We start from the raw sequence: 57,671 nt of genomic DNA, 5'->3' as shown, positions 1-57,671 counted from the left end.
ATATATATAGACAATGATTCTAATAAAGAGATGCTAGGTTTGATTGCGATTAATGTTGATGCCTCTCTAATCAACCAAAGAACCATTGAAATACTCGTCACACCATTTATTGTAGGTGCTATCTTATTCACCCTAGCTGCACTTGCTGTATTTGTCATCATCCGTAGAGCAGTAAGACCCCTATCAGCCCTATCTGCTAGTGTTCACCGTATCGCTGAGGGAGACTTAACCCTTGAGCTATTACAGTTCAAGAGTAAGGACGAAATCGGACGGCTAACAACAGACATTAATACCATGACAATTAATCTTCAGAATCTAATTCGAGAAGTTAACACTGCATCTCATCACGTCGCTTCGTCTTCTGAGGAATTATCCGCAAGCTCCAGGCAGACTGGAGAATCAGGACACCAAACTGTCATCATCATTGATGATATGGCTGATGGGGCAGAGAAACAGTTGCAAAGCCTAGAAATGAGTTCGCAAAAGATCGCAGAAATGTCAACTTTCATTTCAAGTATTTCCATAAGTACAGAGCAAGCCCGTCTCTCCGCGCTTGACAATTTACAAAGAGCTCGCTTGGGAAGAATATCTATGAATGAGACCGTTGATCAGATGGATCACATGAATGAGAGCATTCAAGAATTATCATTTACGATTCAAAGCTTAAAGGATTATTCGCAAGAAATTAGCTATATGCTCGATGTTATGAGAGGAATATCAGCGGAGACAAATTTATTAGCCTTAAATGCTGCTATTGAAGCTGCACGTGCAGGGGAGCAAGGCAGAGGTTTTGCTGTTGTGGCCAATTCGGTAAGGAAGTTGTCTGAAAGTTCGGCCCAATCCGCACAAGAGATTGCAGAAGTTGTGAGTAAAACCTTATCACTCATGGAGAGTGCTAGTAATAATATGCTAGATACAGCCACACTGGTGACAGAGGAATCTAAACGAATCTCTGAAGTCGGAGCTTCTTTGGAACAAATAGAGACTTCGGCAGCCATCATCACCGAGCAGAATGAGCATGTATCCATTGCCGTTCGCCAGTTATCCGAAAGTGCAAATATCCTAGTTGGAACGGCACATGTTCTTGTAGAAGTAGCCCAACAGACAAGAGATGGAGCACAGAGTGTATCTGCTGCCTCAGAGCAACAGCTCGCGTCTATGGAAGAAATCAATGCCTCCGCTACCTTCCTTTCCGTGATGTCTGAGCAGCTTCATGTCCTCATCGAACGTTTCAAAATATAAATGGCCATATACCAAAGAAGAAGGAACAGCCGATAGAGTGCTCCATCAGCTGTTCCTTCTTCTTTTTTTGAAAGTTGAAAGGTATCGTATCTTAAGATTCTCTTTCCACAAAGTACTTGTTGGTCATATACCAAGCCTCGCCTTTGTCTGTAGGAACCTTCCCTTTCTTCTTATCCATGAATACAATCTCTTTACACTTCGAACAAAACCACTTCGTTGTATAATACTGCGAGTATGTTGTATAAGTTGTTCCACATTTACAGTCAACCTTAAAGAATACAAGATTCTCCTCATAGGCTTGTGAAAGCTCATCATTCTTCTCTTGATCACCTGCTGATATTGGCCTGATCATCTCAACATAGTTAGAGAATCGATTCTGTACCTTGAAGTCCGCGACAAGCTCAGGATTAAGACCGAAAAACTCTTTACCAATGGCAGTAATGAATTTCGTATTCGATCTATAACTCTCTAGCCACTCTTGAATTTGCTTATTAGATAAAGGCACTGTACCTTTAATACCACTGTTCAAGGTATATGTCATGATCGATAAATTCTCGTTGTCTTCATAATACATTAATGTGGAACCTCCTTAATGATAACTTTTATAATGTACTACTTCTGCAACAGATAATCAAAAGGATGAATTAGGTAATCGATATCACCCTAGATCGACACACCCTGTAACTATGGTATTATACTATTCCATGTCATTCGAAAGGCTCGTCTCCAACTAACCATATTCACAAATATAAGGAGTATCATATAGATGTAGACGCCATAATTTACAACGGTACTTAAGAGATGACATACTGCTAATAACACTAGAATCACCATAAGTACTATGATGGGAATCCACTCTCCTTTTCCTGAGACCTGATGGGGCTCGGAGAAAGGAATAGCCTTTCTTAACATTAGAAATGAAATTACAGTGTAGAGAGATATACTCAATAGAAATATAACGACGTCAGGAAGAATCCTTAATCCGTAAACCGTGATAAATATGATGCTTACGAATAGGATTAAGGGTACAAACAAGTTGACTAAGATTGCTTTGAGACTCCCTTTAAATATGGGGGCTAGCTCTCGAACCGGCATGGCTTTATATACCCACGCCCCTTTGTAGTTATCCGAGAATTTCAACAAGGTCATCACCGTTGGAATAAATAAAGCCGCTGAATACATAAGTAAATAACTTTTACTAGAAGATACCTTGTCCCATTCTTGAGACTGTAAAGAATTAAATAGAAATATAAACGGAAATACAAGAGAAAGACCTAACGACGGATACACCTTCAACTTGAAGTTCCGATCATTACGTATCATATCTGAGGTAAATCGAAAGAACATTCGCTCTTCCTGAGTCGAACAGAGAAATCTTGATATCCCCGCCCCTTTAGGACGTCCCACCTTCTTTCTCGTTCCACTATTATCATTAAGTTTCTGTAGATTCCTCTCAAATGAGGGCATGCACCTAGCATATATGACAACAGATACTAGAGGTACTAGAACAGCCATAAGAGAGAAGATTAGAAAAACCTTGTTACGATCTTCGTGAATCAACATTTCAAATGGCGCTGCGAACCATACGGGAATCATTAAATACTGCCACCACTTCCCGTCAAATACATAATTAAGATCTACAATACTAAATAATCGTGATACGAATTGGTAGCCGATCGTCATGACCAAGGTTAAACCAATCTGCACATAATTTATAATATCTTTCAATTTCTCTCCATCAAAAAACTGAAGGACCACGAGATATAACAAGGCTGTTAATACCACAACCAAGATATCTATTAATACCAGTTCAACGAGGAAGATCACTGAAAATAGAATACCGTGGCGAATGCTACCACCAATAAGTGGAACGATTGAGAGTGCCGCAGTAATGAAGAAAAGATAAATACTAATATGTATAATTTTAGCGGCATGAAGGGTTCTTGCATTTACGGGTTTCGAGTCGAGTATCGTCTTGTCTCTAATATCTAAGAGAACGGATGAGAAGTCGGATATTAATGAGGTCAGTACCATGAAGATTAGAATCCCGAATACGAGACTCATTTGAAATATGAAGTTGTCACTCATCATAACAACAGGTGTTAAGACTACTGTCCCTAACAAGAGATATAACCACATGGATCGCAAGAATTTATTCTGGTCATCCTTCTCCGGATCATGACGCGACCCTGTATTACCAAGTACAGTCGGTACTCTCCTACCATCCATGGTCAACTTCATTTGAAGGATTCTTCTCATGATCACATAATGAATTCCGAATTTCTCAAAAAGAAGACGAAAACGATCCAATACCTTCAATGTTCTGAATTCATTCATCGATTACACCTCTTGTACAATAGAGACCATTCGCTTCGCTATGTCTTTATGATCGTGAGATCCAGTGAGTTGACTGAATACTTGCTCCAGTGATCCTTCCTTAGATTGTTGTTGTAGTTCGTGAAAGCTACCATCTGCTATGATCTTTCCGTTATCTAGTAAAATAATGCGATTGCTGATCTTCTCTACCACATCCATAATGTGAGAGGAATAGAAGATGGTCTTACCTTGAGCGGCTAAACAAGCTAGTAATTCCTTTACAACCATGACACTATTGGCATCCAGTCCACTTAGTGGTTCATCCAAGAATAGAATCTCGGGATTATGTATAAGGCTTGAGATCAATAATACCTTTTGCTTCATCCCTTTAGAAAAGGATGATATTCGCGACCGATACATCGCATCTAACTCAAAGCTTGTCATAAGTTGATATGCTTTGTGGTCCGCTTGGGCATATTCCATCCCATATAATTGTCCAATAAACGTTAAGTATTCTTGTGCTGTAAGGCTTTCATAAATATCAGCGACCTCAGGTACATAGCCAATCTTCCTCTTATACTCAACGTCTCCATCTGAGATATCTCTTCCTAGAATCTTCACTTCTCCCTTGTAATCAGCTATAAGCCCAAGCAACACCTTCACTGTCGTGCTTTTCCCTGCTCCATTGGGTCCAATATATCCAATAATTTGCCCTTTGAAGACATCTAGGTTTATCCAATGTAGAACCGTCTTATTCCCATAATTTAAGACCAGATCACGGATAGAAATGATGGGTTCGCCCGTATATTCCAACTTCATTTGCTCCTCTCTTATCATACCCACATTTTGGCATATCTTTACTATACATGTTATAAATATCCTTTTAAACCTATATATTTGAATCATTGAATATATTATTATTTAACGATTAAAATGAGAAACCACAAATAGAGTAGGTGAGTTCCAATAAATCGTCACTTCATTGGTAGAGTAGCTGTCTTCATGGTCAACGAAACATTGCGCAGCAGGTTTCCCTTGTAAGTGCTCTCTCACATAATCATCATGAAGCCCACGATTTGGACCCCCTACAACCAAGCCTGGTACCGGAGCCATTACGTCATCACCTACAGACGGACGATGATGTGGATTCATCACCTGATGATCTCCAAATCCTGTGACGTAGCTCATATCTAGTACATTACGTCCCATCAGATAATGAAGGTGATTCAAGGCACATGTCTCGAACACTGGATCTCCCATTAGAACATATGCCAGAAGCAGGAACATAGCATTGTTCATTACCAGCATATTGCTACCCCAGATGTAATCCTCTGTTCGTAGCGAGATATGATATCCGTCTTGACTGCCCTGTTGTACAAGTCGATTCGCTTCCTGTAGCCATTTACGCTTTAATTCAGCATAAAGGTTATCATTCACATGTTCTTCCCCGTTCATTAGATAGGATATGGTACCGTAACCACCCATATCTGCCCAACCTAATTTAACCTTTGAAAAAGATTCCTTTGCCAGTGCTTGAAACACACGATGGTATGACTCGTCACCCGTAGAGCGGAACAATTCTGCTGCCGCCCAATATCGTTCATCCAAGTCCTGTTCATCACCATATTCTCCTGTCTCCATTTCTGTAGGGTTAGTGAACCCTGGAACAGAAGGATTCTGCTCTAGCCAATTCCAAGCAGCAATTGCGGCTTTTAAGCAACCTTCAGCAAAGTCGGAATCAAAGGGCATGTAGATGCGTGCTGCCGTAGCCATAACTCCTGCATAACACCCTGTAGCCGTGGCAGAGATTGGCGAGAAATATACATCAGACAAATCATCTTCTGGCATTACATCTAACGCAGGAAATTGCAACGTCGTCAGTTTGTGAAATACACCTCCTGATACAGCTTCTTGCATCTTCATTAACCACTCAAGTTCAACACGACACTCAATTAGCACATCCGGTGTAAGATTATCTGTTTCTGGTAAAGGAATAGGTTCACTAAATGCCTCAGGATACAGTTCATAGGCTAATAATAAGTCAGCAACGGCTTTAGCCCCAGGACCTGAATATTTACCGTAGTCACCTGCATCATGCCACCCACCACAACTATCTAATAACGTATTGGGTTGTTGATATATTCTTCCTTTAGCTAAATGACATGCCTTATGATGCCAATCACCCGCGAATTCCTCTTCTAAATCGACGCCGCAGCGGAAATAATAGAACGCTTTCAACATTCCCTTGTGAAGCTTATGATAAGGTAGCTCAGATACTAAGAAGGAACCTGATGCTTCCCTACCATCCTGCTCAATATGATATTGTCCTGGCTCTTCGATGAGCGAGAAGTCTCCTGTATACACGTTGACTCCACTGGCTTCATCCTTAATCGGATCTACAGCCTGCCCACGATAGACGACCTCCTTCGTCGCATCATTAATAACTCGATATTCCCCTCCACGCCCTTTGAACATAGCTATCTTCTTACTATTTATCGGATATCCTATTTGATTGATCGTAATGCTACGTATTCGACTATCAACCATCCTGTGCATCCTCCTCATCTTACATTGCCAAAATACACGTTTAATATATCTTACATTCCAATAATTGTATATCGTTTAAATGTTGGATCATCAAAATACCTGATTCAACTTCCATCAGGTATTTCATGGTGTCTTGACTTATTAAGGACGATTTGATGAATCCGATACTATTTTTTCTTTTTCAAGATACGAATGGGGCCCTTTAGCCTTCTATACCTCATTACTTTCCGAAATACAGATTTATCGGCAAGTTTCTTGAAGATATACGGGTCAGGGTTCGTATTCACCTCAATGATCCACGGCTTCATAGTCACATCAAGTCCAACATCAACACCAACTTGCCGATAATCGGGATATTTCTGGCGAAGTTGCTTGGCGATCGTGACACCCAATCTACTCATTTTTCCTATTACCGATTTCTGTTCGTTCAAAGACAGATGTGAAGATAACAATTTCTCAATATTCACGAGCTGACCACCACTGTGATAGTTCGTTACGATTTTCCCAGGGTGGGCTACTCTACCAATAATGCCTGTCGTCTCCCAGACTACCTTAGGATTTAGCTGAACCATGACTCGAACGTCAAATCTACGTTTTTGATATTTCAGTAAATGGATACCCATCTGTACCAAATAACTTCTCTTCTTCGTGACCTTCTTTAAAGATTGAAAAAAAGAATTATAGTCTTTAAACGTTCGCTTTTTCATTTCAATCTGATATTGATATTTATTTACCCCTTGCTTCAATACCTCCGCACGTATAACCCCATTACCATACGTACCTCGTTCAGGCTTAATATAGACCATCTCATATTTAGCTAACATCGACGAAAGGTTGTAGCTCGTTAATCTTTGTGTCATTGGAATGTATTGGCGTATCTCGCTGTGACTTAGCAATGCATTTGTCTTGAGCCATTTACTTGTAATCGTTCCCTTTCTTTTCCCCTTCATATCCAACCTCTCTTTCCTTAAATGAATTGAACTACAGCGATCATGACCACCTCATCAATCCCAAAATCTATATATTCTATTCAGCCCTATACTTCTTTGCATAGACCATAAGACCATACCTTTTCCAAAGAAACAGCATATCTTAGAGAAACAACTTCGTTGTACCTACAGATAGGGAGGATCGAAACATGCACATTCTTATCGTTGCTCCAGAGCAGATACCCGTTCCAGGTAGTGGTTCTGTAGAAATATGTATTCTTGCAATCGCTAAGCAACTCGCAACCAAACATCAAGTTACCATTATCAGCAGACGTACCCGTTCTTTAGCCTATGAGAGTCAGATCGGTCATGTCAGAATTATTCGAGTAGCCTCAGGAAGTACTTCAACTTATATTTCCTCTGTCCTTAAGTATATGAAAGGGAGAACCTATGACTTTATTCAAGTCGATAATCGTCCATATTATATGAGTCTCATTAAACAAACGTTCCCACACATACCTGTTTCTTTATTTCTTCACTCTTTAACGTTTGTTCCTCTTAAGCCACAAATATCAAGATACTTAAGAAAAGCAGACCTCATCATCGCTAATAGCCGTTCACTACAGCAGAAACTAACCTCACGGTTTCCCCATGTAGTAAAGAACATTCGTATCGTTGAGTTAGGTGTCGATGTGCTTCGGTTCCGTTCATGTACTTCCGCTGAGAAGAGAACAAGTAGAAAGAAATATAGACTTAGCAATGCCTTCACCATTCTGTTTGTAGGGAGAGTCATTCCTCAAAAGGGCGTACCGATACTGATTAAAGCCTCACATCTTGTGCGTAAACGTATACCCGTACAACTGGTTGTAGTAGGTAGAGCAAGACCATCCTACTTGAAGCGTCTTAAGCGACAGGCTCGAACTTTGGGCGTACCCATGACGTATATAGGGAAAATACCCCATGCAAATATTCATAACCTATACCATCTAGCAGACTGTTTCGTCTGTCCATCACAGAAACACGAAGCCTTTGGCCTCGTTAATATAGAAGCTATGGCCTCCGGTGTTCCAGTTATTGCTTCACGAAATGGTGGGATTCAGGAGATCGTAAATCATGGACACAATGGCTACCTAGTAACTCAATATCGCAGACCCGAAGGGTTCGCAGACTATCTGCTTGAATTAGCTCAGAATAAAAGTCTCCGAGAAAACATGGGAGAGAATGGCCGCGCTGATGTATTACAACAATTCACATGGAACCAGACTGCAACGAAGCTAGCTACTCTCTATTACAATGAACAATAACAACCGATACCCTAAAGAACGCGGTACCGGTTGTTATTGAGGTAGAATTCCTATAAGTGATTGCATATAAAAAAACCTGCCGAGATCATGCTCTCGGCAGGTAATAAGTTAATATCCTTTATTAGAAGAATAATCTTCTTCTAGGTGTAGCCACTAGAATTATCGCAAGTAAATCGAAAAGGACTAATGGAAGAATGAATGGTGCAAATGAGGTATGAGCTTTGTTATGACTCTTAACAGAAGAAACCTTCAAGTACATTTTTGTAGAACTTACCTTAATAATTTCCCCATAAAAAGTACTCCCATACTTTGTTTTGACCTTAACATGTTTATTTAAGTGCCTTCTAGCAGTTCTGTAATGGGATTTAGTTGACATAAATGATGTCCCTCCCTTCCACTCCAATATATGAGAGGGAAGGAAGGGACGTGTGGGCGTTACTTATTTAATCGCTGCACCAATCTCATTGATCATCTCAACCATAGATACAAGTCCACCACCGGATAGGTACCAATAGTTAGGATCAAGATAGACAATATGTCCTTCTTTGAAAGCCTTCGTATTCTTCACTAGATCGTTCTCAATAGTATCCTTAGCAGAGGTTGCTTCTGCACCTTCAGCGGCTACAACACTGCTTCTATCTACTACGAATAGATAGTCTGGATTCTTCTCTGCTATGAACTCAGAAGTAACACTTTGTCCGTGAGTAGACACTTCGATCTTAGCATCTGCTGGTGTAAACCCTAATACATCATGAATGATTCCGAATCTGGAACCTGCTCCATATGCACTTAGTTTACCTTCATTAGCAAGAACGATAAGTCCATTCTTACCACTTGATGTTGCTTTATCATGAATATCTTTAATCGAAGTATCAATCTTAACTAACTCTTCATCAATCTGTGCTTGCTTATCAAAAATTTGTCCTAATGTAATCATATTCTCTTTGAAAGAATCTACTAACTTCGTGTTGTCTACCCCTAAGAAAACTGTTGGTGCAATCTTATTCAACTCTTCATAAGCATCCTGTTGTCTTCCAGAAATAATGATAAGGTCAGGATCAAGCGCATTGATTGCCTCGAAATCAGGCTCTTTCAAGCTTCCTACGTTAGCATATTTCTTATCTTCATATTTCTTAAGGTATGGAGGGATGTTAGCTTGTGGTACGCCAGCTACCTCAACACCTAATTTATCAAGAGAGTCCAATATGCCGAAGTCAAACACTACAACTTTCTGAGGGTTTGTCTGTAATTTAGCTTCGCCTAGTTTATGTGTAATCGTTACTTCTTTGCTCTCTGCTGGTGTTGCTGCATTCTCCGTTGGTGTAGCTGCATTACCTGCTGGTTCAGTCGTTTCTGTCTTAGCATTATTATTGCCGCATGCAGCCATTACTACAGCCATCATTACAGTCATTATGATCATGAGTACATTCTTTTTCAATTCAATTCACTCCTAGCTTGTATTTGTAATGCTATTAAAATCATTGATGCTTAGTAATCTCCACATTGGCGCCTTTACATATAGAGTATACGCACATCATAATTTCCCAAATTAGAGTTCTGGATTTAAGCGAAATACACACATATCTTATTGTCATTGATGTTCTCAATATGAATAGCCATGCCATACACATCCTGAAGAACCGTACGATCGATAATATCTTGTGTAGCACCCTCTTTAATAATTCGTCCATCCTTCAGGGCAACGATATAATCGGAATAGACAGATGCGAAATTAATATCATGGATGACGATAATGACCGTTTTACCTAGTTCATCAACCATCCGTCTTAGCACTTTCATAATCTGCACGGAGTGCTTCATATCTAGATTATTGAGTGGCTCATCCAGCAAAATATAATCTGTGTTCTGTGCAATGACCATGGCGATATAAGCGCGTTGATTCTGTCCACCACTTAATTGGTCTAAGTATTTGTCTTGAATAGCCTCAAGATCCATATACGCAATCGCATCATTCACATACTGTAAGTCTTCCGCAGTTAATCTACCTTGAGAATATGGAAACCTCCCGAAGCTCACCAGTTCTTTAATGGTCAAACGGATATTAATATTGTTAGACTGTTTCAGAATGGAGATTTGCTTAGCTAGATCGTTACTCTTAATCTTGCTAATATCCCGTCCTTCAATGAGAATCTCGCCTTGATCCTTCGTTATCAGACGACTGATCATCGAGAGAAGTGTACTTTTCCCTGCACCATTGGGTCCGATAAAGGAAGTAATCGTCCCCTTAGTAATCTGAAGTGAGACTTGATCTACGACATGTTTACCTGCATATTGTTTGGAAACATTTCTTACCTCTATCACGACTTATTCTCCTTTAGCAGAAGATATATAAAGTATGCTCCCCCAATAAAGTTAATAATGACACTTAGGGTGGTGGAGAATGTAAATACCTTCTCAACAATGAACTGTCCTCCGATTAATGCGATAATGCTGATTAGAATAGAACCTAAGATTAAGTATTTGTGTTTATATGTTTTTAGAAATTGATGAGCTACATTGGCTACCAAAAGTCCTAAAAAGGTAATTGGGCCTACTAAAGCCGTTGCGATCGACATCAGAATGGCTACGACAACGAGCAATCTTTTGACAACATAATCGTAATTCACACCTAGATTGACCGCCTGATCTCTTCCTAGCGATATAACGTCTAGATACTTAATGAATTTCGTGAAATATATGGTTACACCAATAATGCCAATGATCGAAATTATTAATAAATCCGTATTCACATTATTGAAGCTCGCGAACATTTTGTCTTGCAACATCAAGAATTCATTAGGATCAATGAGTACCTCCATAAATGAAGATACACTTCCAAAGAACGTACCTAGTATCATCCCAATTAACAGCAGAAAGTATATGTTACTCTGGCCTTCTTTTCGGAAGAGAATCTTGTAAAACACGCCCGAGAATCCGATCATTAACGCAACAGAAATCAAGAAATTAATATTGCGATCCGTTGATGTTAACGTTGTAGATCCAAAAGCATAAATGATAAAGGTCTGAAACAACATGTATAAGGAATCCAAACCTAGAATACTAGGTGTTAGAATACGATTGTTCGTGATCGTCTGAAACACAACCGTAGAGAAGGCAATCGCACTACCTGTAAGAACCATAGCCAGAATCTTTTTACCTCTTCTTGGAAGAACATAATCCCAGTGACCACCTGCATCATACAAAAGGAACAAAGCAATAAGTACTATTACAATTACGAATAAAATACTGAACTTAGCCTTCATTATTCATATGCCTTTCTTCTAATAAGTAAGTAGATAAAGATTCCGCTTCCGATAACGCCAACGGTGAGACCAATCGGTATTTCATAAGGAAATATAATGAGTCGACCTAAGATGTCACAGAATAGAAGGAACACTGCTCCTAATAGCGCGGTATGTGAAAGACTCTTTTTTAGATTATCTCCTTGATAAATCGTAACAATATTCGGAACAATCAGCCCCAAGAAAGGAATCATCCCAACCGTTAATATTACGATAGAAGACACTGCTGCTACAATAACAAGCCCGATATTTACGACTTGCTTATAATTCAATCCTAAGTTCTTAGCGAACTCTTCACCCATACCCGCAATCGTGAATCGATTGGCAAATAGGTACGCTATAATGACGAGTGGAATGCTGATATATAACATTTCATATCGGCCCTTCAAGATCACTGAGAAATCTCCCTGTAACCATGATGCCATATTCTGAATGAGATCATTCTTATAGGCAAAAAATGTCGTAATCGAGCCAACTACGTTCCCAAACATAATCCCTACTAATGGAATAAAGATGGCATCCTTATATTTCACCTTGTCTAGAATTTTCATAAAGATGAAAGTTCCTATAAGTGCAAAGATAAATGCTACCAACATTTTCTGTAGCGATGTTGCATTCGAGAATACCATCATAGCGACAAGAATTCCGAATCTCGCTGAATCCATCGTACCTGCTGTCGTTGGAGACACGAACTTATTACGGGTCAACTGCTGCATAATTAAACCGACAATACTCATACTCATACCCGCTATAATGATGCTTATTAAACGCGGTATTCGACTTATTACTAATGTTTGCCATTGTTGATCTGTTAGGCGGAAGATATCCATTGGAGAGATATCTTTAACTCCGATGAAGATTGAAATAAATGAAAAAATAACAAGTGTAATGAGTAAATATCTCTTTTTCATAGTTCTTACCTTACTCTTCCTGAAATATAGGGTTAATGAACATTAATCAAGAATGATATTCATTATCAATTGACGATAAATTTAATTATACTGTCTTACTAGGGATTGTCAATGAAAGCTGTACTTTTTTCGAATAATTATATAGTCCATTTCGTTCGTCTATGCCCACCTTTATTGGGATAAAATGGTATGTTATAATGAATTATATTATTATTTGCATTCAATTACTGCTTATAACAACTTATTCATGAGATCGGAGTGCGCTTATGTTCGATATGAATCAATCAATGAAGAAGGATCAAAGAAAAGCCTACTTTGCTCTGAGAATTAATGTATTCTTTTTTAGTACATTCATCATTTTTTGCGTCATTATTGTGAGATTAGCTATCTTACAATTTGTAGAAGGAGCTACCCTGACTGAGAAGGAAACAAATGGTTTAATCAAAACCGTTGCACTTTCCCCTATTAGAGGGACTATTTATGATGATACGCATACCAAGCTAGCTTATTCTACCCCTATTCGATCTCTTTTCATTACATTAATGCAAGATTATAGCTTAGCCAAGGAAGACATATTAATTAAAAAGAAAAAGCCGCTTGTCCGAGCTGAGGCTTTTAAATTAGCTGAGAAAATCGAGAAGGCATTGCTCACATTAGATCCCGAGGGGGAGAAATTAACCTCTCAGAATATCATTGATGCAATGGATCTTGAATTCCTTAAGGGTCCCGGGTATCAGCCTCGACGCATTAAGACTGACCTTAACCCCGCTGAAATCGCTTATTTCTCAGAAAATAAAACGGCCTTTCCTGGCATTGAAATTGAAATTAAAGAAGAGAGCAATCGCCATTATAACCAAGATACAATAGCTGTCCAGACAGTAGGCTATATTAAATATTTTAAAAGTTCAAAGGAAATTTATAGTGAAATAGATGCGATTCAGAAGGTTAAAGACACCCAAAAGAACCCTGGGCTAACCTATACTGAGGATGAAATTGTCGGATATGACGGTATTGAATTCGCCTTTCAAGATGAACTCAGAGGACAGAACGGATATAAGGAGATTTCAGTCACCGCCCAGAATATGCCGATTGCTGTCGAACGAGTAGTTCCTCCCCAAAAAGGCCATGACATCTATTTGACCATTAACAAAAACGTACAATTAAAGGCAGAGCAAGCCATCACAGATCAGTTGCAATGGCTACACACCAATACAGTCTCCGGAAAAACCCATCCAAATGCCATTACAGGGTACGCTGTAGCGATGGAAGTGGATACAGGGAAAGTAATTGCGATGGCTAGCATGCCCGACTATAACACAAACGTTTGGAAATCATCTGGAAGCAAGAACATCTCTACCCAAGACTATGAAAAGATTAAGAATAATTATCAGAATGGTACGATCTCTCCGATTAGTTCTGGTAAATCTGTCAACGGCCTAGATTCACTCTTACTACTCGGTTCGACCATCAAGCCGCTCAGCGTATTAATCGGATTAAAGGAGAATCTATTCGGAATAAATGATTATTATACAGATCGTGGAATAACCTATATTGGGAAAGAGGGTTCTGAGTGGCCCATTAGAAATTCCTCTAGCCATGTCCTCGGGTCCATCGATCCCGCCAAAGCAATTAAAGAATCATCCAATGTCTTTATGGTCGATATGATCGGTAAGAGGTTAAATAAGAAATATCCAGGAGATGAAGGAATTAAAGTCTGGGATACGTATATGAAAAAATTCGGACTCGGTGTTTCTACCGGAGTAGATCTACCCAAGGAATACCTTGGTATACTTGAGTACTGGAATAAGAAACAGGCAGGGAGTAATTTGGCAGCCTTAGCTTATGCTTCTTTCGGCCAACAAGGTAAATATACGACCTTACAACTCGCCCAATACACTACTATGTTAGCAAATGAAGGTAAGCGAATGAAACCACAGCTTGTAAATGAAATTAAAGAACAAGATGGAACTCTCGTTAAGAAATTCAAGCCTGAAGTACTAAATGAATTCCCGTTAGATAAGCGCTACTGGCAAGAAATCAAACAAGGTATGAACACAACAGTAAGTGCCTTTGAAGGATTTCCTTACGATTTCGCAAGAAAGACCGGTACTTCTGAGCAGGAGGCAAAAGGGAAAATGAGAGATAACGGGATATTCATCGCCTATGCCCCACGTGATAATCCTAAACTCGCTATCGCTGTTGTCGTGCCCGAGGGTGGGTTCGGAGCTCAAAGTGCCGCACCCATTGCCCGTAAAATCTTTGACGCATATGATCAAGAATATGGTCTTGATGGGAATCCAAAGAAGTACAATCCTATCGCAGAGAGCACTTCTTTATCTGTACGTTAATAAAAAATCATACATTGGCACACATTATACGTAAAAGCAGCCTCGGGATAGTGAGAAAGGAATACTATTTCTCATTTCCCTCTATTCTTGAGGTTCTACTATATGAATAATGGAGCGTGCCGTATATGCCAAATTCAACCCCTCATGTAAACCGAAAAGTAACAATAGGGATTACCTGTATCTTCTTAGTATTATGTATGTCCTGCAGTAACAATAAGACTGCCACTGATACTAACCCTCCTACTAATACCGTTAAGACAAAGGGCACCCGTAGCCACTCTTCTCCTACTACATCTGGTACGTTTACCGATCAAGTCCTTTACACCGATTATTCAGGAAAGACTTGGATCCCCTTACAGAATGCCGTTTCGTCTATCGGCCTTCGTATGAAGGATTCTGGGGAAGCTGTTCAAATTGGTTATACTGACCCGATGTATAAGGCATACCTTGGACAGAAACAAGCCTCTTCATTAGGAAAAACCGTTCAACTAAAAGAAGCTCCTATCCGTTGGAACGGACAGTTATATCTAACATCTGATTCCCTCTCAAACCTTCTTCATACGAATGTGAAATGGAACCAACGATATCATCGAATTGAGATCTCACCTCTTCATGACGATTCACCAACGAATAATACAATCCAAACAAAGTCCTTACGCATCGCTAGCACATCAGCAGATACGGGGCAACTTATCTCATATGCCAAGACATTTTTAGGAGTTCCTTACGATTTCGGGGCTGAACCGTATGAGCAATCAAAGAAATTTGACTGTTCTACTTTCACACAACACGTGTTCAAAAAGTACAATGTGGACTTACCAAGACTAGCCAGAGATCAAGGTAATGAGGGTCGTGAGGTTTCACGGGATAATCTAAAAGCTGGGGATCTAATTTTCTTCACGGTTCCTGACCGATTTGAAAGTAACGCCATTCCTGGTCATGTGGGCATTTATATGGGAGATGGTAAGTTTATTCATACGTGGGGTAAACCAGGCGTACAGATTAGTGAATTAGACACAGGCTACTGGAGTAAAGTAATACTCTTTATGCGAAGTGTCTTATAAATTAAGGCATTCATGAATCGGAGCATTCATGGAAATAGTATGAGAGTAGTAAATCTAAGGAGGTCAGCACAAATGGATGACACACATGAATTTGTAGAGAAATTACATGATACCCAGAAGAAAGCGGCACGAAATAAGGAGCATCAAGGTAAAGGAACCCCAAGTCAAAAATTGCCTACAAAACAGCACGGAACACAGAAATAGACACAAATAATAACGGTATCGTTTCTTCTATGAGACGATGCCGTTGTAATCATAGTCGTTATAAGTTTCTTTACTATATCCCCATATAGTCTTGGTCTGGTTATTATTTATCCATTATATTTATCTGCTCAATACATTCATCGATCTTCTTACTAAAGTACTCATTGATGATATGATCCAACTGTTCCGATTTCATTAATACTCTCTTATCATCAACACCATAGATGCTAGCTAGCGTATTTAATTCAATTCGTATGCACTCGATCTTATTATATACCGATCCTATGTCCAATATGCTCCCTCCCCGTTTAATATCCATAATATAACAGGTTACCAAATTGTAACTATTTGGTATTTGTATATATATTCAATTAAACTAATATTACTATATTGACTCCCTCACATAGCAAAAAAGAGCCCTCGGAGAACTCCGAGTAGCTCTTGGAAAAAAGATGGTTACGATTAACGTTAGGTAACAGTACCAGTACCATGTGATAATGGTTGTATTTCATTCAAATCTATCGGTAATCCAATCAAAATAACGCTACATAAGCTGATCACTAGAATTAAAGATGATATTACTTTCTTCATAGTTACACCCCCTTTTTATAATCCCACCATACTCTTCAAAATCCTCTTTAGAAGCAAAATCTCTGTAGATTTCAAATAATGACATAGAATTAATTATTTCTCTTTTTTTATTTATATTAGCATATATTGTAAATGATTGTAATATTCTACTTATACCTTCTCTATATCTCTTTTTATTAAATTGATATATTGCTATTTGATAACAAAGATCCGCAAAACTTATTAAACCAAAGAGATCCTTATAATTTTCACTCGATTCTGAAATCGGGTCGTGAAATATTTGGATAGCATCATGAAAATTCTTAAGAATATCATCTATAGTAAAACCATGTTCGTTTGCCGCTTTTGTAATTGTTATAAGCCCTCTAAGAACTTCTTTTGGATTATCTTGCAATAGTAAAGTGTATTCTGTTAGAACACTTGTATTGCCCATAAGGATTTCAAGTGTAAACGCATTGGCAGCCGACCACATTTGATATTTCTTCACTTCTAATTGCCCCTCTACATCTAATCCTTCAATCCAGCTCAAATCCGAATAAGCAAGAACATATTTCATAGATTCCTTATAGTGACCCTGATATTCTAAAGCTACACCCTTCATCAAATAACCGTAACCGTAATAGACGACTAATGGTCTATCCATTACTAATCGCTCATAAGGCCTCTTTCCTCTCATTCTATGCTTCTCACTCCGTAGCACAATGTTAGCTATATCAATCAATTCATCGGCATATTGTCCCATTTTGTCCCACTTATTCAAAGCGTAGTAAATATTTGATATCTGAGACAAAGCGTCTAACTGATAATTCTCCGGCAATCTCTTACGATATGGAATAAACTGAAGTGTAGCCTCCATATTATGTTCCGTATCAAGTCCAATAGAGGCTCTAAATATACGATATTGGCTAATCGCTAACCTCTCCGAATGTTGATACCGTTCATGCTCAGCAACACATTTATAATATATGATGGATTCCTTCATCTTCCCACTGGTATACAGATTCTCAGCAAGAGAGAACACCAGCGTCAAATAAGTTAGATTCTCCATTAACCTAGTTAGCACCTGAGCAATCGTGTCTTCTTTGCCAAGTTCCGAACAGCGGATTAGAAATGAACCTATCCGTCTACCATTCGGCTTCTCATTTGCGAAACATTCTTCTACAAATAAGTCATATAGTGCTCCCTCATCATAACCAAGTGCCTTGGTTATGAGATCAATCTGCCGCACAGATATAGGCTTAGGCGGATTATTGTTAAGAATCGCGCTGATTACACCTTTATTAATTCCTGAAGCTTGTCCAAAACTACTAAATGAATGCCCAAAACGCTCTAAATGATTTATTATTTCTGACCGAATCGTGATTGCCGGACTCATTCCATCACCCCTATCACAGAAAAGTGGATCTCTCGCTGTCAAAACAAAATTAAGTATTCTCTCCTATATAATTACAATTATACGAATATATTGATATATGGTCAATTAATAATATACCAATAATTATTCAGAAACGTTGTAAAAATTCACACAAAAAAGGTAGCCTCATCCAATGAGAGCTACCTTATACAAATCTATCATAAACGGCATAATTGTTTATTTATAAGTGAAATCGAGATAGTGAGAATAAGCTAATATCCTGCTGTGTTGCTTGCTTTACCGTCAAATCTGATAGAATCTCTCCTACGACACTAGAGAATTTGAATCCATGACCTGAAAATCCACCTGCCAGTAGAATATTCGGATATGCAGGATGATGGTCGATAATGAAATCCTCATCAGGCGTCATCTCGTACTTACATACGGACCCACGAATAAGCTTGCCCGCTGCCAAAGGCATGTAGGTCTCAAGTGCATTTCTTAGATCTCGCTCATCATCCGCATAAGCTCCAAATGGTTGTAAAGGATCACCGGGCTCCCAAGATGCCCCTAGATCATGTCTACCAATCTTCACACCTGCCCCATCGATGCTAGGAAATCCGTAGAAGCCACCTTCCAGACTACCCAAAGTAAACCCTGGAAAGTTCTTGGTGTCAAAGAGTGACTCATCGCTTTGGAACCAGCCTACGACTTTACGGACAGACTGGATGGGTAGCTTGATGAATGGCTCCAATGTTTTGAACCATGCACCTGCACTTAATATCGCTTTATCTGCATGAAACACCCCATGCTGTGTATGGACCGATACGCCATTAACATTCGCTTCAATAGATTCGACACGCGTATAGGGTAAAAGAGTAGCACCTTCCGCTAATGCCATTTGCCGATAAGCTGCAACACATTTCTCACTAAATAAATAACCCGCTTCCGGCTCGTACAACCCCGTGAAATCGTCCGTCAGTCGAATACCGGGCCACCGCTTAGCGATTTCATCTGCATCAATTAGCTCTAGGGGTATGCCTAACTGGCTTGCGTCCTTAAGCCGCTGTTCATATGAGTACACCTTTGAAGAAGACATATTCAATACACCCGATTGAATAAGCAACGAAGTACCCGTAGCTTCTTCAAGTTCATTCCATAGCTTATGAGCACGGAGGGCCATAGACACATAAGATGACCCTCCATGATAAGCATGTCGTATTAACCGTGGTTCACCATGATGGCTCCCCTCATGATGTGGAGGATCGAATGCATCAATGAGTAACGTTCGAATACCTTGGCTAGCTAAATGATACCCCGCACTCATCCCCATAGAACCCGCCCCCACGACAATAACGTCGTATGACATCCGTATGACAATCGCCCCCTATCATGGCTCTATCTAATCTAATTGATCATTAAGCAGGAACTGTTGAATAGCCCGCTGAGACAAATCAGCGAAGTAATGCGCACTAATTGATAGCGCTTGCTCATCCACATCGAATGCAGGATGATGCCATTCCTGCGGTCCCGAAGTACCCATAAAGACGAAGAACCCTGGAATCTCCTGCTGATAAAAGGCAAAATCCTCTCCTGCTGGAGAGGGAATCGCCGTCACCACATGCAATCCTGCACTTTCAGCCGCCTCAATGGCAAGCGACTCAAGTGAAGCATCATTATGAACGGAAGGAGGGCCGGGTAACCATCTCACACTGGCCGTTGTACCAAATGCAGAAGCAACTCCATCGATGATCTGTTGAAATCGTTTCAACACATGATTCCTTACCTCGATGTCAAACGTACGAATCGTCCCATCTAACATGGCTGATTCTGAAATAACATTCCACGCTGTTCCACTGTTAATACGAGTTACACTAATCACAGCGCTCTGAAGAGAGCCTATATTACGACTCACGATAGATTGAAGGGCCGTAACCATGTGCGAAGCAACTACGATTGGATCTACTCCAGCCTCTGGCACTGCCGCATGTGTACCAATTCCCTTTACCTCAACAGCGAATCCATCCGCAGCAGCCATCAGTGCGCCAGATTTAATTCCAATCGTTCCAGTTGGTAGATCGGGCTTGTTGTGCATTCCAAATATGGCCTGCACCCCTTTCAACGCCCCCGTTGCAATAACCTGTTTAGCCCCCTTGGCCTTTTCCTCAGCCGGCTGAAAGATAAACCTTACCGTACCCTTCAATTCATGCTCTCTTCGCTTCAATAGCAAAGCTGTCCCCAAGATAGACGCTGTATGGAAATCATGGCCACACGCATGCATTTTCCCAGGAAATAATGAGGCATAGGGTAAGCCGGTATCTTCTTGAATAGCTAATGCATCGATATCTGCCCGTACTGCAATGATCGGTCCGCCATGATAACCGCCTACTTCTGCGATAATTCCTGTCGTAAGTGAATAATCCGCGATCCGAATTCCCGCTTCTTCCAACCAACCACGAATAGATTTGGTTGTTTCGAACTCTTCATAAGATAACTCAGGATTAGAATGTAAATGACGTCGCATCTCAATTAATTGTTGTTCTAACATAACTATTATTCACCCTCTACTAGTACCTCTGAGAAAGCTTCCTTTAGCAACTTATAAGAATGAATTCGCTTGGAGAAATCCTTAATAGCTGTCGTAACGATAAACTCCTCGATACCATATTGTTGTTGAAGATTAAGCAGATGTTCTCGAACCGTCTCCTTCGATCCTTTGGCGATTGCAGCATCTTGAATATCGATTCGATAGCCTTCATTCGATTGGTTACCAAATTCTTCTGCTTTTTCTATTGTACCTAAAGTCACAGATTTCCCGCTATCTAAATGTACCTTGATTAGCTTCTGTTCCCCGGCTAATTCATTCGCCTCTTCATCTGTATTTGCAATAATGACAGAGAGGGCTAGAATTAGCTGTGGTTGGGTACCCTTGCTTGTGTTAAACCGATTTCGGTATGTGGCGAAGGCATTCTCAGCAATAATAGGATCACTATTAATAAACTGAGCAAATACATAAGGAAGCCCTAGATCCGCAGCAGACTCTGCACTAGATACACTGGCACCTAGCAGATACAGTTTAGCAGGCTGTACCGGATTAGGCGTTGCACGTAAGCCACTTTGTGGATGATCCTCATCCAGTTGGTTATGAATGAGCTGTTCTAGTTCTTCCAACTTGTGCTCTAATGACGGTGTTTCGGTAATTCCCTGTTGAAGTGCCTTCGTAGAACGAGGAAGTCCTCCAGGTGCTCTCCCAACACCTAAATCTACTCTCCCAGGTGCTAATGTCGCTAGGACATTGAAATTCTCGGCTACCTTATATGGGCTATAATGCTGAAGCATAATACCACCTGAACCAATCCGAATGGATTGTGTCCGCGCTAATAAATAGGAAATCAGAACTTCTGGTGATGACCCAGCAACTTGATCAGAATCATGATGTTCTGACACCCAGAATCGGTGATAACCTAACGCTTCAGCTAGTTGAACGAGTTCAATAGTATTCTGAAAAGCAATCGCAGCGGTATCACCTTCAAATACTGGGCTTTGGTCTAATATACTAAGCTTTACTCCCATCGAATCATCCGCTCCTTCTATATTTCCTCTTTTAGAGGTTGTTCAAAAGGTCACATTTTGAACTCTTATTTATATCGAGTACGCCCATTCTGAAGTGATGCGTTTCAAGAATTGCTTCGTCCGCTCTTCCTTAGGTGCACCAAAAATATCTTGCGGTCTTCCTTCTTCAACGATGATACCTTCATCCATAAAGACCACATGGTTAGAGACATCCCGAGCAAAGCCCATCTCATGTGTAACAACAATCATCGTGATGCCTTCTTTGGCGATTTTACGAATAACATCTAATACTTCGCCGACCAATTCAGGATCTAGTGCTGAAGTAGGCTCATCAAATAAAATCACTTCTGGATTAAGGGCTAATGCCCGTGCAATACCTACACGCTGTTGTTGACCACCTGATAATTGGCTAGGGTAGGCATCAAGCTTCGCACCAAGTCCCACCTTCTCTAGCATTTCTATACTCTTCTGCTTAGCCGCGTCCGCCGAGAACTTCTGAACGATGATAAGTCCTTCCATCACATTCTCAAGTACCGTCTTATGCTTAAATAAATTGTAGTGCTGAAACACCATAGCCGATCGTTGTCTAAGATTATGAATATCCTTCTTATTGGCTTGTTTGTAATCTAAGTTGAAATCACCAATCTCAATTTGTCCCTCATTGGGTTTCTCTAAATAATTAATGCAACGAAGCAGCGTTGTTTTGCCCGAGCCACTCGGACCTAGAATGACAACGACTTCCCCTTTTTCCACGGTCAGATTAATACGATGTAACACTTCATGCTTACCAAACGACTTGGATATGTTGGTCAGTTTAATCATGCTACACCTCCTCGATTGTAATTATTGATCCGTTTCTCAAGCCTACTTGTTGCTCTCTCTATGAGAACCGTCATTCCCCAGAAGAGTAGTGCTGCTGCAATATAGGATTCAAGAAACTTCCAATTGGTTGCCGCCACAATTTGTGCTTGTGCGTTAATATCCACCACTGACACGGCGAAAGCAAGCGTAGATGCATGCAGCATACCTATCAGGCTATTAGAGAGATTCGGGAGACACACCGATAATGCCTGAGGAAGAACAATTCTTCTCAATGCTTGTGCAGTTGTCATCCCTACGGAATAGGCTGCTTCTATTTGTCCACGATTAACAGCGATGATACCCGCTCTAATGACCTCTGACATATAAGCTCCTGCTGTTAGAGAGAAAGAAATAAACACAAAACCGATTAAAGGAATTTGATTGGAGTGAAAAGGGAGTCCCCAAGCTCCTGATATCCCATCTATAAGCATCGGAAGTCCGAAATAAATAAGAAATAAATGCATCAACATGGGCGTACCACGAATGAACATGACATAAGCAACAGCGATTCTATGCAGAACCGGTACTCTGTATATCCGAATAAGCGCAACCGCCGATCCAATAATCAATCCCATGGATACAGAGACCGCGGTAATAATTAATGTCGTTGGGAGTGCTTTAAACAAACTTAGCAAAGCCGTTAGAATGAACAGTGGGTCAATTTTCAATGTGGATCAACCCCTTTCTCTAACCTTGCTATCTCTCTTTTACGCCATCCAATCAACCTTTTCTGTGACCCTTCCTTCTCGATAATTTGCCGTTCATGCCTTAGCAGTCTAGCTTCCAAATAGAAGAATATTCTTTCAAGAACTGTACTAATCACGAAATAAATTAGAGATAAAGCAATATAGGTCTCAATAAAATGACGCGTGGCTGATCCTAAAGTCTGTGATTTCCCCGTCATTTCCATAGCACCTAACGTAAACGCTAGTGAGGAATCCTTCAGATTGGCGATAACTAGGTTAGAAAGAATCGGCACAGATATCGACAACGCCTGAGGAAGTATAATTCTCGTCAATGCTTGGTAGCCACTCATTCCAACCGAATAGGCCGCCTCTATCTGACCCCGATCAACTGCATTCACTGCGGCGCGTATCGCTTCTGAAATAAATGCCCCGCTGTGCAGGGCATAGGTCACGATAACGAATATAAGCACATTTGTCCTTGAGGTATCCACATGAATTAATTTCAACAATTCCGGTAACCCGTAATAAATAAGGAACAGCTGAATCAGAATGGGTGTTCCACGAAAGAATGATACGTATACTTGAGAGACTCTTTTTAAGATTGGGACATTGTATAATCTGGGCAACGCCACTATAAACCCGATAATAAGACCAAGTAATATGGAGCCTGCTACGATAAATAGGGTGATATGCAGGTATGACAGTAATTTGGGTAAAAAATCAAATACATAGTTAATATCAAATTGTCTGCCCACAGCATTTACACCCCTCTTATAAGTTCATAATTTACATCTAGGAAATTTTTTTATTTCTTAGTTTCTTCAGCTAAACTCTTGGTAAAGTCTTGACCTAGCCATTGGACACTTAATTTAGCTAGCGTACCATTGCCTTTCAACGTCTTAACCGCTTCATCAAGCTTATCTGACAATTCTTGACCATCCTTACGTAATACGAACAATACATCCGATTGAATCAGTGCCTCTCCAACTGTCTTCAAAGCAGGCGTACCGTCAGTACCAAGGTAATCTCTGATTGCAAAATCCGTGGATAGTGTAGCATCTACGCGCTTGTTCTCAAATAGCGTTACTTCATCATTGGCCTCACCACTGGAATACACAATTTCAAGGGCATTATCATGCGTTGCATTATATTCTTTTAAGAAAGTAGCCTGGTTGCTTGTTGGTCCAATAAGAACCTTCTTACCTTTCAAATCTTCAATCGAATTAATTGTAGTATTATCCTTTGTCACGGCTACTTTCGATAAGAAAATGCTATATGGTTCTTTGTTGAATAAGAATTTCTCTTCACGCTCTTTATTCTTTTCCATTTGGTGAGCGACGAAATCAATTTTGTTTGTTTCTAGGCTTAGTAATAAATTATCGAAATTCATCGTCTTAAATTCAAATTCATACTCTGGCAACAATTTATCAATTTCTTTCACAAGTTCAACATCGAACCCAGTCAGTTTGCCGTCCTCATCAATAAAGCAGACATTCGGGAACTGCGTACCTGTACCGACAAGGATCTTCTTCACTTCTGTAGAACTTCCGCCAGTCTTATCCCCCTGTGCAACTTCCCCATCATTCTTTGATCCACACCCTGTAGACATTACCATTAGTAATATTACAGCGCTTATCACAGCCAGCTTCTTCATTCTTATTCCTCCCCAATTTGTGTTCTCTAAAAATAAAATAATTCAATCTCATAATTCCTATAAGTTTTGTATGATTTAGTGTTGGATTAACTTTACAACCATGCGTTGTTCCCGTCAACGGGTTAGCTAATAGAGGTTTTCTATACCATCATTTGATATTTCAATAGCACATTTATAGTCAATGGGCGTTATTATTGAGGGCAGTTGGAGAAATAGACAAAAAAAATAGACTACTCGTCATACAGTAGTCTATTTCATCATTTATTTTAGATTTACATTACCCTTACCAAAAAGTTCGCGCCTCACTAAACTATTCTGCTTTAGATGATGTCACTTGCGAATCCCAACATTCAACCCTATGAGAATCATCCAGTATAGGCAGACTTTCTCTCGTAAATACAGGATCTTTCCCTGCCTTCTTCTGCTCCATATAATCTTTCAGTGCGGCAAAAGCGACCTTGGATAACAACGTAATAGCAATCAGATTGACGATAACCATGAAGCCCATAAATAAATCAGCTAGATCCCATACTAACTTAACTTGAGCCACAGATCCGAATATGATCATTCCTAATACACTAAATCTATAAATGTTAATCCAGATCTTATTGGATTTCAGGAATGCAATATTAGTCTCTCCATAATAATAATTCCCGATCAACGTACTGAATGCGAATAAGAACACCATTAAGGCTAAGAAACCCGAGGCCCATGAGCCGATATGAACACTTAGTGCCGCTTGTGTTAATTCGATGCCATCTAACCCAGATTGCGTATATACGCCTGAGAGTAGGATGATCATAGCCGTACTTGTACAAATCACCAATGTATCTACTAACACACCTAAGGCTTGAATTAACCCTTGCTTAACCGGGTGGCTTGTCGTCGCCGTGGCTGCTGCATTAGGTGCACTCCCCATACCCGCTTCATTCGAGAACAATCCACGCTTCACACCCTGCATAAGCGCAGCTCCTAATGATCCTCCTGCAACTTGTTCAATACCAAATGCATTCTTTACGATCAGCGTAATCACTGCTGGAACTTGCCCAATATTAACTAGCACGACATAGGCAGCAATACCAACATAAAGCACCGCTAGTACAACGACGATATATTCAGACATCTTCGCGATACGTTTTACGCCACCAAATATAATAACAGCAAATGCCGCAGCCATGACTAAGCCGATTATTAAACGATTCGTGCCAAAAGCATTCTCGAAAGCTATTGAAATCGTGTTCGACTGTACGGCATTAAACACCAGTCCGAATGATAATGTGATTAGAATAGCGAACAAAGCACCCATCCATCGTTTATTTAATCCCCGTTCCATGTAGTAGGCTGGTCCACCTCGGAAGCCATCTTTATCCTTGACTTTATACACTTGTGCTAACGTACTCTCAATGAAGCTCGATGCTGAACCAATAATGGCAATAACCCACATCCAGAACACTGCACCAGGGCCTCCAAGTGCAATCGCGATCGCAATTCCTGTAATATTACCGGTCCCGACACGAGCAGCCATACTTATACAAAATGCTTGAAACGGAGAAATGCTATCACGAGCACCACCCTTAGATTCTCTTAATAGGCGGATCATTTCTTTTAATAGACGAAATTGTAGGAACTTCGTTCTAAAGGTGAAATACAGACCACAGACGATAAGCATAACGATTAGTAATTTAGACCACATCATACTGTTTATAAAATCAATCATGTTTTGAAAAGTTTGCAACATTTATGCGGCTCCCATCTAGTTGAGTAATATGGTATTAAATGTCCATTTTGAGTAGACATATTAGTATATCAAATTTTTATTAAGGAGAGATACATGTATTAATTTGGCATACATCTTTTAATCTTCCTAACTTCAGGTTTAAACATACACACTTCGGAGGAGTTTCTATTTTCTTTAAACCATGATTACGAATTAGACCATCCGTCATACACAAAAAACCAGAATATAAATGACTATTCTGGCACCCATCTGGACATACAACGATTAACACTTCTCTCATATTAAGATTTCAAAAATGATTGCTTGCTGAGAAGAATCTCCTTAGCCATATCCAAAAGCGAGTTAAACACCACGCTATTCTCTCCATGAAGGTTGATCAGATTGGTTTGCAATGAAATGTTAGACACTTCCGGGAAATGAATAGGGAATAACTTCGCTTCCGATACTTCCTTGCTCACACATAGACTGGGCAGAAAGCAGATCCCTGCTTTATTCAAAACTAATTTCTTAGCCGTCTCTAAATTGTCTGTCATGTACTCAATCTGGGGAGGATTGTCTAAATTCTCAAATACACGATGTAGTTGCAACCAATCCAATGCACCACATTCAAAGAATACTAAAGCCTCTTGTTCAATATCTTTAATCGTTACCTCATGATTATCAATAAAAGAATGCCCCTCATGTACATATAACGTAATGGGATCTATATATAACTTAATAGATTGAAGATGCGGATGTGCCACATTACGCACAAATCCAACATCGAGCTCCTTATTCAGTACCTGATTCATAATATCGTCAGTGGTCGCTACGCTAAGTTTAAACGTGAGGTCAGGGTAGTTGGTCTTGAGAACAGGAAGTACGTCTGGGATGATGTAGTTAGCTACGGATATCGTACAGCCAATTCTGACAACGTTCGGCAGCGCTTTTTGTTTATGGAGCTGTACTCTACCCTTTTGGTAGGTTTGTAATATCTGCTGAGCAAAGGGAAGAAATTGTTTCCCTTTTTCCGTTAATTGAATCTGTCTTCCAAAGCGATCAAACAGTTTGCAATCCAATTCTCGTTCCAGTGTTTGTATTCGCGCGGTTACTGAAGGCTGGGATAGAAATAACATATCTGCCGCCTTATTGAAGCTCCCGTAATGAATCACATAAACAAAGGCCTCCAAATTCTCAATATTCATCTAAATTCCCTCCTCAGCGATCATATCATCTTACATTTACAACTTATCCTATAAAATAACTTGGTTATATGATTTCCTATTATATTACAGCAATTCCATAGAATAATTCAAGATGAATTTCATGAATCCACCTTGCCACCACATCGCTTAACAATCAGACAACATGAATAAAGGGATTCTCCATCCCATCTCGATTACAAGACAGGATAAAAAAATCCCCATAATAGTGAGTAATAGCGTCCCTTCAAACAGCCGTTTCCTATGATATCAAATGACTTGTTAAGACGGATTGCAGATGCTCTAACCCAACTTCAGTAACAGCTTCGAATTTCCCATCATTACCAATCTCTACGACCGGTACATGCCGCACACCGTATTTCACCTCTAATACATCACGCAAAATATCATTACCTTCTACATTTATATTCTCATAGCTGTAATTATTATCCTCAAGGTACGTTTTCACTTCTGAACAATAATGGCATCCCGGTTTACTCCACACGACAATCTTTGGATTCGTTGACATATATAATTCCTCCTAAAGTTTTACGAAGTAAAACTAACTTCGTAAGCATTGGCTAAAGTTTTACGAAGTAATAACTTCGTAAGCATCGGCTTACGTTTTACGAATTGTTTTCACTTCGTCATTTCACTATTCTTATAATGCTGGATAATGGCACGCTGTTAAGTGTCCTCGTCCTACCTCTCGTAGCACGGGTTGTTCCTCTCTGCATCTTGCTGTTGCTGCGGGGCAACGTGTATGGAAGTGGCAACCCGATGGCGGGTGCGCTGGGGAAGGGATTTCTCCTTGAATCGCAATATACTCTCTTGTACGTGTAGGATCTGGCAAGGGGATGGAAGCAATAAGCGCCTTCGTATAATAATGAGCAGGATGCAGAAATAACGCCTCACTAGGGGCAATCTCAACAAGCTTACCAAGATACATGACACCGATTCTATCCGATATATGCCGCACAATATTAAGTCCATGCGCAATGAATAGATATGTGAGGTTCAGTTCCTTTTGTAAATCTTGCATAAGGTTAACAATTTGAGATTGAACGGAAACGTCCAACGCCGAGACAGCTTCATCCGCCAGAATGAACTCCGGATGAAGCGCAATCGCCCTAGCAATTCCAATCCGCTGACGTTGACCACCTGAGAATTCATGTGGATATCGATCAACCCAAGTACGATCAAGACCCACTACTTCTAGAAGCTCTTCTACACGTGACCTTCTCTCCTTCGTATTTAAATCCTCATGAACAGATAAGGGCTCTCCAATGATATCGCCCACATTCCAACGCGGATCTACGGAACTATACGGATCTTGAAATATCATTTGCATATTCTTGCGTGCTTCTCTGAGTCCCGTCGCATTGAGATTTCCTAAGTCACGACCTTGATACATGACACGACCCGAAGTGGCTTGTTCTAGCTGCAAAATGACACGACCTAGCGTTGATTTACCGCTTCCTGACTCCCCAACCAGTCCAAACGTCTCGCCCTTACGGATATTAAGAGATACATCATCCACCGCTCGAATCACGGTCTTATTGCGACTAAGAATGCCATTACGAATGGGATAGAATTTACTTAGTCCCTCTATTGCGAACAAATTATCCCCATCAACCAACTCTTCTCTTGCTTCCGAAGTTGCATGCACCTCGATTGCAGGTGCATCCAACGAATCTACTTTTAGGTGCTTCTGACTCCAATCCTTACACTGAACAAGCACTTCCGCATGCCAACATGCTGTTAAACGACCGTTCACTACTTGTAAGGGTGGATTGTCCTTAACGCAACGCTCTGTTGCATAGGGACAACGCGGATGGAACCGACAACCTGTAGGCAAATCAGACAGACTAGGAATCGATCCTTCAATGGAATACAGCTTATTAGAACGATCACTATCCATCGTTGTAATGGATTGAAGTAAACCCTTTGTATATGGATGATGTGGCTGCTCAAATAATTGGAACACAGTCGCCTGCTCCACCACTTGACCTGCATACATGACGATAATTCGATCTGCTATTTCAGCTGCGATGCCCATATCATGTGTAATCAACAAAATCGACATATTAAATTCTGTCTTTAGTTCTTGCAACAACTGTAGAATCTGCGCTTGAATGGTCACATCTAACGCCGTCGTTGGCTCATCTGCAATCAGTAATTCAGGACCACATGCCAGAGCCATTGCGATCATTGCCCGTTGAAGCATCCCACCCGATAATTCATTCGGATATTGCTTCATACGGATGTCTGGCTCTGGTATTCCTACCCTCTGCAGTAAATAGACAGCATGCTTCCAAGCTTTGCTACGCGAACCCTGCTGATGGGTCATAATAACTTCAACAATCTGGCTACCAATCGTAAATACCGGATCAAAGGCTGCCATTGGTTCCTGAAAGATCATCGCCATCTTTTTCCCACGAAGTGAACGTAATTCTTTCTGTGGCATGGCAACGAGATCAATGCCATTCAGCATAATATTGCCTTCGGAAATGATTCCATTCTCGTAGTCAATCAATCTCATGACGGATTTAGAGGTAATTGTCTTGCCACTTCCTGACTCTCCTACAAGGCAGACCGTCTCACCTGCTTGAATGGTCAATGACACATCCGTTATGGCTCTAAGCAAGCCTTTTTTAGTATTAAAATCTACCGATAAATGTTGGATATCCAGTAGTTGTGTCAAGTAACGACCCCTCCTTCCGAAATGGATATTAAGCTGTACGTTTCTTCGGATCTAATACATCTCTCACTTGATCCCCAATGATATTGACCGCAATAACGAATATCGTTATTGCGAGCCCTGGAAAAGTACATATCCACCAAGCAACCGTTAGATATCCCCTTCCTTGTGAGAGTAACGTTCCCCAATCGGGAACTTCCTTAATCAATCCCAAACCTAAGAAGCTTAACCCCGAACCCATTAGAATAGATGAACCAATCCCTAGAGTAGCCATAACAAGAAGGGGTGACACGGAGTTCGGAAGGACGTGCTTCCACAGGATTTGGATGTTAGAACTACCGATTGAGCGCGACGCCATAATGAAAGGACGGCTTTTAATACTTATCATTTGTCCCCGCATGACTCTCGCATATCCTGGAATAGCAGATACCGCTACAGCCAGAACAATATTAAATAGACTTGGTCCTAGTGATGCCGCAATAGCTAGGGCAAGTAAGATGCCCGGAATAGTCATTAGAACATCAATAAGTCTCATAAGAATCGTATCTACAATGCCCCCAATGTATCCCGATATGACGCCAATCAAGCCACCCACGAGTCCACCAATGATCACTGAGGCGAAACCAATGAATAGTGAGTCTCGGCTGCCATATACCACTACGCTAAATATATCCCTTCCGAAATAATCTGTTCCGAATAGATGAGCCGCGCTAGGTGCCTGTAATAATTGATCTGTAAGCATCTCGGTTGGTAAATATGGCGCAATCCACCCCGGAACTATTGCACATAGAATAATGAATGCCACCACTAACGCCGCAACCACCACCAACAATTCAGACACAGCGAGTCGCTTCTGAAACAAGGAAGTCGGAAACCGCAGTCTCCTCCCCTGCCATGCGACTTCTGATGAAATGACTTCTTTCATGGGTAACCTCCTAAAAGTTTGCGAAGCAAACTATCTTCGTAAGCGATACTTCTCCCCACCTACAACCACTAATGCGCCCGTCTTACTCGTGGATCAATATAGGTATAGGAAATATCCACAATGAGATTGACGATAATGTAGATGATCGCTGAGAAGAAGACGACACCCTGAACTACAGGTAAGTCTTTTGCCATAATTGCATCTGCAATAATTCGGCCTATGCCCTGTCTAGAGAAGACCGTCTCAATGACAACCGCACCGGCTAACATCTCCCCAATCAATACACCCATCATCGTTATAGCTGGAATAAGCGCATTACGTAACGCATGCTGATACATGATAGCCCTCTCCGATAACCCTTTAGAGCGCAGTGTTACAATGAACTGCTCATGGATGACTTCAAGCATGCTATTGCGAACCATTCGAACGATGAATCCCGCTCCAACGATTCCTAACGTTATCGCTGGAAGGACTAACGTCTTGAATCCATCCGACCCCATGACAGGTAACCAGTGTAGTTGTATAGAGAATAATAGAATGAGCAGAATTCCAGTCCAAAACGTAGGCATGGAGATACCAAATAGGCCAACAATTCTTGCCACAATATCAATCCATCGGTTCCGATGAATAGCAGACAATACGCCTAGCAGAACACCTACAATAACAGCAATAATAGAACTTGCTATCGTAAGCATCAGCGTAGCTGGGAAATGCTTTAATATTTTGGGAAGAACTGGCTCTGAATTCATCATGGAATTGCCAAAGTCACCATGAATGATGTTGTTGAAATATGACGCGAATTGAATATAGAACGGTCGATCTAACCCTAGCTGATGGCGTAAATTAGCTATCGTCTCTGGCGTAGCAGAAGATGGGTCGATCATCATTAGAACAGGATCACTAGGAAGCAAATAAAGGATACAGAACACAAGGATCAACGACCCTAAGACAACAAATAGCGATGTAAATAGTCTTGTGATGATGGATCTGCCCACTTCCACTACCTCCTTTGTTTACTTGAGCAGGTTAACATCATTAAAGAGAGGGTAACCCAAGGTATCAAATTTCACATCTTTCACAGCGTTCGAGGCTGCAACCGTATAAGGAAATACATAAATAGGAAGTATAAGAGCCTTGTCGATAATATTTTTTTGAATTGTTTTGTAAATAGCGATTCTCTTGCCTTGGTCTGACTCCACCAATCCTTGCTCAAGTAACTTATCAAGTTCTGGATCAGCACTCCCTGAAATACTTAGCTTGGCTGCGTTTGGCGCAGATGTATGATAGAACCAATACAGCCCATTAGGATCGGAATTAACTTGATTATTACCATATAAATCATAATCACCATTGATATACACCACCGTTTGGACGTCCTTTGTAATCTCGACTTTGACATCAATCCCCAAAGGTTTTAACTGCTGTTGAACGATCGCAGCAATATCATTTCTCTTCTCGCGATTTGGTGAACCATCTACGTATTGAATTGTTAGTTTCTTGCCGTCTTTTTCACGGATTCCATCCGCACCACGCGCCCAACCAAGCTCATCTAACAACTGATTAGCTTTATCTACGTCAGGTTTGATACTGTTTTCAAGCGATTCATTATAACCCAAAATCCCTGGTGATAACGGTGACCATGCTCTCTCATAGGTCCCAAGGTATAACGTCTTCACAATAGAATCGACATCCACCGCAAGTTGAACCGCTTGTCTTGCCTTAGGATCATTCCATGGTGCACGTCTTTGATTGAAAAAGAGGGTGTACGGTAATCCAACCGTATTCACTTGTAGTAACTGAAAGTTAGAGTCACCCTTTATCGAAGCTACATTCTGCGGAGGTACGGTCTCAGCAGCATGCACCTGACCACTTTGTACGCTACCAATCCGGGTCGCTTCTTCTGGTATGATTTTAAAGGTGATTTTATCGAGATATGCGGCCCCCTTATTATCAACAATAGCCGGAGCCCACTTATAGTCATCGTTTCGTTCAACGACAATCTCAGCATTCTCATCCCACTTCACAAATTTGAAAGGGCCTGTTCCCACAGGATTCTTACCGAATTGTTCGCCGTCTTTCTTCGCCGCAGTAGGTGACACAAGTCCTAATAAAGCCTGCGTTAAATTCCCCAGAAAGGCTTGAGAAGGTGTCTCCAAGTTTAATTTAACGGTATATTCGTCGATCACCTCTGACGATTTGTAAGGATGGAGCAAAGCTTGTGCATTCGCTGCTTTCGTCTCTGGATTAATAATCCGATCGAAGTTATATTTAACCGCCTCTGCATTAAATGGCGTTCCATCTTGGAACTTAACATCTTGGCGAAGCTTGAAAGTGTAGCTCTTAGCATCAGGTGACACAGTCCACTCTGTTGCAAGCCAAGGACCAATGGTGTGATCTGGCAATTGCACGACTAGACTGTCATATAGGGTTCTAATCACGCGAACAGATACGGCCAATCCACTTCTATGTGGGTCTAACGTGTCTGGAGAAGTTGCTAACGCATAGCTTAGTTCTCCTCCCTGTGAGGACTTGCCACCTACACCTTCCGTCGTTGTTCCCGTAGCATTACCATCCGCTTCCTTCGTACCTATTGAACAACCACCCAACACCAACATGAGGACCATCGCCACCGCAACGTATTTCAACCAATTATTTTGCAATTTCAGCATCTATATTTCCCCCTATCCATATCTCAATCAATTCTCTGCTATTTATCTCTAGCTATTTCCTTAGACTTCAGTTGTAACTTTCTTCTTAACGTAACGATTCTCAGGAATCGACAAGCCTAGATTGCCACGTAACGTATCAGATTCGTATTCTGAACGATAAATTCCACGTTCTTGTAGAATAGGAACAACTAGCTCAACAAAGTCAGTCAATCCACTAGGCACACCAGTCGCAATAATAAATCCATCTGCCGCTTCTTCTTCGAACCACTGCTGGACTAAATCTGCGATTTTCTCAGGCGTTCCTATGAAATTCCCTCTAGGTGTCAAGGCTCCAAGTGCTACCTCACGAAGTGTTAGATGATGCTCCTTGGCATCCTGCTTAATCTTATCTGTCCCACTTCGGAAGCTATTAGCCCCTAAGTCGCCTAAATCAGGGAACGGCTCATCGAGCGGATATTGTGAGAAATCATGATGCTCAAAGAATCTTCCTAAATAGTTCAACGCATTCTCAATCGTAACTAGGCTCGCAATTTCTTGGTATTTACGCTCTGCTTCTTCTTCCGTCCGACCTACAATTGGACCGATGCCAGGGAAAATAAGAACATCATCAGGAGAACGTCCGTACTCGATGGCTTTCTTTTTCACATCTGCATAGAACTTCTTAGCATCTTCAACGTTCCCGTGACCCGTAAACACCGCGTCTGCACCTTTACCCGCTAGATCTTTCCCATCATCTGACGAACCTGCTTGGAATATAACGGGCTGCCCTTGCTTAGACCTTGCTATGTTCAATGGTCCCTCCACGGAGAAGAACTCTCCCTTGTGTTCCAATGCATGTAACTTCTCAGGATCAAAGAAAACACCAGATTCTTTATCGCGGATAAAGGCATCATCTTCCCATGAATCCCATAAGCCCTTGGTCACTTCGAGATATTCATCTGCAATTTTGTAACGCTCTGGGTGAGACGGATGTCCCTCCTTGCTGTAATTCTTAGCTGATCCTTCTAACGGAGAAGTTACCAGATTCCAACCTGCGCGACCTCCGCTGATGTGATCCAGAGAGGAGAACTGCCGTGCGACTGTAAAGGGCTCACTGTATGAAGTAGAGAGTGTCCCAACAAGCCCAATATTGGAGGTGACTCCAGCCAGCGCAGACAGAATGGTAATTGGCTCGAACCGATTAAGGAAATGAGGAATCGATTTCTCTGTAATATATAGCCCATCCGCAATAAATACGAGATCGAACTTACCAGCCTGCGCCGATAATGCCTGCTCTTTATAGTAATTGAAATTCACACTTGCATCTGAAGGTACGTCAGGATGTCTCCATGCCGCGGGATTCCCGCCTACTCCGTGAATGATCGCTCCAAGCTTTAACTTCTTTTGTTTGGCCATAATTGTTCCTCCTAAAATTTTTATGAAAATACTTCTAGTATCCGCTTCTTTAAAAATTCACTTCGGAAGCATAGGCTAAAATTTTTTGAGCAACACTTCGAGAGTTAACTTCGAAAAAAATACCTCGGAAGCATATGCTTTTAGTTTTTATGAAAATACATCTTGTTTCCGCTTCTTTAAAAATTCACCTCGGAAGCATATACTTAATTTCTTAGCGTTATTACTTAAGTCTGCTTCGAAAAAATATTCCTTAAATATATTGCATAATCCCTACCTGTTAACTATGAATTAAACTTGGTATTACTTTAGCACGAGCCGTATCTCACGTCTAATAGCCTTTTTCTATTCAAAAATAGAACAAACCTATTTCCTATATGACTTACAATCGACAAATAACTTATCTTTTTGATGAAAAAAAACCTCCTCTGTTTCATATTCATTTTAAATATTTACTAATGTCTATAAAGATATATAGTAGATATTTAGGATGTACTATATATGGGCATCATTTTATGGTAGGAAAAGCACGCAACTTGTTCGTTCGTATATTCATATAATAAATGGAGTAAAGGAGTGATCTACAATGAAAATTGGAATTCCAAAAGAGATTAAGAATAATGAAAATCGGGTAGCAATCACGCCTTCCGGTGTGGCAGAATTCTTGCAAGGTGGACATACCGTATATGTAGAGACACATGCGGGTGCAGAAAGTGGCTTTTCTGATGATGCGTACACTGCCGCTGGCGCTATTATGGTCGAACAAGCTATAACAGTGTGGGCTCAATCCGATATGATTATGAAGGTAAAGGAACCTCTCGATAGTGAATATGGTTATTTTCGAAAAGGATTAATTCTCTTTACGTATTTACATCTAGCAGCTGAGCCTGCTCTTGCCAAAGCTTTGGTCGATTCAGGTGTCACTGCCATTGCATATGAGACTGTTACGTCTGCCGGTACTCTCCCGCTCCTAACACCTATGAGTGAAGTTGCTGGGCGGATGGCAGCGCAGATCGGTGCACAGTTACTTGAGAGACCGCATGGGGGCAAGGGAATCCTATTATCAGGTGTACCCGGCGTAGCACGAGGGAAAGTTACGATTATAGGTGGTGGGATTGTTGGCACAAACGCAGCGAAGGTCGCTATCGGACTCGGGGCAGATGTTACGCTATTAGATCTGAACGTAGGACGTTTACGACAATTAGACGATATATTTGGTAATCAGATTAAGACACTCGTCTCTAGCCCTTCTAACATTGCTAAATCTGTCGCAGAAGCGGATTTATTAATTGGAGCCGTTCTTATTCCTGGAGCCAAAGCACCGAAGTTAGTATCTGAGCAACTTGTACAATCCATGTCACCAGGGTCTGTTATAGTTGATGTAGCTATTGACCAAGGCGGCATCGTACAGACGATTGACCATATCACTACACATGATCAACCAACCTATGTGAAACATGGCGTAGTCCATTATGCTGTTGCGAACATGCCTGGTGCTGTACCACAAACCTCAACGATTGCTTTAACCAATGCCACGATGCCATTCGCATTACAACTAGCTAATCATGATATTCAAGAACTAATCCGCAGTAATCCTGCTATTGCAAGTGGAGCTAATGTCATCAATGGCTACATCACATATGAAGCCGTGGCTCGTGACTTAGGTTACGAATATGTGCCTGCTGATAAAGCATTTAATCAAGTCAGTTCTTAACACTCACATATAACAAATGCTTTGACTGCACACAAAAAGGGATATGCATCACTTATGCATATCCCTTTTTCAACGAAAATTCTACTACAACGCCATCACAATCGCTACGCTAAAGACTACGATACGAGCCATATTCGTTATAAGGAAATTCTGTACAGCTAACCCGAAGGTGTGTTGCTTCGTTTGTTTTTTCATAAATGCACTAATATTTCTCTTAAGAGGAATTAAGGTAAGAAGAACAAGGACCACGATCATTGGATTCACCTTCAAGAACAACAATACAATCAAATCTAGATAAGAAGCATAATAGATAAATCTGAACAGGTTGAGCGCATTCGGCTTACCGATATACACTGGAAGTGTGTACCGTTTGTTCTCTACATCCTCATCCATATCACATATGTTGTTTGCCAACATTATATTAGCAATGCAAAGAATGGCGGGTATCGAAATGAGGAAAATCAATAATACTTCTAACATATCGATATGTAAGTTGAGGTTGTGTAGGTCTAATGATAGTGAAACCAGTTGATCTGTTACATGAATGTATGTCGCAACAAAAATAATGACGAATCCCATAAACAATCCAGAGAACAACTCACCTAGCGGCATTCTAGAAATAGGAATCGGACCAAAAGAATATAATATCCCTACGCAAAAAGATAGTCCTCCCACTAGGAAAACAACCAATCCTGTATTAAATACGAGCCACATCCCCGTACCCACCGCTGTTACAAATAACGTAATGATTAGGGTCACCACTGTCGACTCTTTCAATCCGAACTTCACGATAGCGTTATGCTCCTGATAACCGTATCCTTCTTTTTTTCTAGCCTTTTTGAAATCATAGTAATTATTCATCGCTGTTGTGAACATATCGAACGTGAGTAACGATACGAACATTAATATGAAATTAGCTAATTGAAATTCCTCAAATCGGAATACTACATACACGCTCCCTAGAAAAAAGGGAATCATACTTGCAAGCTTGGTCCTGATCTCGACTAGATTCAGGAAAGACTTCCATGTCATCACTATCATCCTTTATGCAATTACTTGAGCCACGTATCAAAGAATTGACGGTACCCTTCTTTCATCACACGACTAGAGAACTTCTCGAATCCGTACTGACGATTGTCTAAAGAGTATTTGTTTGGTGAAGATACCGCCATATTTATTAATTCAAACCAATTCTTCTCGTTTCCCGAGAAAGCATGTTTTGAACTAATATGATCGTAACACGGATGTTCAGGTTTGATTATGATTTTTCCCATAGCCAAAGCTTCCGTTAGTGGCATAGCAAAGGTATCGAATTTCGAACAGCTCCAATATACCTTCGAAGAATTCATAAGCTGAAATATCTCATCTTGGGTTAAAGCGAATTTCAAGGTCACATTGAGTGGAATATCATATTTCTTCATACTTTCTTTGTACCTTATCCCACCAAAGACCATGAATACTTCCTTATCTGGATTCTGTCTCGCATATTCAAGCACAAGATCTGGGCGACGATTCTCCTCGTCACGTCCAATCCACAGCACACGATTATCAACAATTTGTGTAGGGTCAAAATGCCTTTCGGCTAATTCCTCACTGAATCCAATAGGGATCACTGTCACATCCTCAACGCCAAAGTTCCGATCTAGTTCCCGCTTAAGAAATTCTGTCTGTACCACTGCCTTGTCCACCATTTGATAAAAAGGCTTCATCATCTCGTACCCAGTCAGTGCTGGATCAGGAAAACTGTGAGGGAAGAGCACACTATTCTTTATGAACATCTTCAAATAAGTGAATCCAGAAACCGTGTAAATGACATGATCAATGTTCTGTGAATGAATCTGATCTAGTACAATATCATAATTAACCAGATCGCCCTTCTCATGTTCATACCCTGGAATCCAATCATGCCCACTCACATGGCGTTCAGGAGATATAAATACAATATCTACACCTAGTTCCTCACCTACTTGTTTCAAACGATCTGCAAACACACGGGGTCCTTGAGACTCCGCAAATTGAATTTTCCTCATGACTAATCCGACTTTTTTCATAAATATGCCATCCTGTCTCCTGAATTTCAGGTACTTATCTTATACCCAATATATCAGAAGACAAGTAAGATTAGTAACCAGGGTTTATAGCGCAAAAAAATAGCCATCGCCTTAGCGAAAGCTATTCTTTCTATTTCACTTTTATATTTACCTTATTTCTAGCAGGAGCCTCTTGAGATGGAACCGCGCTACCTAGAACCGCCGTTGCATTTTTCAGCGAATTAGTAACAGTATGTAGTACCTCTCCAACATCATGTGCGGATTCCAGTAAAGGATCTACGATCTTCATCTTCCCTTTTACATCCGTCGTAATTTGATTAGCTGTATGAATCAGTTGTTTCGACTCACTTGTTAAACCGTGAACAGCATTCCTTACCTCTGCCAAGGTTCGATTCGTTTCCCCTAGTGACTCCGTTCCCTTGTGTAAAAGACGAATTAAATAAAAAGCAGCCGTTACAAAAGCAATCGCTATAATGGCTACACTAATCTGAATGACCATGTACTACCCCCTCCTCTTAATCCCATCCTATGTACAAGATTTACGGATTATTCGAAAGGTGAGGATTTAAGATGGGCGCTCATTCACTTTTATTATTCAATTCCACCGGAGTTCTTGTGAAATACGCTTCTGCTTTCTTCATGATGAACAATGAAGCCGCGATAAATGCAAGAACATATACCAATTGAATGGGATGTTCTACAAAACTTCTCAAATCATGCCCGATGTAAGACACATAGAATACCATGATGCCTTTACCAACAATAACCGCTATTAGAAACGAAATCAGCCTCATACGTGCTACCGCTGCTGCTATATTTACTACAACAAACGGCCCCACCGGAAACAAGCTTAATATAAACACGTAGCTGAATGCATTCCGCTGCACCCATATCATACTCTTAGCGACTTTTGGCTTCAGAGCCCATTTTGTGAAATAAGGATACGAGGACACTTTGCGTACGATGAGAAAAGTCACCAAACAGCCACTAATCATCCCTATCCACGAATATAAGAATCCAAGCCACATTCCATACACAGCCGCATTAACTCCAACGATAACAAGAGTGGGTAACGGAGGAATGAATGATTTCATAAATGTTAAAAGAATACCTGGTAAAGGACCGAATTCACGGTACCTCTCCAACATGTCTCTCATATTTTCCTCAGTCAGCATCGACATGATATCCAATACGCCCGTCATTCTATCCACCTACTTTATCTCTCCAAATATAAAAACTATATAAGCCATATCATACCATAACTATCTATTTTCAATTATGCTTTATCATTTGAAATATACACGTTACGAACATGATAGAATAAAAGAAAATTCGAATGAACCTAAATTTATTATATCCTACAAAGGGGACCATTATTGTGCACGATATCGACAATTCAGAGTTTGAACATATGTTAATCCTAGATCGAATGAATGATCTATCGGATAATGATCCGCTTTACCCTTTTGCTATGGACGAACTTCTTTGCAAACAAGTGGGTAAAGGAGGACCTGCGCTCTGTCATCTATGGCGTCATCCTCAGTCTTTTATTATGGGCCTTCGAGATAGTCGTCTCCCATATGCTGACAAAGGGCGCGAATGGATCACATCTCAGGGATATCAAGTGGCGATAAGGAATTCAGGTGGGGCTGCAGTACCACTTGACCTCGGTGTCGTTAATATCTCTTTAATTATGCCTAAACATGGACTAGCAGATACACACTTCCATCGAGATTTCGAGAAGATGTATAGCTTGATTCAGCAAGCGCTATTACATTCAAGCTCTCGTGTGGATAAGGGTGAAATTATAGGTGCTTATTGCCCCGGCGATTACGATTTAAGTATCCACGGACGTAAGTTCTGCGGCATTGCGCAGCGACGACAAGCACACGCATATATTGTACAAGCATTCGTCATTGTTAATGGTTCCGGTCAAGAAAGAGCTCATCTTGTAAAAGGTTTCTACGAGCGTGCAGCCGTGCATGCAGACGCTTCTCAATATCCACTCGTAACAGATGATAGTACAGCAAGCCTTGCTGAACTCATAGATATGGGCGTCGACCCAACCGCAACATTCGTTGAGGCTGTGAAACATGTGATTTCAGATCGACAGATGCTACATAACATATCTACAAGAGCGAACTCATTAAATATACCCCAACAAGAAGAAGTCATGAAGATGGTATCAACGCTTCGAGAGCGTTATGACTCTCCCTCTCACGAGTAACGCAACCTTGTGAATGCTACAGATACGAATGATAAGAATATCTTTATTCTAACAAAAGAAATCCCGGGATTATCACCTTCTTCCCCGGGAGTCTTTCACTTACATCTAGTTTGTCTAACGGTGCGACAATATAATTTCCTTCAACCTCACCAATGGACGTCCAAAATAGTCCACTGTATGAAAATCGAACTCGATCGATTCATCTCCATAATCATACTGTTGATGCTGCTGTTCACTTCCAAGCGCTACCGCATCTGTTTCCGAATATCGCTTTTTCACTAGATTGGGACTATTCCCAATTTGAATTCCCTTCTCCGTCAGATAGTACTGCTCTGTGATTACGACTCGATTAAGCCGGTTATTCGTGAAATACGCTTCATATCCCCTTACAAAGGTATATCCTCCATCTCCCATCTTTTCACTCTTAGGAAACAACGCTAGTAATTGTTCTAACTCCATACCCCAAGTTAACTTCGCTTTGGTCACTCCGTTAAGTAGCGATTTCGAATCAATCGATTCAAGTGAAATTCTGTCATTTTGATGCCCAGTATCCAAATCATTTGAACTTAGGAAATAACTAAATGTATCCGATAGTTTCTTGGCAGGGATAAACAATGTGTTACCAAATCGAATATATTGCTTGTCATCTTTGGTGTTAAACACTGCTGTCTTTCCTTTAATCGTTACGGAATAATTTCCATTTCCCTCCACAATGGTTCCACCTGCGGAAGCAACAAAATCAAGCAAAGGTACATAGATAAGCTTATCGCTACCTGACCGAAAGGCACCTTGCCCCGTATACTTCAACTGAATACCATCAATGGTTACTCGAATCGGATTTGCGTAACTCAACAATTTAGCTTCATCGACGTGGTAATAGTAGCTTCCTGCTTTAAATTTATGTAAGCTGCGTTCATGTTGAGCGATACTAGAAATGCCTGTTGGTAGGTGATAATACACCATCTTGTAGTTACCTGGCGATGAGAACCAATGCTCAATAACAATCACGTCATCCCCAAACCACACTAAATCATTAATGTCTGCTGCATACATCGTCTGAATAGACTTTACAATCTTCCCTTGTTTAATATCGTATACCCGTATAATCGTCTTATCTTTTGTGGAGCTCTTCGTGTACTCCTCCGAGAATATGAAGTACTTCGCATTTGGCGAGAATAATCCCATGCCATGCACACCTGGTTTATCTAATAATGCGGTTGTTTTTCCATTCTCGGTTACTGTGATCACATCTCGTCTGTCCGCAATCTTCTGGGTGAAGGTTTTCTTTCCTACGCGAATCACCCATTCCGTATGTAATGGTAATTGTACTGATTTTTTTTGAGGACCAAATCCTTCAGAATAGTATATTTCGCTAAATGGTTGATCCACCTTATTCCAGAATAAGAGATTGGGATTCAGAAATTGATTATTATAGTAATCTACTTTCCAATATGAGAACCTTGGAGCATTATATGATTTCCCCAACAGTCTACCGTCATCCAAAGAATACATAGAATACACCGTTTTATTATTCTCTTTCTCTTTAATCCCATAAGCACGTTGATAAGAATAGAGCCTTAGCGTGTCATCATACTCACTAGCACCCGTACGTAACCGTCTGAGCTCTCGCAGGGAGTGCGTTGTAAAATCATATTCGTATAACAAGGTGAACGAAGCATCAAATCGAAGGTACGCTTTGAGTCCCTGCGGAGTCTGCAATATTAATTGTGATCCCAGACGCCATGAGACACTCCTCGGAATAGCAAGTTCTTCGAAACTTTCAACTTCCTTTGTTTCAATTCCTGTCGTGAAATCGGTTGTCCCTATAAATAATCTTGGAATAAACTGGGTATCATCTTTCGATAAGTCAATCGTCATATCAATTGTTTTTAAATATTGCTCCGGTGTCACAGACTCAGCCTGTACCATTCCACATAACATCAATACGGATAAGATACTCACTACAATTCCTAATATGTATTTCTTCACGTGGATCTTCCTTTCAACTACAAATTATATAATATGGAACTAGAATACATCTTTCTTCAAGAGTACCATCATCTGTCACATTCTGTATATTATAAATATGATTTTGTCGAATCATGAGACTTGTTCCTATTGCCAATGACTTGGGTTCGAAATGACGGTATACTTAAGAGAGTGTTTTGTTGTGCAAGGGGAGGGTTGTATATGGCTAAGGCAAGAGTTCCAAAAAGACCTACACGGGACGAATTTGAATTAGAAGAATTAGGGAACCAATTGGTCGAAGCAAAAAATGAAGACAGTGAAATTGAACTCACGGTTTGGGCACGGGAAGAACTTGTACGCGGACGGATCACCATCATGGACTCACGTACACGATTAGTTCATATTGCGAATGAACATGAAGTAATCAAAGTACCCTTTCTAGATATTATGAGAGTAAATTATCCTAGAGATTAGTCACATGGATAATACACCACTCAAGCGCAATATAGATCTGTACGAGTATTCCACTATGGCACAAATAAACCGTTGAAGACATGAGTCACAATTGTCTTCAACGGTTTATTTTATCTTTCTCTTTTATTAAAATAATTCCATACTCAAGTAACGTTCACCCGTATCTGGAGCTATACAGACAACTCTTTTACCCGCGCCTAATTTTTTTGCTATTTCTACTGCTGCATATACAGAGGCTCCGGAAGACGGTCCTACAAGAATACCTTCCAATCGTGCTAGGTCTTTCATCATCCCAATCGCTTCTTCATCAGAAATCTGAATAATTTCATCATACACACTTGTATTCAGAATCCTTGGAACGAAACCGGGACTCGTCCCGACTAATTTATGTGGACCCGGTTGACCACCTGACAGTACGGGAGAACCCAACGGTTCAACCACTGCAATATGTATGTTGGGTAAATGTGTGCGTAATGTCTCCCCCGTACCGGTAATCGTACCTCCAGTGCCTGCTGTTGCTACAAATGCATCCAAGCGGTAATCCATTTGTTTCAATATCTCTGGTGCTGTTGTGGTGCGATGTATGTTAGGATTGGCTGGGTTCTCGAACTGTTGTGGAATAAAGCTTCCTGGAATCTGTTCTCTGAGCTCTAGCGCCTTTGCAATAGCACCAGGCATTCTTTCACTACTTGGCGTGAGAACAACCTCTGCACCGTAGGCTTTTAGAATATTGATTCGTTCTTTGGACATGTTATCAGGCAGGATAAGAATTGCTTTATATCCTTTAGCCGCTGCTATCATAGCTAATCCTATACCTGTATTGCCACTAGTCGGTTCAATAATTGTACCCCCTGGAGAAAGTAACCCATCCTTCTCAGCGGCATCAATTAGATTATATGCTGCTCTATCTTTAACACTTCCTGAAGGATTGAACATCTCCAACTTCACATATACTTCTGCAGCTCCATCAGGAACCGTTCGATTCAACCTTACCATCGGTGTCTGACCTATAAGTTCTGTAACATCGTGTACGATACTCATGGTGTATCTCTCCTTCGCCTGTGCATGCCTGCACTTTCAATTTATAGTGTCGACTAAATTTCTCTTAGGATACCATAAAGAGGGAACAAATTCATTAGGAGCTTAGCACAATACATATTACACTTATAATCAGCACTAAAATAAAAAATATTTGCCTATGTCGAATTTTGAGCAAACAAAAAACCTTTGCTCTGCAAAGGTTTAAAATACTACACTGTTTAAGCGGGTGATGGGAATCGAACCCACGCTATCAGCTTGGAAGGCTGAAGTTCTACCATTGAACTACACCCGCATTAATAAAAGAAAAGAATCGGGACGACACGATTTGAACATGCGACCCCCTGGACCCAAACCAGGTGCTCTACCAAGCTGAGCTACGTCCCGATGTATACCGGTGAAGGGACTCGAACCCCCACGGTTTCCCACACGATTTTGAGTCGTGCGCGTCTGCCATTCCGCCACACCGGCAAATTCATAATACTTAATATTAATGGTGCGCCCTAAGAGATTCGAACTCCTGGCCTTTTGATTCGTAGTCAAACGCTCTATCCAGCTGAGCTAAGGGCGCAAATACAAGAATAAAAAATGGAGCGGACGACGGGAATCGAACCCGCGACCCTCGCCTTGGCAAGGCGATGCTCTACCGCTGAGCCACGTCCGCATCTTTTCAATGTGACCACTAAACATATCACTTTCAGCGGCGACAAAAAATATTATATCATAATTAAATATACTAGTGCAATAGTTTTTTATGCTGATTCGACATTTAGTTAAACACGTTAATACTACAAAAAGACAGGCTATCATCTCATGAATGATAGCCTAGCTTTACTTATTGATTAAAAGTAATTTCACGCATCACAACTTTATTGTCCCATTTCGTATTCGCTGACTTAATATTAATCTTGATCTTAGAAGTCGATAACGTTTGATTCATGTTTACCGTGACCGTTTCACCTGCTGCTCGGTCTCCTGCACTCGTCCAAGGAATCGTATACTCGCTCGCCTGCTCATTCCAGCTCTGAGTCGTATTATCCCATGTAGACACTGTAAATGTTCGGAATCCCTGTCCAGTTCCATAGTTCGCTGCAAAAGAAATCGAAGAAACATTTCTTGGTTGAACGAAATTATAGGAAATATAAGCTCCTGCAGGAAGTGGATTCATGATTGTTGTCCATGAAGAACTATCACTTACACTATCTTGGTCAAATAACAGATTCAAATTATTCGGATTGAGATTGGTAGCCCAAGGCGTAAATGTAGGCGTAATCGTTAGTGTTGGACGGATGAGGCCTGGATAATTAACGGATATATTCGGCAAATCGCCATTTTTTATAACCGTTTCTCCACGTTGAAGCTTCTCTAGGTCCAGTGCTGAGATTGGCTCCCATTTAACAAATTCTTGGGTGACTACACCATCGTTATATGTCACGTTTGTATAAGATTTCGTTCCTGGCAAATTACGTTCAGTAAAGATCTGCCCTTCTTGACCCACAACGCCAGAAACATATGTTTTAAGAGTTAGGTTGGAATCGATCGCAAGGCTTGCATTGGCAACATTTGTGATTGCCAGTTGGGCTTCAGGAATCGATACGTTTCCGGTTGGAATTTTCTTATAAACCCTCACATAATCAAGACGGAACGTGTTTGGATAGGGTTTACTCTCCCATGGTCCTGTCCATCCACCGCCTCTCTTCTCATAGAGCGAGAAGAGTTGAATCATAGGATAATCAATCTTCACATTTTTTTCTCCGGTCTTCACACCGTCTACAAAGAACTCCATTTTATCGGGCGTCGAACCACTCCCGCCGCCTTCTACCCAATTAAACCCGTACGTGTGAAACTCCTTATGGTAATCCACATTGTTATTGGTATACGTAAAGCCACCGCCTTCAGGTCCAGTTGGATCATTCCAACGGTGAAAAGCAACTGGAACCTTATGAGCGTTATTTCCCAGAATCTCAAAGATATCGATTTCAGCGGATTCTTTCGGAACATCCTCGAATCCTAGCAACCACCAAGCCACATGACGTGATGAACCCGGCTGTCCCATCGCACGAATCTCATAATAGCCATATTGATTAATATGAGTGAGTTCTGTTTCCACTGGATTTCTAACGGTATTATTGCCATTCCAGTTATGAAGCGCATTACGGTTACCTGTCGTGAATCCAGAGACAACGGTTTGACCGTCAAACTCAGGAGCCCATGGTTGAGTATCTTTCTTAATTTGTAGCTTCATAAGTCCGTTTTCCATAACATAAGTCGGCTGTGCAGATTGCGGTGTCTTTGTCCATGAAGACAAATATTTATTTACCCATTTCCCTTGATTCAGCTGATTACCACCGAATTCTTCTTGGAAAATCATACGATAGCCAGGTTTATCTATTGGAGATAAATTCGTTTCCTGAAAAATAACATAATCTAATCCTGGCCCATTCTCTCCAGCAGGTGCATAGAATTTAATGGTGTTCTCCTGACCTGGAATCAATTTAACCGGGAGGGTCTCATTGTCATAACTAGTCCAACTTCCGCTATTCATGTCAGATATCTTCTGCGGAGCTTGATTGTTAACGGAGTACATCAGATTCCTTTGCTCACCTGATCGATAGCGGATATTCATATCGAATGTATTGCCTTGTGTAGGGGTGACACGAATAGTTAGACTGTTCGCTTCACCTTGATCTATAAAGCTGACGGTTTTACCTGAATTTCCGATAACATACTCTTCTCTTACAGTTCCCGTCTTTACCCCACTCTCCGCTTCAATTTGCTGTGAGAAAGCAGCTGCTTGGGCGAGAACGACTGGTGCCACGGCGGATACTAGCAACACGAGTAACGAAATTCTGAGACTACCTTTAACAGTTCTTAGCAACATTGAACTTCCTCCCTAAATTTCAAATTAAATTGTAAATCACCCTTTTACAGCACCTGCTACAACACCATCAATAATACTCTTTTGCATAATCAGATAAAAAATAACCAGTGGTAAGGTCGCTAATACGAGCATAGGGAAGAATGCTGTCCAGTTCGTAGAGAATGGACCTACGTTTTTATAAACTTCCTGAAGTAAAACGGCCTTATTAGGATCTTGCAAGAACAATAGCGGCGTGAGGAAATCATTCCACACAGCTAATGCATCAAGAATTGCTACCGTTGAAACAATAGGTTTCAGTAGCGGAAAGATGATACTCCAAAAGGTACGGAAGGTCCCGTATCCATCAATGGCAGCTGCTTCTTCCAGTTCAATCGGCACTGTATTGATGAATCCTCTGAATAAGAAAATAGACAAAGGCAAATTAATGCAGAATACGTTAATAAGAATAACCCCTGGTAACGTGTTCATTAGATGCATGCTTGAGATAATCTTATACAACGGAATAATGGCAATTTGAAATGGAATAATGAGTCCCACCATGAATATTGAGAACATCCACTTATAAATTTTCTTCTTACTTCTAGCGATAACATAGGCTGCCATAGAAGAAATAAGAATTAGCACGATAACAGCACTCCCCGTGATCAACACGTTGTTCAAAAGTGCTCTAGGGTAATTCATTGCATTGAAGGCGTTAATATAATTATCAAAAGTCAAATGCTTCGGTAGCCCCAAAGGGCTTATTGTCGCCTCTGTCTGTGTCTTAAATGTCGTCACAATCAGATAATAAATGGGCAATAGCATCATCGCTCCAACGATTGCATATAGGAGGTTAATTGCTATGCTACGGAGTCTCTTGGAGGTTATCATGATATTTTCTCCTCCCATTTGTTCAATAAGAACGTAATAATCTTACTTATGACAAATACAATGACAAAAAATACAACAGCAAAAGCAGAAGCATAAGCCGTTCGTCCACTATTGAACCCTTCTCGAATTAACGTAGTCATGATCGTCTCCGAAGCATAACCGGGTCCACCCTTAGTCATAGCAAACACGGCGTCGAATACTTTCAATCCACCAATCAAGCTCATTAGGATATTGAAGGAAGCAGCAGGATATAGTAGCGGCAGAGAGATATGACGGAAGCTCTGTGATTTACTAGCTCCATCGATTTCAGCAGCTTCATAAAGCGAGCTATCAATACTCTTTAAATTGGCGATATAAATGACCATGCTCCATCCTGTCCACTGCCACACTTGAGTAGACAATACCGAGTACAGAGCAATCTTCTCATTACCAAGCCAATTGACTGGACTACCTCCAAAGAAACGGATGATCGAGTTCAGAAGCCCATAATCGGCCGAAGTCATAATATACTGAAACAGAAAACCCACGACTAAGACACTCAGAACTGCGGGTAAGAAGAATATGGATTTCACCATATTAGCCATAATACTCTTGCGGGTAAGCAGTACTGCAAAACAAATAGCTAAGCTATTCTGTACGAGCGTAATCACCAAGGCATAAGTAACAGAATGCTTGATCGCTGCGATATTTTTCGTATCCGTAAATAATTGCACATAATTATCAAGACCAATAAATTTATAATTGGGTTTGTACACAGACCAGTTCGTCACACTATAAGCAAAACTCATTATAGTTGGCAAAATAAACAATAATACAAAACCTATAAAGGCAGGAAGTATCATAAAAAGAAAAACCCGGTCTCTTTTCTTAGCGTTCACTGTGGTTCGGACCTCCTTTTTAACGAGCGGAGAACAAAATAAAAACCAAGAAGCCTTCGTTCACCTGTTGGTTTTTATTTGTCTCTACTCTTTCATCCAGCTTATTTCAATGATTCACGCATCGTATCATTCACTTTGTCAGCCTCTTCTAAAGCCTGCTTAGGTGTCTTAATTCCTGCAAGCACTTCTTGTAGTGATTTACCGTAACCTTCAACAACTGGGTTCCCAGAAATCCAAGCCGCTGTCCAAGGAGCATATACATTACCTGCTTTGAAGGCTTCTTCACTATCTTTATAAATCTCACCTAAATCAATCTCTACACCCTTGAGGAATGAACTTCCTGCATTGTCTTTAATCAATGCTTGCTGTGCTTCAGGCGTTGCAGTCAACGCTAGAATTTCTAACGCTTCGGCTTTATGGCTTGTCTTAGCATTGATAGCCAATGCCGAACCTGGACCACCGATTAACCAACCAGGACCTTCTGTAGATCCAGGTATAGGGAACATTCCCAGTTCCATGTTAGGATTCTTCTCCATAATGGTATTCACTGCCCATGGACCACTTTCCCACATCGCAGCTTTACCCGTAGCGAACTCATCAAGAGCCTGATCATAGCTTAATCCAAGCATATCTTTAGTCAGAATACCTTCTGTTATGAGACTAGACCATTTCTCTACAGCAGGCAGCCAAGCATCAGCGAGCTTAACCTCTCCCGTATTAAACTTCTCATCAAAACCTTTGTTCTCAGCTTTGGAGTAAAAATCATTATTAACTAAACCTATACTTTGCTTCATCATAGGTTCCCAAGACTGTGCGCCCATCGTTTGCGGTTTCGTACCTTTGGCAAGAAGATCCTTTTGGATTTGAATAAACTGATCAAATGTTTTTGGAACTTGAATGCCGTTGTCGCGGAAGATCGCTTTGTTATAGAAAATACCTTCATACCAGCTTTGTAGTGGTGTAGCGAACACTTTTCCATTTACTGAATATGGTGCAAGACCTGCATCTGCATATTTTGATGGAAATTCTTCACCTGTAAGATCCATCAGGTATCCTGCGTTAGCAAGCAGTCTAGTCTCGCCTCCCACCTCAATAATATCTGGCCCTTGACCTGCTTGAAGCTGTGAATTTAATACATTATTGAAATTATCGAGCGCGACAAACTCAAAGATGACTTTGATGTTAGGAAGCTTCTCTTCCAGTAGTTTCAAGTAGGTTGCACGCGTAGTTTCTGCGTTGTAAGCCATAACACGGATCTCTACTTTTTTGTCAGATGCCTTTGAACCTTCTGTAGTAGCGTTGTTTGTACTAGTATCAGAGGACGCACTGTTACCACACCCTACTAACATAGATGGTATAATTGCTGTGCACATCATTAAAGAAATCCATTTCTTTTTCATTTCTTATTTCCCCCTTTAGATATAACTCTGAAAAGCTCTTTTCTTTCTCTATCTTATCAACTGTCTGGTACCTAGCAGAAGGAACTGTATTCCGCTTTTATATCAGTAAATTATTGTATATTGGTCTTCTGATATAGCTATCATTTTAACAATTGAAAGCGATTGCATTATATTACGATTAATCCTCAAAGTTCTAACACTTTATTACGTTTTAATTGCTATTTAGCAATTCTAAAATAACTGGACGGGCATCACTTGGCGTTAAAACCATAGACTCACCTTCACTCACCAGTGTACGACCTTCGAAGGACCAGGTACCTTTAGGAACCTCCACATGACGGCATATTTCTCCTTTTTCATAAATAGGTGCCACTAGTACGGTATCCCCTAACATAAACTGATCCGTGACGGATTCCATGCCTTGTCCTGGGAATTGGTACTCCATGTAACGGATGATTGGCTCCCCACTCTGAACAGCCTTATTATGGGCACATTTCCGTTGAACGTCGAACTGGTTACGCACACTCAGATGCTGCTTGATCTTCTGAAGATTGTCCGAGGACAAAACTCTCCACGGTGCGGCTGAGAACTGAATGGCTGGCATCAAGCAGGCAATTTCACTGTGGCGACAGAACAATTCTTCGTCCAGACCTCCGTCTTCCAATTCTTGAAAATTCAAATATTCGCCGCCTCCGACCATATCCGGACAGCTGAAAGGATGACCCGTAATGCCTTGCGCTAGGCTATCAGGGATCAATGCTGCTATCCCATTGTCACCCCACGAATGCTCTTTATCACATAGACGTTGGAATAAAGAACTTCCTCCTGCCCGAAATGTCACACGGTATTCATTCAAATCATACTTTGATCCATATTGCGCCCAAAGACGTGATTGCTCATCCGGCGTTACATTTCCAAAAGTGATATTGTCTGCTTGATAGTAAATACTATCGCCTGCATCAAATTTGAATCCCTTCACTCCTAGATTCTGCAGTCGCTTCAGTTGTTGATCTAACCATGCCACAGCCCCAGGATTGGAGAAGTCTAATACAGCAGAGCAACCATTCCACCATTCACAAATATAGGGCTTGCCATCGGCATTTTTTATCAATATATCAAGCTTGCGCGCTTCCCGATAAGCTACAGAATCCGGCGTAATAAACGGACAGACCCATACCATAACGGAAAAACCCATCTCATTAAGTTGATTTATAAATTGCTGCGGATGTGGAAACTTACCTGAATGAAAGCTCCAATCTCCGTAGTACTCACTCCAGCCATCATCAATCATAAATGCACCCGGCTCAAACCCATTTTGCACAATGTTCTCGGCATATTGCATTAAATCTTTCTCATTTTGGTTAAAGGTGAGTTCAATCCAGCTGTTGAATATAGGCTTGTCCCATAGTGTTTGTGCAAGGTTAATCTGCTCAAATGGAAAATGTCGTCTCATCGCACCCAGATAAGCACCTCGAAGTGTGTCTAAGCCACTTATTAGTGTAATATCATCTGGGCAGCTGATTGTACCCATATTAAATTGAATCACAAATCCGCTATCTCTCCATAAATAACGTCCCTTTGAAGAAACAAATAACGGCATCGCCTGATTAGGTGTTGGATTCTGCTCCATATTAAACTGAACGCACACATCCGACCCTATCGGCATATTTTTCCCCTCACTTACACAACCACCATACCAGTACTCATTCTCAAGCATTTGAATAATCATAAAAAGGCTTACCTCCATTCTGACATCAGATTACAGGAGAATAAGCCTTGATACAATGAACTGTTTTCTGTTTTTATAGCAATATATTACTTAGTTGCTCCCCTGAATTCATTGGGCGTCTGGCCTGTCGTTTTCTTGAATAATTTAGAGAAATAACTCGGGTTGTCATACCCCACCGTATAAGCGATCTCATAACTTTTCATATCCGTCGTCGTGAGTAGTTCTTTAGATTTATTCAAACGGATATCGGTCAGATAAGCCCACAGATTGTGCTGCGTCTCTCGTTTAAATAAGTAGCTGAAATAGTTTTTGCTTACAGCAAGATGTGCACATACTTCTTCCAATGATATATTGCGGTCATAATTATCTTGTAGATATTGAATCCCTGCCTCTACCAAACTGCTATACTTCGGTTTAGTAAGCTTACCTTCTCCCGAGAGCAAAAGTAACAAGCGATTCATAAATAAACTCAGTTCTTCGATGGTTGAAATCTGGGATATATCTTTATAGCTCATATTGAGTATGTATTGGAGTTCCACGATCAGCTTGTTTTCTGAGCTCAGCTTCTCCCGAATGATACAGAAGGCATTATAACAAAAGTCTATAAAAAGATGTAGTGAAGATGGGTCTGCTTTACCTGATAATAACAATACCTCGTCCAAGGTCTGTGCTGCCTGCTGAATATCGTTATGTTGCAATGCGGTTGTTATCGATTTACTAAACGGCATCAGATCGATTTGCTCAAACTGGGTTTCCACACAGTTGTATCCATATCCTAAAATAGGTTCATCCCCAATAAAGAAACTGAACCGACTTAAATGACGCAGGCGGTGATATAACTGAGGTAGTTCACTCATCTGTGTACCCATATGACTGAAACAAACATTAATGTCCATACGAATCTCTTCCGAGAAGAAAGTAACCATCTGCTCTGCACATAAAGGAAGCTGCTGCGCTTCACAATCATAAAGTATAGCCGTCCACTTATAATCCTCATAATCAAAAAGGACATAGCGTCCATAACTACTCATAACGTTAGTCATACGCTCCATAATATATGCCATTTGAGCATCCAACTGAAGATTGTTTTCAATATATTCATTTATAGAACGGTCACTCAGAATAAAATCAAATAAGGCGTAGGAAGTAAAATTAATCCCAAGATTAGAAGCACTTTTAGAAGCAGCAAGTGGGATCGTTCCTGTGTTCATATAGCGGAATACAACCTGTTTTTCATGCTGATGCCAATTCTTCGTTGCATTTTTCTCTTCTGCTTTTTTATTACTGATCTTCGCTGTTATTTTTTTTAACGTATTTTCGAGCTCAAACTCATCGACGGGTTTAAGAATATAATTAGAGCAACCGAGTTCAATCGCCTTTTTGACATAATTGAAATCCGCATATGCACTGATTAATATAAACTCCGTTTCTGGACTAGACTCTCTTGCCTTTTTTATAAAATCTAAGCCATCTAAACTTGGCATCTTAATATCCGTAATAATGATATCAGGATTTAATTTATAGAACTGACTTAGAGCCTCCGCTCCATTTTGTGCAGTCCCTACAATATGAATACCCATACTACTCCAATCTAAAATGCTCTCCATCATTCGGATAGATAAAATCTCATCATCCACAATCAATACGGATAACATATTTATCCCCCTTTCTCATTTGGGAATCGTGATGATAATACTTGTATTCATACCTTCTCTTGAAAAAATCTGGAGTCCTGCTTCAGAACCAAAACAGCTTTTTAGCCTTTGATTCAAATTCAATAAACCAATACTTTGATTTTGTTTATAGGTATCCTGACTGTGCAACATTTGGTTAATACGGTTCATTTCAGCAGTATCCACAATTAGTCCATTATTCGTAACTGCTATATATATTTCATGTCCCGCATCCTCAACAACAATGGTGATATGTCCTTCTTGGTGAGTCTGAAAGCCATGTTCTATCGCATTCTCGACCAGAGGTTGAATCATCAATTTAGGGACGGAGAAATATTGAAGATTATCGTCGCAATCTATTGTGTATGTAATTAGATTGTTAAACCGGATATTTTGAAGCAAAATATAGCTCTCTGTGTAGCTCAGCTCTTCCTTTAGTCCCACCTGCTCATAAGGATTATAAACAGAGTAGGAAAGAATTTTACCGAGCAAGGTTACGGCTCTTGATACAGACTCGACATCCCCGCATATAGCCATGGCCTTAATAGATTGCAGTACATTGTTAAGAAAATGCGGATTGATTTGGTGCTGTAGTACTTTAAATTGAGCAGTAGCGAGTCTTTTTTGTTCCTCAATAATTTCGTCTGTTAAACGATTAATATTATTCAACATATTATCAGCAGTGATTGCGATAGAGTTGATCTCTATACTTCTAGTTTCCTTAAAAGATACGTCTCTTCGTCCCGCCGCGATCTCATTAAACTTCTTAATCAAACCGTTCATAGGAACCAAAATTGATCGGGATATCCACCCAGACAAGAAAACAACTAAAATGCAAGCGATTACAATCATAACGATAACAAAGGTTGTATTGGTACTGCGCATCTGCTCAATTTCCGTAAGCGGCATAATACCAAGAATGGACCAGCCAGAAACCTTCGAAGTTTCATTAACTACCAAATAGGATACTGGATTATCCTTCGTCTTGGAAATAATAAAAGACTTCTGGTCCTTAGTTAAACTATGAGAGATCTCTAACTTTTGACTATCGGAAAGCCAGCTTTTATTTGAAAAGTAGACCGGGTTTATGCCATCAAAAATAGCAATCTGCGAGTTCCCTTTTCCACTGCTGTCCACCATAATCGGGTCAAGATTAAAATCACACATTAAATATGCTGGCTTAGAAATACTGTATTGGTTGGAATTTAGAATCGGAACGATAACCGATACCGTCTGTTTATTCTTATCATTGAGTAGATAATCTGTAGGATGGAAATTCGTGAACCGGAAATATTTATTACCCATTAGATTAGCATTAGTAAACCATTCCTGCGTCCCAAAATTATATCCCCTAACAGGGGAAGTTCCATAATAATATAAATATTCGTCATCATTGCCAATAATCAGAGCATTCGTGATATCGTTTAATACATCCAGTTGTTTAATCTTTGCGGCCACATTTCTTTGATTAAAGAGCTCAACCGAGTAATCCACTTCCTCTACACTATTTCGGTATGTTACCGCTTTCAGAATATCCGAATCATTTGCAACAATTTTTGATACATTGATAAGCTGCTCTAGGTAATTGTCACTTAATGATATATTAGCTTTCACAATCTTTTGTACATAGTCATAACTTTGCTTTTGATAGTTTGAAATATTGTAATTTAAAATGAGACCTCCAAAAATAACAATAAGAAGAATAAACACGGTGGAAAAGCTCAAAATTATTTGTTTACGTAAAGAGATTTTCATTTTACGTTCCCTTCTGAAAAACCAACTATATTCAAAAAACAAAAAACCCTATTACAAGGGTTTTTTGTTATGATGCGCGTGGAGGGACTTGAACCCCCACGTCGTGAAACGCTAGATCCTAAGTCTAGTGCGTCTGCCAATTCCGCCACACGCGCACACTGATAAAGAAATGGTGAGTCATGAAGGATTCGAACCTTCGACACCCTGATTAAAAGTCAGGTGCTCTACCGACTGAGCTAATGACTCATATAAATGGCTGGGGATATAGGATTTGAACCTATGGTGACGGAGTCAGAGTCCGTTGCCTTACCGCTTGGCTAATCCCCAAAACGGTTTCTCATTCGCTTGATTTTAAAAAATATGGTGCCGTCGAGAGGACTTGAACCCCCAACCTACTGATTACAAGTCAGTTGCTCTACCAGTTGAGCTACAACGGCGCATCCATATAACTTTCACGAACTTTTCAAGGTGGCTCGAGACGGATTCGAACCGCCGACACGAGGATTTTCAGTCCTCTGCTCTACCGACTGAGCTATCGAGCCATATTGGTTGCGGGGGCAGGATTTGAACCTGCGGCCTTCGGGTTATGAGCCCGACGAGCTACCGGGCTGCTCCACCCCGCGTCATTGATAAGCATATTAGATTGATAAATGGTGGAGGCTGAGGGGATCGAACCCCCGACCCTCTGCTTGTAAGGCAGATGCTCTCCCAGCTGAGCTAAGCCTCCGAATCTAGATTATAATGGTGACCCGTAGGGGAATCGAACCCCTGTTACCTCCGTGAAAGGGAGGTGTCTTAACCGCTTGACCAACGGGCCTTAATGGCTCCCCGAACAGGGCTCGAACCTGTGACAACTCGATTAACAGTCGAGTGCTCTACCAACTGAGCTATCAGGGAATATGGTGGAGCCTAGCGGGATCGAACCGCTGACCTCCTGCGTGCAAGGCAGGCGCTCTCCCAGCTGAGCTAAGGCCCCATATTGGGATATAAAAAAATACATGGTGGGCCCTGGTGGACTCGAACCACCGACCTCTCCCTTATCAGAGGAACGCTCTAACCAACTGAGCTAAGGGCCCTAATCTGTACACCTATATAATCTAGGCAAAAAAAAACCACATGATTAGTGGTATTCTGCTTGGCGACGTCCTACTCTCCCAGGACCCTGCGGTCCAAGTACCATCGGCGCTGGAGGGCTTAACGGTCGTGTTCGGGATGGGTACGTGTGGAACCCCTCCGCTATCGCCACCAAACAGGATCTTTGTGCTGCTTGTCTACTTTGTTAATACCACAACAAAATATCCATCCCTATAAAGGGTTTGCAACATAAAATCAGTACAAGGTTTAATCCTTGAAAACTAGATACGAATGAATTTGCAGTTCAAAACTTGCATTTGCTTCTGGAACCTAAATTCCAAAATATTAGGATAAGCCCTCGACCGATTAGTATTGGTCAGCTCCATGCATTGCTGCACTTCCACCTCCAACCTATCTACCTCGTCGTCTTCAAGGGGTCTTCCTAAT

The 57,671-nt window shown here is 40.8% G+C and carries 48 protein-coding genes, 16 tRNA genes and 2 rRNA genes (1 of these 66 running past the window's edge); 8 read left to right on the top strand and 58 right to left on the bottom strand.

Going from position 1 to position 57,671, the window contains the following annotated elements; translation table 11 throughout:
- Positions 1 to 1,242 carry the 3' portion of a methyl-accepting chemotaxis protein gene (locus tag PBAT_RS04995; protein WP_068647155.1) on the top strand. The gene continues 453 nt to the left of window position 1, outside the view, so the window shows 1,242 of its 1,695 coding nt (coding positions 454-1,695); the start codon falls outside the window, past its left edge; its stop codon occupies positions 1,240 to 1,242.
- A gap of 91 nt (positions 1,243 to 1,333) precedes the next feature.
- Here the strand turns inward: PBAT_RS04995 and PBAT_RS04990 are convergent, their stop codons facing one another.
- From PBAT_RS04990 to PBAT_RS04970, 5 genes are all read right to left on the bottom strand, one after another.
- Positions 1,334 to 1,816 carry a hypothetical protein gene (locus PBAT_RS04990; protein WP_068532170.1) on the bottom strand — a complete coding sequence of 161 codons (483 nt, stop codon included), beginning with the start codon at positions 1,814 to 1,816 and terminating at the stop codon, positions 1,334 to 1,336.
- A 110-nt stretch (positions 1,817 to 1,926) separates the two neighbouring features.
- Positions 1,927 to 3,579 (bottom strand): ABC-2 family transporter permease, encoded by a 1,653-nt coding sequence (locus tag PBAT_RS04985; RefSeq protein WP_068647153.1) that lies wholly within the window; start codon positions 3,577 to 3,579, stop codon positions 1,927 to 1,929.
- A 3-nt stretch (positions 3,580 to 3,582) separates the two neighbouring features.
- A complete protein-coding gene (locus tag PBAT_RS04980) occupies positions 3,583 to 4,395 on the bottom strand; it encodes an ABC transporter ATP-binding protein (RefSeq protein WP_248912406.1) in 813 nt (270 codons plus the stop codon).
- 84 nt (positions 4,396 to 4,479) lie between these two features.
- Complete coding sequence (locus PBAT_RS04975) at positions 4,480 to 6,105, bottom strand: glycoside hydrolase family 9 protein (protein ID WP_068647149.1); 1,626 nt, start codon at positions 6,103 to 6,105, stop codon at positions 4,480 to 4,482.
- Positions 6,106 to 6,272: 167 nt separating this feature from the next.
- Positions 6,273 to 7,055 carry a YheC/YheD family protein gene (locus PBAT_RS04970; protein WP_068647147.1) on the bottom strand — a complete coding sequence of 261 codons (783 nt, stop codon included), beginning with the start codon at positions 7,053 to 7,055 and terminating at the stop codon, positions 6,273 to 6,275.
- Between the two features lie 188 nt (positions 7,056 to 7,243).
- On the opposite strand from PBAT_RS04970, the gene PBAT_RS04965 reads away from it, so the two are divergent.
- Entirely contained in the window at positions 7,244 to 8,338 is a 1,095-nt protein-coding gene (locus PBAT_RS04965; RefSeq protein ID WP_068647145.1) for a glycosyltransferase family 4 protein, read from the top strand.
- A gap of 121 nt (positions 8,339 to 8,459) precedes the next feature.
- Here PBAT_RS04965 and PBAT_RS04960 read toward each other — a convergent pair whose 3' ends face one another.
- The 5 genes from PBAT_RS04960 to PBAT_RS04940 form a co-directional block, all read right to left on the bottom strand.
- Positions 8,460 to 8,714, bottom strand: coding sequence for a hypothetical protein (locus PBAT_RS04960; RefSeq protein WP_068647143.1), 255 nt, complete (start codon positions 8,712 to 8,714; stop codon positions 8,460 to 8,462).
- Positions 8,715 to 8,777: 63 nt separating this feature from the next.
- Positions 8,778 to 9,776, bottom strand: a complete 999-nt coding sequence (locus PBAT_RS04955) for a siderophore ABC transporter substrate-binding protein (protein WP_068647141.1) — start codon at positions 9,774 to 9,776, stop codon at positions 8,778 to 8,780.
- A gap of 125 nt (positions 9,777 to 9,901) precedes the next feature.
- Positions 9,902 to 10,660 (bottom strand): iron ABC transporter ATP-binding protein, encoded by a 759-nt coding sequence (locus PBAT_RS04950; protein WP_068647139.1) that lies wholly within the window; start codon positions 10,658 to 10,660, stop codon positions 9,902 to 9,904.
- The gene (locus PBAT_RS04945) at positions 10,657 to 11,601 is read right to left on the bottom strand and encodes an iron chelate uptake ABC transporter family permease subunit (protein WP_068647137.1); all 945 of its coding nucleotides are present in this window, start codon (positions 11,599 to 11,601) and stop codon (positions 10,657 to 10,659) included. The genes PBAT_RS04950 and PBAT_RS04945 overlap by 4 nt, the downstream gene beginning before the upstream one ends.
- Positions 11,601 to 12,551, bottom strand: coding sequence for an ABC transporter permease (locus tag PBAT_RS04940; RefSeq protein WP_068647135.1), 951 nt, complete (start codon positions 12,549 to 12,551; stop codon positions 11,601 to 11,603). The genes PBAT_RS04945 and PBAT_RS04940 overlap by 1 nt, the downstream gene beginning before the upstream one ends.
- A gap of 287 nt (positions 12,552 to 12,838) precedes the next feature.
- On the opposite strand from PBAT_RS04940, the gene PBAT_RS04935 reads away from it, so the two are divergent.
- From PBAT_RS04935 to PBAT_RS24615, 3 genes are all read left to right on the top strand, one after another.
- On the top strand, positions 12,839 to 14,899 hold the full coding sequence (locus PBAT_RS04935; protein WP_248912404.1) for a peptidoglycan D,D-transpeptidase FtsI family protein: 2,061 nt from the start codon (positions 12,839 to 12,841) through the stop codon (positions 14,897 to 14,899).
- A gap of 125 nt (positions 14,900 to 15,024) precedes the next feature.
- Positions 15,025 to 15,963 (top strand): C40 family peptidase, encoded by a 939-nt coding sequence (locus PBAT_RS04930; protein WP_068647133.1) that lies wholly within the window; start codon positions 15,025 to 15,027, stop codon positions 15,961 to 15,963.
- Positions 15,964 to 16,035: 72 nt separating this feature from the next.
- Entirely contained in the window at positions 16,036 to 16,167 is a 132-nt protein-coding gene (locus tag PBAT_RS24615; RefSeq protein WP_084402834.1) for a DUF4023 domain-containing protein, read from the top strand.
- A 103-nt stretch (positions 16,168 to 16,270) separates the two neighbouring features.
- Here PBAT_RS24615 and PBAT_RS04925 read toward each other — a convergent pair whose 3' ends face one another.
- The 17 genes from PBAT_RS04925 to PBAT_RS04845 all read right to left on the bottom strand — a co-directional run bounded on the left by PBAT_RS04925 (position 16,271) and on the right by PBAT_RS04845 (position 35,495).
- Complete coding sequence (locus PBAT_RS04925; protein WP_068647131.1) at positions 16,271 to 16,459, bottom strand: aspartyl-phosphate phosphatase Spo0E family protein; 189 nt, start codon at positions 16,457 to 16,459, stop codon at positions 16,271 to 16,273.
- Between the two features lie 252 nt (positions 16,460 to 16,711).
- On the bottom strand, positions 16,712 to 18,133 hold the full coding sequence (locus tag PBAT_RS04920) for a hypothetical protein (protein ID WP_068647129.1): 1,422 nt from the start codon (positions 18,131 to 18,133) through the stop codon (positions 16,712 to 16,714).
- Between the two features lie 220 nt (positions 18,134 to 18,353).
- A complete protein-coding gene (gene solA, locus PBAT_RS04915; protein ID WP_068647127.1) occupies positions 18,354 to 19,481 on the bottom strand; it encodes an N-methyl-L-tryptophan oxidase in 1,128 nt (375 codons plus the stop codon).
- 33 nt (positions 19,482 to 19,514) lie between these two features.
- Complete coding sequence (locus PBAT_RS04910; protein WP_068647125.1) at positions 19,515 to 20,660, bottom strand: M20 peptidase aminoacylase family protein; 1,146 nt, start codon at positions 20,658 to 20,660, stop codon at positions 19,515 to 19,517.
- 5 nt (positions 20,661 to 20,665) lie between these two features.
- Entirely contained in the window at positions 20,666 to 21,685 is a 1,020-nt protein-coding gene (locus PBAT_RS04905) for an LLM class flavin-dependent oxidoreductase (RefSeq protein WP_068647123.1), read from the bottom strand.
- A gap of 69 nt (positions 21,686 to 21,754) precedes the next feature.
- Positions 21,755 to 22,507: an amino acid ABC transporter ATP-binding protein gene (locus PBAT_RS04900; RefSeq protein ID WP_068647121.1), complete on the bottom strand. Its 753-nt coding sequence runs from the start codon at positions 22,505 to 22,507 to the stop codon at positions 21,755 to 21,757.
- Positions 22,504 to 23,214, bottom strand: coding sequence for an amino acid ABC transporter permease (locus tag PBAT_RS04895; RefSeq protein ID WP_068647119.1), 711 nt, complete (start codon positions 23,212 to 23,214; stop codon positions 22,504 to 22,506). The genes PBAT_RS04900 and PBAT_RS04895 overlap by 4 nt, the downstream gene beginning before the upstream one ends.
- On the bottom strand, positions 23,211 to 23,987 hold the full coding sequence (locus PBAT_RS04890) for an amino acid ABC transporter permease (RefSeq protein ID WP_068647117.1): 777 nt from the start codon (positions 23,985 to 23,987) through the stop codon (positions 23,211 to 23,213). Before PBAT_RS04890 ends, PBAT_RS04895 begins: the two co-directional genes overlap by 4 nt.
- A gap of 50 nt (positions 23,988 to 24,037) precedes the next feature.
- The gene (locus PBAT_RS04885) at positions 24,038 to 24,886 is read right to left on the bottom strand and encodes a transporter substrate-binding domain-containing protein (RefSeq protein ID WP_068647115.1); all 849 of its coding nucleotides are present in this window, start codon (positions 24,884 to 24,886) and stop codon (positions 24,038 to 24,040) included.
- Positions 24,887 to 25,196: 310 nt separating this feature from the next.
- Positions 25,197 to 26,624, bottom strand: coding sequence for an alanine/glycine:cation symporter family protein (locus PBAT_RS04880; protein ID WP_068647113.1), 1,428 nt, complete (start codon positions 26,622 to 26,624; stop codon positions 25,197 to 25,199).
- Between the two features lie 281 nt (positions 26,625 to 26,905).
- Positions 26,906 to 27,808 carry a LysR family transcriptional regulator gene (locus PBAT_RS04875; protein ID WP_068647110.1) on the bottom strand — a complete coding sequence of 301 codons (903 nt, stop codon included), beginning with the start codon at positions 27,806 to 27,808 and terminating at the stop codon, positions 26,906 to 26,908.
- 259 nt (positions 27,809 to 28,067) lie between these two features.
- Positions 28,068 to 28,334, bottom strand: coding sequence for a glutaredoxin family protein (locus PBAT_RS04870; protein WP_068647108.1), 267 nt, complete (start codon positions 28,332 to 28,334; stop codon positions 28,068 to 28,070).
- Positions 28,335 to 28,466: 132 nt separating this feature from the next.
- Positions 28,467 to 30,509 carry an ABC transporter ATP-binding protein gene (locus PBAT_RS26185; protein WP_068647106.1) on the bottom strand — a complete coding sequence of 681 codons (2,043 nt, stop codon included), beginning with the start codon at positions 30,507 to 30,509 and terminating at the stop codon, positions 28,467 to 28,469.
- 28 nt (positions 30,510 to 30,537) lie between these two features.
- The gene (locus tag PBAT_RS04860; RefSeq protein WP_084402832.1) at positions 30,538 to 31,431 is read right to left on the bottom strand and encodes an ABC transporter permease; all 894 of its coding nucleotides are present in this window, start codon (positions 31,429 to 31,431) and stop codon (positions 30,538 to 30,540) included.
- Between the two features lie 68 nt (positions 31,432 to 31,499).
- Entirely contained in the window at positions 31,500 to 32,426 is a 927-nt protein-coding gene (locus tag PBAT_RS04855; protein ID WP_068647104.1) for an ABC transporter permease, read from the bottom strand.
- A gap of 18 nt (positions 32,427 to 32,444) precedes the next feature.
- The gene (locus PBAT_RS04850) at positions 32,445 to 34,100 is read right to left on the bottom strand and encodes an ABC transporter substrate-binding protein (RefSeq protein ID WP_068647101.1); all 1,656 of its coding nucleotides are present in this window, start codon (positions 34,098 to 34,100) and stop codon (positions 32,445 to 32,447) included.
- Positions 34,101 to 34,160: 60 nt separating this feature from the next.
- Complete coding sequence (locus PBAT_RS04845; RefSeq protein WP_068647099.1) at positions 34,161 to 35,495, bottom strand: LLM class flavin-dependent oxidoreductase; 1,335 nt, start codon at positions 35,493 to 35,495, stop codon at positions 34,161 to 34,163.
- A 583-nt stretch (positions 35,496 to 36,078) separates the two neighbouring features.
- On the opposite strand from PBAT_RS04845, the gene ald reads away from it, so the two are divergent.
- Positions 36,079 to 37,206: an alanine dehydrogenase gene (gene ald, locus PBAT_RS04840; protein ID WP_068647097.1), complete on the top strand. Its 1,128-nt coding sequence runs from the start codon at positions 36,079 to 36,081 to the stop codon at positions 37,204 to 37,206.
- Between the two features lie 84 nt (positions 37,207 to 37,290).
- Here the strand turns inward: ald and PBAT_RS04835 are convergent, their stop codons facing one another.
- The 4 genes from PBAT_RS04835 to PBAT_RS04820 all read right to left on the bottom strand — a co-directional run bounded on the left by PBAT_RS04835 (position 37,291) and on the right by PBAT_RS04820 (position 40,459).
- On the bottom strand, positions 37,291 to 38,238 hold the full coding sequence (locus PBAT_RS04835; protein ID WP_068647095.1) for a 1,4-dihydroxy-2-naphthoate polyprenyltransferase: 948 nt from the start codon (positions 38,236 to 38,238) through the stop codon (positions 37,291 to 37,293).
- 20 nt (positions 38,239 to 38,258) lie between these two features.
- Positions 38,259 to 39,257, bottom strand: a complete 999-nt coding sequence (locus tag PBAT_RS04830; protein ID WP_068647093.1) for a glycosyltransferase — start codon at positions 39,255 to 39,257, stop codon at positions 38,259 to 38,261.
- Between the two features lie 130 nt (positions 39,258 to 39,387).
- Entirely contained in the window at positions 39,388 to 39,756 is a 369-nt protein-coding gene (locus tag PBAT_RS04825) for a DUF948 domain-containing protein (RefSeq protein ID WP_068647091.1), read from the bottom strand.
- A 79-nt stretch (positions 39,757 to 39,835) separates the two neighbouring features.
- Entirely contained in the window at positions 39,836 to 40,459 is a 624-nt protein-coding gene (locus PBAT_RS04820) for a TVP38/TMEM64 family protein (RefSeq protein WP_068647089.1), read from the bottom strand.
- A gap of 176 nt (positions 40,460 to 40,635) precedes the next feature.
- Here PBAT_RS04820 and PBAT_RS04815 point away from each other — a divergent pair, with 176 nt between their 5' ends.
- On the top strand, positions 40,636 to 41,484 hold the full coding sequence (locus PBAT_RS04815; protein ID WP_246168341.1) for a lipoate--protein ligase family protein: 849 nt from the start codon (positions 40,636 to 40,638) through the stop codon (positions 41,482 to 41,484).
- Between the two features lie 114 nt (positions 41,485 to 41,598).
- Here the strand turns inward: PBAT_RS04815 and PBAT_RS04810 are convergent, their stop codons facing one another.
- Positions 41,599 to 43,473 (bottom strand): hypothetical protein, encoded by a 1,875-nt coding sequence (locus PBAT_RS04810; RefSeq protein ID WP_068647087.1) that lies wholly within the window; start codon positions 43,471 to 43,473, stop codon positions 41,599 to 41,601.
- Positions 43,474 to 43,674: 201 nt separating this feature from the next.
- Here PBAT_RS04810 and PBAT_RS04805 point away from each other — a divergent pair, with 201 nt between their 5' ends.
- Complete coding sequence (locus PBAT_RS04805; RefSeq protein WP_068595171.1) at positions 43,675 to 43,926, top strand: YolD-like family protein; 252 nt, start codon at positions 43,675 to 43,677, stop codon at positions 43,924 to 43,926.
- Positions 43,927 to 44,052: 126 nt separating this feature from the next.
- On the opposite strand, the gene cysK is transcribed toward PBAT_RS04805, so the two are convergent.
- From cysK to PBAT_RS04675, 26 genes are all read right to left on the bottom strand, one after another.
- Positions 44,053 to 44,967 carry a cysteine synthase A gene (gene cysK, locus PBAT_RS04800; RefSeq protein ID WP_068647085.1) on the bottom strand — a complete coding sequence of 305 codons (915 nt, stop codon included), beginning with the start codon at positions 44,965 to 44,967 and terminating at the stop codon, positions 44,053 to 44,055.
- A gap of 221 nt (positions 44,968 to 45,188) precedes the next feature.
- Positions 45,189 to 45,259 (bottom strand) — tRNA-Gly (locus PBAT_RS04795).
- An 18-nt stretch (positions 45,260 to 45,277) separates the two neighbouring features.
- A tRNA-Pro gene (locus PBAT_RS04790) sits at positions 45,278 to 45,351 on the bottom strand.
- A gap of 5 nt (positions 45,352 to 45,356) precedes the next feature.
- Positions 45,357 to 45,435: transfer RNA gene (locus PBAT_RS04785), tRNA-Leu, on the bottom strand.
- A gap of 23 nt (positions 45,436 to 45,458) precedes the next feature.
- Positions 45,459 to 45,535 (bottom strand) — tRNA-Arg (locus tag PBAT_RS04780).
- Between the two features lie 18 nt (positions 45,536 to 45,553).
- Positions 45,554 to 45,628: transfer RNA gene (locus tag PBAT_RS04775), tRNA-Gly, on the bottom strand.
- Positions 45,629 to 45,799: 171 nt separating this feature from the next.
- Positions 45,800 to 47,845 carry a hypothetical protein gene (locus PBAT_RS04770; protein WP_068647083.1) on the bottom strand — a complete coding sequence of 682 codons (2,046 nt, stop codon included), beginning with the start codon at positions 47,843 to 47,845 and terminating at the stop codon, positions 45,800 to 45,802.
- Positions 47,846 to 47,881: 36 nt separating this feature from the next.
- Positions 47,882 to 48,715 (bottom strand): carbohydrate ABC transporter permease, encoded by an 834-nt coding sequence (locus PBAT_RS04765; RefSeq protein WP_068647081.1) that lies wholly within the window; start codon positions 48,713 to 48,715, stop codon positions 47,882 to 47,884.
- Positions 48,712 to 49,593, bottom strand: coding sequence for a carbohydrate ABC transporter permease (locus PBAT_RS04760; RefSeq protein WP_068647079.1), 882 nt, complete (start codon positions 49,591 to 49,593; stop codon positions 48,712 to 48,714). Before PBAT_RS04760 ends, PBAT_RS04765 begins: the two co-directional genes overlap by 4 nt.
- A 101-nt stretch (positions 49,594 to 49,694) precedes the next feature.
- Positions 49,695 to 50,993 carry an ABC transporter substrate-binding protein gene (locus PBAT_RS04755; protein ID WP_068647077.1) on the bottom strand — a complete coding sequence of 433 codons (1,299 nt, stop codon included), beginning with the start codon at positions 50,991 to 50,993 and terminating at the stop codon, positions 49,695 to 49,697.
- A gap of 211 nt (positions 50,994 to 51,204) precedes the next feature.
- Entirely contained in the window at positions 51,205 to 52,722 is a 1,518-nt protein-coding gene (locus tag PBAT_RS04750) for a glycoside hydrolase family 31 protein (protein ID WP_068647075.1), read from the bottom strand.
- An 86-nt stretch (positions 52,723 to 52,808) separates the two neighbouring features.
- Entirely contained in the window at positions 52,809 to 54,377 is a 1,569-nt protein-coding gene (locus PBAT_RS04745; RefSeq protein ID WP_068647073.1) for a response regulator transcription factor, read from the bottom strand.
- A gap of 15 nt (positions 54,378 to 54,392) precedes the next feature.
- Positions 54,393 to 56,150 carry a cache domain-containing sensor histidine kinase gene (locus PBAT_RS04740; RefSeq protein WP_068647071.1) on the bottom strand — a complete coding sequence of 586 codons (1,758 nt, stop codon included), beginning with the start codon at positions 56,148 to 56,150 and terminating at the stop codon, positions 54,393 to 54,395.
- A gap of 73 nt (positions 56,151 to 56,223) precedes the next feature.
- Positions 56,224 to 56,305 (bottom strand) — tRNA-Leu (locus tag PBAT_RS04735).
- A 15-nt stretch (positions 56,306 to 56,320) separates the two neighbouring features.
- Positions 56,321 to 56,396 (bottom strand) — tRNA-Lys (locus PBAT_RS04730).
- A 7-nt stretch (positions 56,397 to 56,403) separates the two neighbouring features.
- A tRNA-Gln gene (locus PBAT_RS04725) sits at positions 56,404 to 56,477 on the bottom strand.
- 34 nt (positions 56,478 to 56,511) lie between these two features.
- A tRNA-Thr gene (locus PBAT_RS04720) sits at positions 56,512 to 56,587 on the bottom strand.
- A 32-nt stretch (positions 56,588 to 56,619) separates the two neighbouring features.
- A tRNA-Phe gene (locus PBAT_RS04715) sits at positions 56,620 to 56,692 on the bottom strand.
- Between the two features lie 4 nt (positions 56,693 to 56,696).
- A tRNA-Met gene (locus tag PBAT_RS04710) sits at positions 56,697 to 56,773 on the bottom strand.
- Positions 56,774 to 56,801: 28 nt separating this feature from the next.
- Positions 56,802 to 56,877: transfer RNA gene (locus PBAT_RS04705), tRNA-Val, on the bottom strand.
- Positions 56,878 to 56,892: 15 nt separating this feature from the next.
- Positions 56,893 to 56,967: transfer RNA gene (locus PBAT_RS04700), tRNA-Glu, on the bottom strand.
- Between the two features lie 4 nt (positions 56,968 to 56,971).
- Positions 56,972 to 57,047 (bottom strand) — tRNA-Asn (locus tag PBAT_RS04695).
- A 3-nt stretch (positions 57,048 to 57,050) separates the two neighbouring features.
- Positions 57,051 to 57,126, bottom strand: a tRNA-Ala gene (locus PBAT_RS04690).
- Between the two features lie 23 nt (positions 57,127 to 57,149).
- Positions 57,150 to 57,226: transfer RNA gene (locus PBAT_RS04685), tRNA-Ile, on the bottom strand.
- Positions 57,227 to 57,283: 57 nt separating this feature from the next.
- Positions 57,284 to 57,400 (bottom strand): 5S ribosomal RNA (gene rrf / locus PBAT_RS04680).
- 170 nt (positions 57,401 to 57,570) lie between these two features.
- A 23S ribosomal RNA gene (locus PBAT_RS04675) occupies positions 57,571 to 57,671 on the bottom strand; the annotation flags it as partial.

The sequence above is a fragment of the Paenibacillus antarcticus genome (assembly GCF_001637225.1).
Lineage (GTDB): Bacteria > Bacillota > Bacilli > Paenibacillales > Paenibacillaceae > Paenibacillus_AQ > Paenibacillus_AQ antarcticus.
Note: the sequence above shows the minus strand (reverse complement) of the source record. Positions and strands in the feature narration are given on the sequence as shown.

Bases quoted from the DNA above. Each gene is read 5' to 3' on its own strand.
- PBAT_RS04990 (WP_068532170.1), bottom strand. From the start codon at position 1,816: ATGTATTATGAAGACAACGAGAATTTATCGATCATGACATATACCTTG.
- PBAT_RS04985 (WP_068647153.1), bottom strand. From the start codon at position 3,579: ATGAATGAATTCAGAACATTGAAGGTATTGGATCGTTTTCGTCTTCTT.
- PBAT_RS04980 (WP_248912406.1), bottom strand. From the start codon at position 4,395: ATGATAAGAGAGGAGCAAATGAAGTTGGAATATACGGGCGAACCCATC.
- PBAT_RS04975 (WP_068647149.1), bottom strand. From the start codon at position 6,105: ATGGTTGATAGTCGAATACGTAGCATTACGATCAATCAAATAGGATAT.
- PBAT_RS04970 (WP_068647147.1), bottom strand. From the start codon at position 7,055: ATGAAGGGGAAAAGAAAGGGAACGATTACAAGTAAATGGCTCAAGACA.
- PBAT_RS04965 (WP_068647145.1), top strand. From the start codon at position 7,244: ATGCACATTCTTATCGTTGCTCCAGAGCAGATACCCGTTCCAGGTAGT.
- PBAT_RS04960 (WP_068647143.1), bottom strand. From the start codon at position 8,714: ATGTCAACTAAATCCCATTACAGAACTGCTAGAAGGCACTTAAATAAA.
- PBAT_RS04945 (WP_068647137.1), bottom strand. From the start codon at position 11,601: ATGAAGGCTAAGTTCAGTATTTTATTCGTAATTGTAATAGTACTTATT.
- PBAT_RS04940 (WP_068647135.1), bottom strand. From the start codon at position 12,551: ATGAAAAAGAGATATTTACTCATTACACTTGTTATTTTTTCATTTATT.
- PBAT_RS04935 (WP_248912404.1), top strand. From the start codon at position 12,839: ATGAAGAAGGATCAAAGAAAAGCCTACTTTGCTCTGAGAATTAATGTA.
- PBAT_RS04930 (WP_068647133.1), top strand. From the start codon at position 15,025: ATGCCAAATTCAACCCCTCATGTAAACCGAAAAGTAACAATAGGGATT.
- PBAT_RS24615 (WP_084402834.1), top strand. From the start codon at position 16,036: ATGGATGACACACATGAATTTGTAGAGAAATTACATGATACCCAGAAG.
- PBAT_RS04920 (WP_068647129.1), bottom strand. From the start codon at position 18,133: ATGAGTCCGGCAATCACGATTCGGTCAGAAATAATAAATCATTTAGAG.
- solA (WP_068647127.1), bottom strand. From the start codon at position 19,481: ATGTCATACGACGTTATTGTCGTGGGGGCGGGTTCTATGGGGATGAGT.
- PBAT_RS04910 (WP_068647125.1), bottom strand. From the start codon at position 20,660: ATGTTAGAACAACAATTAATTGAGATGCGACGTCATTTACATTCTAAT.
- PBAT_RS04905 (WP_068647123.1), bottom strand. From the start codon at position 21,685: ATGGGAGTAAAGCTTAGTATATTAGACCAAAGCCCAGTATTTGAAGGT.
- PBAT_RS04900 (WP_068647121.1), bottom strand. From the start codon at position 22,507: ATGATTAAACTGACCAACATATCCAAGTCGTTTGGTAAGCATGAAGTG.
- PBAT_RS04885 (WP_068647115.1), bottom strand. From the start codon at position 24,886: ATGAAGAAGCTGGCTGTGATAAGCGCTGTAATATTACTAATGGTAATG.
- PBAT_RS04880 (WP_068647113.1), bottom strand. From the start codon at position 26,624: ATGTTGCAAACTTTTCAAAACATGATTGATTTTATAAACAGTATGATG.
- PBAT_RS04875 (WP_068647110.1), bottom strand. From the start codon at position 27,808: ATGAATATTGAGAATTTGGAGGCCTTTGTTTATGTGATTCATTACGGG.
- PBAT_RS04870 (WP_068647108.1), bottom strand. From the start codon at position 28,334: ATGTCAACGAATCCAAAGATTGTCGTGTGGAGTAAACCGGGATGCCAT.
- PBAT_RS04860 (WP_084402832.1), bottom strand. From the start codon at position 31,431: ATGAAAGAAGTCATTTCATCAGAAGTCGCATGGCAGGGGAGGAGACTG.
- PBAT_RS04850 (WP_068647101.1), bottom strand. From the start codon at position 34,100: ATGCTGAAATTGCAAAATAATTGGTTGAAATACGTTGCGGTGGCGATG.
- PBAT_RS04845 (WP_068647099.1), bottom strand. From the start codon at position 35,495: ATGGCCAAACAAAAGAAGTTAAAGCTTGGAGCGATCATTCACGGAGTA.
- ald (WP_068647097.1), top strand. From the start codon at position 36,079: ATGAAAATTGGAATTCCAAAAGAGATTAAGAATAATGAAAATCGGGTA.
- PBAT_RS04835 (WP_068647095.1), bottom strand. From the start codon at position 38,238: ATGACATGGAAGTCTTTCCTGAATCTAGTCGAGATCAGGACCAAGCTT.
- PBAT_RS04830 (WP_068647093.1), bottom strand. From the start codon at position 39,257: ATGAAAAAAGTCGGATTAGTCATGAGGAAAATTCAATTTGCGGAGTCT.
- PBAT_RS04825 (WP_068647091.1), bottom strand. From the start codon at position 39,756: ATGGTCATTCAGATTAGTGTAGCCATTATAGCGATTGCTTTTGTAACG.
- PBAT_RS04820 (WP_068647089.1), bottom strand. From the start codon at position 40,459: ATGACGGGCGTATTGGATATCATGTCGATGCTGACTGAGGAAAATATG.
- PBAT_RS04805 (WP_068595171.1), top strand. From the start codon at position 43,675: ATGGCTAAGGCAAGAGTTCCAAAAAGACCTACACGGGACGAATTTGAA.
- cysK (WP_068647085.1), bottom strand. From the start codon at position 44,967: ATGAGTATCGTACACGATGTTACAGAACTTATAGGTCAGACACCGATG.
- PBAT_RS04770 (WP_068647083.1), bottom strand. From the start codon at position 47,845: ATGTTGCTAAGAACTGTTAAAGGTAGTCTCAGAATTTCGTTACTCGTG.
- PBAT_RS04765 (WP_068647081.1), bottom strand. From the start codon at position 48,715: ATGATAACCTCCAAGAGACTCCGTAGCATAGCAATTAACCTCCTATAT.
- PBAT_RS04755 (WP_068647077.1), bottom strand. From the start codon at position 50,993: ATGAAAAAGAAATGGATTTCTTTAATGATGTGCACAGCAATTATACCA.
- PBAT_RS04750 (WP_068647075.1), bottom strand. From the start codon at position 52,722: ATGATTATTCAAATGCTTGAGAATGAGTACTGGTATGGTGGTTGTGTA.
- PBAT_RS04745 (WP_068647073.1), bottom strand. From the start codon at position 54,377: ATGTTATCCGTATTGATTGTGGATGATGAGATTTTATCTATCCGAATG.
- PBAT_RS04740 (WP_068647071.1), bottom strand. From the start codon at position 56,150: ATGAAAATCTCTTTACGTAAACAAATAATTTTGAGCTTTTCCACCGTG.